General features: G+C 56.7%; 47 protein-coding genes (2 of these 47 running past the window's edge). 31 read left to right on the forward strand and 16 right to left on the reverse strand.

What is annotated here, in order from left to right; genetic code table 11:
• The 6 genes from leuA to RBH33_RS10140 all read left to right on the forward strand — a co-directional run.
• On the forward strand, nt 1–692 hold the final stretch of the coding sequence (gene leuA / locus RBH33_RS10115; protein ID WP_306732059.1) for a 2-isopropylmalate synthase. The gene continues 976 nt to the left of window position 1, outside the view; the window shows 692 of its 1,668 coding nt (coding positions 977–1,668); its start codon lies beyond the left edge, outside the window; it ends in the stop codon at nt 690–692.
• Between the two features lie 297 nt (nt 693–989).
• Complete coding sequence (locus tag RBH33_RS10120; protein ID WP_306732060.1) at nt 990–2,615, forward strand: sensor domain-containing diguanylate cyclase; 1,626 nt, start codon at nt 990–992, stop codon at nt 2,613–2,615.
• 191 nt (nt 2,616–2,806) lie between these two features.
• Nucleotides 2,807–4,525: a GMC oxidoreductase gene (locus tag RBH33_RS10125; protein ID WP_306732061.1), complete on the forward strand. Its 1,719-nt coding sequence runs from the start codon at nt 2,807–2,809 to the stop codon at nt 4,523–4,525.
• An 8-nt stretch (nt 4,526–4,533) separates the two neighbouring features.
• On the forward strand, nt 4,534–5,091 hold the full coding sequence (locus RBH33_RS10130) for a gluconate 2-dehydrogenase subunit 3 family protein (protein WP_306732062.1): 558 nt from the start codon (nt 4,534–4,536) through the stop codon (nt 5,089–5,091).
• 130 nt (nt 5,092–5,221) lie between these two features.
• Entirely contained in the window at nt 5,222–6,514 is a 1,293-nt protein-coding gene (locus RBH33_RS10135; protein ID WP_306732063.1) for a GGDEF domain-containing protein, read from the forward strand.
• 138 nt (nt 6,515–6,652) lie between these two features.
• Nucleotides 6,653–9,484 (forward strand): insulinase family protein, encoded by a 2,832-nt coding sequence (locus tag RBH33_RS10140; RefSeq protein WP_306732064.1) that lies wholly within the window; start codon nt 6,653–6,655, stop codon nt 9,482–9,484.
• A gap of 52 nt (nt 9,485–9,536) precedes the next feature.
• On the opposite strand, the gene RBH33_RS10145 is transcribed toward RBH33_RS10140, so the two are convergent.
• From RBH33_RS10145 to def, 5 genes are all read right to left on the reverse strand, one after another.
• A complete protein-coding gene (locus tag RBH33_RS10145) occupies nt 9,537–10,982 on the reverse strand; it encodes a TrkH family potassium uptake protein (protein ID WP_306732065.1) in 1,446 nt (481 codons plus the stop codon).
• Between the two features lie 12 nt (nt 10,983–10,994).
• Nucleotides 10,995–12,380 (reverse strand): Trk system potassium transporter TrkA, encoded by a 1,386-nt coding sequence (gene trkA, locus RBH33_RS10150; RefSeq protein ID WP_306732066.1) that lies wholly within the window; start codon nt 12,378–12,380, stop codon nt 10,995–10,997.
• A gap of 114 nt (nt 12,381–12,494) precedes the next feature.
• A complete protein-coding gene (gene rsmB, locus RBH33_RS10155; protein ID WP_306732067.1) occupies nt 12,495–13,790 on the reverse strand; it encodes a 16S rRNA (cytosine(967)-C(5))-methyltransferase RsmB in 1,296 nt (431 codons plus the stop codon).
• The gene (fmt, locus tag RBH33_RS10160) at nt 13,787–14,761 is read right to left on the reverse strand and encodes a methionyl-tRNA formyltransferase (protein ID WP_306732068.1); all 975 of its coding nucleotides are present in this window, start codon (nt 14,759–14,761) and stop codon (nt 13,787–13,789) included. The genes rsmB and fmt overlap by 4 nt, the downstream gene beginning before the upstream one ends.
• Before the next feature lie 35 nt (nt 14,762–14,796).
• The gene (gene def, locus RBH33_RS10165) at nt 14,797–15,306 is read right to left on the reverse strand and encodes a peptide deformylase (protein WP_306732069.1); all 510 of its coding nucleotides are present in this window, start codon (nt 15,304–15,306) and stop codon (nt 14,797–14,799) included.
• A gap of 396 nt (nt 15,307–15,702) precedes the next feature.
• Here def and RBH33_RS10170 point away from each other — a divergent pair, with 396 nt between their 5' ends.
• The 3 genes from RBH33_RS10170 (at nt 15,703) to tsaC (ending at nt 18,560) form a co-directional block, all read left to right on the forward strand.
• Nucleotides 15,703–16,737 carry a LysM peptidoglycan-binding domain-containing protein gene (locus tag RBH33_RS10170; RefSeq protein ID WP_306732070.1) on the forward strand — a complete coding sequence of 345 codons (1,035 nt, stop codon included), beginning with the start codon at nt 15,703–15,705 and terminating at the stop codon, nt 16,735–16,737.
• 61 nt (nt 16,738–16,798) lie between these two features.
• Complete coding sequence (gene dprA / locus RBH33_RS10175) at nt 16,799–17,950, forward strand: DNA-processing protein DprA (protein ID WP_306732071.1); 1,152 nt, start codon at nt 16,799–16,801, stop codon at nt 17,948–17,950.
• A 40-nt stretch (nt 17,951–17,990) separates the two neighbouring features.
• Entirely contained in the window at nt 17,991–18,560 is a 570-nt protein-coding gene (gene tsaC / locus RBH33_RS10180) for an L-threonylcarbamoyladenylate synthase type 1 TsaC (RefSeq protein ID WP_306732072.1), read from the forward strand.
• A gap of 19 nt (nt 18,561–18,579) precedes the next feature.
• Here the strand turns inward: tsaC and RBH33_RS10185 are convergent, their stop codons facing one another.
• Complete coding sequence (locus RBH33_RS10185) at nt 18,580–19,404, reverse strand: HDOD domain-containing protein (RefSeq protein ID WP_306732073.1); 825 nt, start codon at nt 19,402–19,404, stop codon at nt 18,580–18,582.
• 170 nt (nt 19,405–19,574) lie between these two features.
• Between RBH33_RS10185 and RBH33_RS10190 the strand changes: the two genes are divergently transcribed.
• The 8 genes from RBH33_RS10190 (at nt 19,575) to nadS (ending at nt 26,472) form a co-directional block, all read left to right on the forward strand.
• A complete protein-coding gene (locus tag RBH33_RS10190) occupies nt 19,575–21,779 on the forward strand; it encodes a putative bifunctional diguanylate cyclase/phosphodiesterase (protein WP_306732074.1) in 2,205 nt (734 codons plus the stop codon).
• A 68-nt stretch (nt 21,780–21,847) separates the two neighbouring features.
• On the forward strand, nt 21,848–23,104 hold the full coding sequence (locus RBH33_RS10195; protein WP_306732075.1) for a voltage-gated chloride channel family protein: 1,257 nt from the start codon (nt 21,848–21,850) through the stop codon (nt 23,102–23,104).
• Nucleotides 23,105–23,128: 24 nt separating this feature from the next.
• Complete coding sequence (locus tag RBH33_RS10200) at nt 23,129–23,542, forward strand: pilin (RefSeq protein WP_306732076.1); 414 nt, start codon at nt 23,129–23,131, stop codon at nt 23,540–23,542.
• Nucleotides 23,543–23,693: 151 nt separating this feature from the next.
• Complete coding sequence (locus tag RBH33_RS10205) at nt 23,694–24,551, forward strand: TraB/GumN family protein (RefSeq protein ID WP_306732077.1); 858 nt, start codon at nt 23,694–23,696, stop codon at nt 24,549–24,551.
• Between the two features lie 69 nt (nt 24,552–24,620).
• Entirely contained in the window at nt 24,621–25,007 is a 387-nt protein-coding gene (locus tag RBH33_RS10210; RefSeq protein WP_306732078.1) for an MbcA/ParS/Xre antitoxin family protein, read from the forward strand.
• Nucleotides 25,007–25,717 (forward strand): RES family NAD+ phosphorylase, encoded by a 711-nt coding sequence (locus RBH33_RS10215; RefSeq protein ID WP_306732079.1) that lies wholly within the window; start codon nt 25,007–25,009, stop codon nt 25,715–25,717. Before RBH33_RS10210 ends, RBH33_RS10215 begins: the two co-directional genes overlap by 1 nt.
• 151 nt (nt 25,718–25,868) lie before the next feature.
• Nucleotides 25,869–26,192 (forward strand): type II toxin-antitoxin system RelE/ParE family toxin, encoded by a 324-nt coding sequence (locus RBH33_RS10220; protein WP_306732080.1) that lies wholly within the window; start codon nt 25,869–25,871, stop codon nt 26,190–26,192.
• Nucleotides 26,182–26,472: a NadS family protein gene (gene nadS / locus RBH33_RS10225; protein ID WP_306732081.1), complete on the forward strand. Its 291-nt coding sequence runs from the start codon at nt 26,182–26,184 to the stop codon at nt 26,470–26,472. Before RBH33_RS10220 ends, nadS begins: the two co-directional genes overlap by 11 nt.
• A 33-nt stretch (nt 26,473–26,505) precedes the next feature.
• On the opposite strand, the gene RBH33_RS10230 is transcribed toward nadS, so the two are convergent.
• Entirely contained in the window at nt 26,506–26,973 is a 468-nt protein-coding gene (locus tag RBH33_RS10230) for a DUF2231 domain-containing protein (RefSeq protein ID WP_306732082.1), read from the reverse strand.
• A 179-nt stretch (nt 26,974–27,152) separates the two neighbouring features.
• Between RBH33_RS10230 and RBH33_RS10235 the strand changes: the two genes are divergently transcribed.
• The 3 genes from RBH33_RS10235 (at nt 27,153) to RBH33_RS10245 (ending at nt 28,465) form a co-directional block, all read left to right on the forward strand.
• On the forward strand, nt 27,153–27,410 hold the full coding sequence (locus RBH33_RS10235; RefSeq protein ID WP_306732083.1) for a type II toxin-antitoxin system Phd/YefM family antitoxin: 258 nt from the start codon (nt 27,153–27,155) through the stop codon (nt 27,408–27,410).
• The gene (locus RBH33_RS10240; protein WP_306732084.1) at nt 27,400–27,675 is read left to right on the forward strand and encodes a type II toxin-antitoxin system RelE/ParE family toxin; all 276 of its coding nucleotides are present in this window, start codon (nt 27,400–27,402) and stop codon (nt 27,673–27,675) included. The genes RBH33_RS10235 and RBH33_RS10240 overlap by 11 nt, the downstream gene beginning before the upstream one ends.
• Nucleotides 27,676–27,859: 184 nt before the next feature.
• Entirely contained in the window at nt 27,860–28,465 is a 606-nt protein-coding gene (locus tag RBH33_RS10245; protein WP_306732085.1) for an energy transducer TonB, read from the forward strand.
• Between the two features lie 211 nt (nt 28,466–28,676).
• Here RBH33_RS10245 and RBH33_RS10250 read toward each other — a convergent pair whose 3' ends face one another.
• Genes RBH33_RS10250 through RBH33_RS10265 form a run of 4 tightly spaced genes read right to left on the reverse strand, consistent with a single transcriptional unit; the run spans nt 28,677 to nt 36,057 of the window.
• A complete protein-coding gene (locus RBH33_RS10250) occupies nt 28,677–32,657 on the reverse strand; it encodes an efflux RND transporter permease subunit (protein ID WP_306732086.1) in 3,981 nt (1,326 codons plus the stop codon).
• Nucleotides 32,650–34,299, reverse strand: coding sequence for an efflux RND transporter periplasmic adaptor subunit (locus RBH33_RS10255; RefSeq protein ID WP_306732087.1), 1,650 nt, complete (start codon nt 34,297–34,299; stop codon nt 32,650–32,652). The genes RBH33_RS10250 and RBH33_RS10255 overlap by 8 nt, the downstream gene beginning before the upstream one ends.
• Nucleotides 34,296–35,594 (reverse strand): TolC family protein, encoded by a 1,299-nt coding sequence (locus RBH33_RS10260; protein WP_306732088.1) that lies wholly within the window; start codon nt 35,592–35,594, stop codon nt 34,296–34,298. Before RBH33_RS10260 ends, RBH33_RS10255 begins: the two co-directional genes overlap by 4 nt.
• A 55-nt stretch (nt 35,595–35,649) precedes the next feature.
• Nucleotides 35,650–36,057, reverse strand: a complete 408-nt coding sequence (locus RBH33_RS10265) for a hypothetical protein (RefSeq protein WP_306732089.1) — start codon at nt 36,055–36,057, stop codon at nt 35,650–35,652.
• A 143-nt stretch (nt 36,058–36,200) separates the two neighbouring features.
• On the opposite strand from RBH33_RS10265, the gene RBH33_RS10270 reads away from it, so the two are divergent.
• Complete coding sequence (locus tag RBH33_RS10270; protein ID WP_306732090.1) at nt 36,201–39,314, forward strand: 3-keto-alpha-glucoside-1,2-lyase-like domain-containing protein; 3,114 nt, start codon at nt 36,201–36,203, stop codon at nt 39,312–39,314.
• Nucleotides 39,315–39,375: 61 nt separating this feature from the next.
• On the opposite strand, the gene RBH33_RS10275 is transcribed toward RBH33_RS10270, so the two are convergent.
• Nucleotides 39,376–40,911, reverse strand: a complete 1,536-nt coding sequence (locus tag RBH33_RS10275; protein ID WP_306732091.1) for a glycoside hydrolase family 43 protein — start codon at nt 40,909–40,911, stop codon at nt 39,376–39,378.
• Nucleotides 40,912–41,118: 207 nt separating this feature from the next.
• Between RBH33_RS10275 and RBH33_RS10280 the strand changes: the two genes are divergently transcribed.
• Both RBH33_RS10280 and RBH33_RS10285 read left to right on the forward strand, forming a co-directional pair.
• Entirely contained in the window at nt 41,119–44,208 is a 3,090-nt protein-coding gene (locus RBH33_RS10280; RefSeq protein WP_306732092.1) for a 3-keto-alpha-glucoside-1,2-lyase-like domain-containing protein, read from the forward strand.
• Between the two features lie 157 nt (nt 44,209–44,365).
• The gene (locus tag RBH33_RS10285) at nt 44,366–46,138 is read left to right on the forward strand and encodes a M61 metallopeptidase family protein (protein WP_306732093.1); all 1,773 of its coding nucleotides are present in this window, start codon (nt 44,366–44,368) and stop codon (nt 46,136–46,138) included.
• Nucleotides 46,139–46,146: 8 nt separating this feature from the next.
• Here RBH33_RS10285 and RBH33_RS10290 read toward each other — a convergent pair whose 3' ends face one another.
• The 4 genes from RBH33_RS10290 to RBH33_RS10305 all read right to left on the reverse strand — a co-directional run bounded on the left by RBH33_RS10290 (nt 46,147) and on the right by RBH33_RS10305 (nt 49,166).
• Nucleotides 46,147–46,431, reverse strand: a complete 285-nt coding sequence (locus RBH33_RS10290) for a hypothetical protein (protein ID WP_306732094.1) — start codon at nt 46,429–46,431, stop codon at nt 46,147–46,149.
• A 61-nt stretch (nt 46,432–46,492) separates the two neighbouring features.
• Nucleotides 46,493–46,879 carry a VOC family protein gene (locus RBH33_RS10295; RefSeq protein WP_306732095.1) on the reverse strand — a complete coding sequence of 129 codons (387 nt, stop codon included), beginning with the start codon at nt 46,877–46,879 and terminating at the stop codon, nt 46,493–46,495.
• A 34-nt stretch (nt 46,880–46,913) separates the two neighbouring features.
• A complete protein-coding gene (locus RBH33_RS10300) occupies nt 46,914–48,014 on the reverse strand; it encodes a Gfo/Idh/MocA family protein (RefSeq protein WP_306732096.1) in 1,101 nt (366 codons plus the stop codon).
• A 48-nt stretch (nt 48,015–48,062) separates the two neighbouring features.
• Entirely contained in the window at nt 48,063–49,166 is a 1,104-nt protein-coding gene (locus RBH33_RS10305; RefSeq protein WP_306732097.1) for a Gfo/Idh/MocA family protein, read from the reverse strand.
• 242 nt (nt 49,167–49,408) lie between these two features.
• On the opposite strand from RBH33_RS10305, the gene hemF reads away from it, so the two are divergent.
• The 8 genes from hemF to RBH33_RS10345 form a co-directional block, all read left to right on the forward strand.
• Nucleotides 49,409–50,329, forward strand: a complete 921-nt coding sequence (gene hemF / locus RBH33_RS10310) for an oxygen-dependent coproporphyrinogen oxidase (protein WP_306732098.1) — start codon at nt 49,409–49,411, stop codon at nt 50,327–50,329.
• 22 nt (nt 50,330–50,351) lie between these two features.
• Nucleotides 50,352–51,185 carry a shikimate dehydrogenase gene (gene aroE, locus RBH33_RS10315; protein WP_306732099.1) on the forward strand — a complete coding sequence of 278 codons (834 nt, stop codon included), beginning with the start codon at nt 50,352–50,354 and terminating at the stop codon, nt 51,183–51,185.
• An 84-nt stretch (nt 51,186–51,269) separates the two neighbouring features.
• Nucleotides 51,270–52,013 carry a FadR/GntR family transcriptional regulator gene (locus RBH33_RS10320; protein WP_306732100.1) on the forward strand — a complete coding sequence of 248 codons (744 nt, stop codon included), beginning with the start codon at nt 51,270–51,272 and terminating at the stop codon, nt 52,011–52,013.
• 42 nt (nt 52,014–52,055) lie between these two features.
• Complete coding sequence (locus RBH33_RS10325; RefSeq protein WP_306732101.1) at nt 52,056–53,786, forward strand: IlvD/Edd family dehydratase; 1,731 nt, start codon at nt 52,056–52,058, stop codon at nt 53,784–53,786.
• Nucleotides 53,786–54,553: an SDR family NAD(P)-dependent oxidoreductase gene (locus RBH33_RS10330; protein ID WP_306732102.1), complete on the forward strand. Its 768-nt coding sequence runs from the start codon at nt 53,786–53,788 to the stop codon at nt 54,551–54,553. Before RBH33_RS10325 ends, RBH33_RS10330 begins: the two co-directional genes overlap by 1 nt.
• 211 nt (nt 54,554–54,764) lie before the next feature.
• Nucleotides 54,765–56,342: a sodium/sugar symporter gene (locus RBH33_RS10335; RefSeq protein WP_306732103.1), complete on the forward strand. Its 1,578-nt coding sequence runs from the start codon at nt 54,765–54,767 to the stop codon at nt 56,340–56,342.
• A gap of 3 nt (nt 56,343–56,345) precedes the next feature.
• Nucleotides 56,346–57,236, forward strand: coding sequence for an SMP-30/gluconolactonase/LRE family protein (locus RBH33_RS10340; RefSeq protein WP_306732104.1), 891 nt, complete (start codon nt 56,346–56,348; stop codon nt 57,234–57,236).
• Between the two features lie 134 nt (nt 57,237–57,370).
• A protein-coding gene (locus tag RBH33_RS10345) for a type I restriction-modification system subunit M (RefSeq protein WP_306732105.1) crosses the window boundary here: on the forward strand, nt 57,371–57,671 show its 5' end (the start). 1,262 nt of this gene lie beyond the right edge of the window; 301 of the gene's 1,563 nt are visible here — the first part of the coding sequence; the start codon lies at nt 57,371–57,373; its stop codon lies off the right edge, out of view.

Consider the following 57,671-nt stretch of genomic DNA (forward strand, 5'->3'; position numbering starts at 1 on the left):
CCGGCGAGTTGGTGTTTACGGCGTTCTCGGGTTCTCATCAGGACGCCATCAAAAAAGGTTTCGCGGTGCAAGATCCGGACGGTATTTGGGAAGTCCCTTATCTGCCCATCGACCCGGCGGATTTGAAGCGCAGTTACGATGCGGTGGTACGGGTTAACAGCCAGTCCGGCAAGGGCGGTGTCAGTTTTCTGTTGCAGCAGCAGGCGGGTTTCGAATTGCCTCGGCGTCTGCAAATTGAATTCAGTGGCGTGGTGCAGAAGGTCAGCGAAACCAGTGGTAAGGAAGTTCCCAGCGCGGATATCTATCGGCTTTTTGAAAACGAGTATTTGCAACTGGAAACGCCGTACCGCTACAGCAGCAGCAAAGTGAGTGATCAGGCCGAAGCCGACGAGGCCGCGGTGCACACCTTGATTCGTGCGCAATTCCAGGGTCAAGAGGTAGAGCTGCAAGGGCAGGGCAATGGCCCCATTGACGCCGCCGCCAAAGCGTTGAGCGAACACAGTGGCCAGCAGATAACCGTGGTGGACTACCACGAACACGCCATGGGCCAAGGCTCGGATGTGGCCGCCGTGTGCTACGTGGAAATCAAAGTGGGCGACAGCAAACCCCTGTTTGGCATCGGTCAGGACCGCAACATAGTGGCAGCTGCTATCAAAGCCTTGATCAATGGTGTTAACCGTTACCTGAAATAAGCTTAGCAAGCGTCAGCGTATCGGGCCCCATCTTTTGCGAGATGGGGCCCGTGTGTGTATTGACAATCTAAAAAGTCTGGCACATTTCTCTTTATCGCCGAAAAGCTGCTATATTGTCTTTCAAACTTAAAAAGCCTGGCTTTTGTAAGGTTAATGGGAATGGCATTATCGAGCTTTGGAAAGCTGCCTGGGGCACATATACACCAAAGGTGCCTTTACTGGTTTCTTTTGCTCTGTAGTTTGTTTTTCTACCCCGCCCAGGCCACCGATACACGTCCCACCCTCGACATAAGCACCTTGTCTGAAACCCTCTTGAGAGCCCCGGCAGAGTTTCGCAAAGACACCGTCGAAACATCCTTTTCTGCCGTTCAAACCCGAGACTTTAAGCCGCTTACCGACCGGGACATTAACCAGGGCATTACCGAACAAGCCTATTGGCTTCGGGTTACGCTCAGCAACACCGGCGATGCCCCCGTGACCTGGGTACTCAATCATGAAACCAGCTACATCGATCACATGCAGGTGTACTTTCGGGATGCGCACAGTGAGCGTTTCCAGAGCCTCGCGCTTTCTGATCGAGTGCCCTTTCACGATCGGCCACTGAACTACCGAAAGCTGGCTTTTCAACACACCACCGACGCTAACAGCCACACCGAACTGTATGTAAAGCTGTACTTTGATAATGCGGATTCGGTGAGCCTTAATTTCCACCTACGGGAAGCGTCGGTTTTTATTCAGCAGGCGCAGGCGGAGCATCTTTTCTATGGTGGCTATTACGGGGTGATGCTTAGCCTGATGACCATCGCCATGGTTATCGCCTTACTGCTCCGCAACACGACGGCGTTGATGTATGCCGCCCTCCTGCTGGCGACCACCACCAAATGGTTGCTGCTCAATGGCTACGGTTTTCAATATGTGTGGCCCAACAGTGTCTTCTTTCAGAACGAAGGCTTCCACATTGTCTTCTTGTTGTTCGCTGTTTGTGGGCTGCAGTTTTCAAAGTCGTTTTTGAAGCTGGATTTTTATTTTCCTCGGGTCCACACGCTGTTTTCGGCCCTGCAAGCCGTTTGTCTACTGGGCATAGTGATGCGCTTCGCCGGCTGGTATGTGCCGATTCTGCATTTGTCTTACACCATGTTGGCGGTACTGGCCCTGGTGATTCCCGCCGCGAGCTGGGCCGTATGGCGGCGAGGCGCGCATCATGCCCGCTGGTATACCTACGCTTGGCTGATTTACTCCTGTACGCTCTGGCTCGCGCTCGGCAGCGCTTCTTTCACTTGGTTCAATTGGGGCATGCAACCTTTGATGATTCTGCAATTGGGCAGTTTATTGGAGGTGGGTTTACTGATGGTGGCCATGAGTGAAGGCCTGATGGGATTGGAAAATGATCGCCGTCAGGCGCTCGCGATGGCCAACCAGGATCCTTTGACCGGCCTGGGCAATCGGCGCCTATTGCAGGTGGAGTTTGAGAACTTTAAAGAGCGCTACCAGCGCGGTAAAAAACCGGTCTTTTTGATCATGATTGACTTGGATCATTTTAAAGCCGTAAACGACCAATACGGACACGACGCTGGGGACGTGGTGCTAAAAAAAGTGGCTAAGCTGCTGCGCTCACACAGTCGCGACAAAGATGTTTGCATTCGTTACGGTGGCGAGGAGTTTGCTCTTCTATTGGAGGCGGACAATCAAGAGGAGGCGCTGGCCGTCAGTGAACGGATACGGCGCGAGTTCGCGAGTACGCCCACGCCTTATGAGGGTCAGTTGATAGAGCACACCCTCAGTAGTGGCATTACCCCGGTGTTGAGCCAAGGCCAGAGCTTCAACGTTAAAGAAATGATGCGTCGGGCCGATGCCGCGCTCTATCAGGGCAAAGCAACGGGCCGAAACCGTACGGTTATCTACGAGGAAGAGCACGTAGACTAAGGGCGGAGAACTCCCCAAGCTGGCCAGTGTCTCATCCCTAGCGAAGGGCCCCGCTGTTAACGGGGCCTTTTTTCGCACACCCAATGAAACCGGTTTCATTGGGGCCCAAGCTGGGACATAATGTGCCCACCTATAACATAAACGCCCAAAGTGAGAGTTACTCAGGCGGTATTCTTCTGGATGGATTTTCTATGAGCAAAACCCCTCAGTCAGCGGCTATCGTCGGCGCTGGCGCCGACAGCCATCGCTACGATGCCATCGTCATAGGTTCTGGAATCTCTGGCGGCTGGGCCGCCAAAGAGCTGTGCGAAAAAGGCCTGAGTACCTTAGTTCTCGAGCGCGGCCGGGACGTTAAGCACGTCCAGGATTACCCCACCGCCCATAAAGAGAATTGGGAGATGCCCCTGCGGGGCGAGATGTCCGCCGAGTTCCGGCGCGAAAACCCGATTTTGTCTCGCTGTTACGCCATCAGTCAGGCGACCGAGCATTTCTTCGTCAAAGACAATGAACACCCCTACCAGCAGGACAAGCCCTTCGATTGGATTCGCGGCTATCAGGTGGGCGGCAAGTCGTTGATGTGGGCGCGCTGGGTGCAGCGCTGGAACGAATTCGACTTTGAAAGTAACGTCAAAAATGGCGTGGGCATCGATTGGCCTATCCGTTATGAGGATTTAGCGCCCTGGTACAGCTACGTGGAGAAGTTTGCCGGTATCAGCGGTAATCGCGATGGCCTGGCGGCCATTCCCGATGGGGAGTTTCTACCGCCCATGGAGATGAACGCAGTGGAGAGGCATTTTAAGAGTGCCATCGAGTCGAATTTTCCCGGCCGCCACCTAGTGATCTCCCGCACCGCCAATCTGTCTCAGGCTCATCTGGGGCGGGGCCCCTGTTTATATCGTGCCCGCTGTGCTCGGGGCTGTCCTTACGGCGGTTACTTCAGCAGTAACTCCGCGACGCTGCCCGCCGCCGCTGCCACCGGCAACCTCACCATGCGCCCTCATTCCGTGGTGCACTCGATTATTTATGATCCCAAGACAGAGCGCGCTACAGGCGTACGCGTGGTGGACGCCGAGACGCTGGAGATGACCGAGTATTTCGCGCGCATCATTTTTGTGAATGCCAGTACACTAAACACCACCTTGATTCTAAAAAACTCCACCAGCGACCGATTCCCCAACGGCCTGGGCAACGACAGCGGGGCTCTGGGCCACTACCTGATGGATCACAACTACCGGGCAAGCCTGACCGCCGATGTGCCCGGTATGGAGGAGGATTACTATTTCGGACGCCGGCCAACGGGTACTTATCTGCCCAGATTCCGAAATATCTTCGACGACAAGCAGGACTATGTCGGGGGCTTCTCTTATTCCGTGGGTGCACAGCGGCAAGTGGGTAATGTTCAGCCCGGCGATACGCCCCTGGGGGCGGAATTCAAGGACAAAATGACTCACGTAGGCCCCTGGAGTATCTACATGGGCGGTATGGGCGAGCACCTGCCGTACTACGATAACAAGGTAAGCCTCAGCAAAACCCGCACCGACGCCTGGGGCATGCCCCTGCTGGAGATCGATTGCGAGTACAAAGACAACGAAGACCGCATGGTGAAGGACATTCATCAAAGCGGTGCGGAAATGCTGGAGCGGGCGGGTTACACCAACATCCAGCCCCGCAACACCCAACAAGCTCCGGGCCTGGCCATTCACGAGATGGGCACGGCACGAATGGGTCGCGACCCAAAAACCTCGGTGCTTAATGGCTATAACCAAATGCACGCCGTTAAGAATGTGTTTGTGACCGACGGTTCCGCTATGACGTCATCCGCGTGTCAGAACCCCTCGCTCACCTACATGGCGCTCACCGCCCGAGCCGTGGATTACGCGGTTCGTGAACTCAACAAACGCAATCTATAGGAGGCCCCATGATGAATCGCAGACAGGCCCTGCAGGCCATGATGGGCGCCCTGGGGCTTGCCAGTACCGCTCAGGTATTTGGCGCCCGCGTCCTCTTCGGAGATGTACCTGCCCACACCATCCGACCCGTTCTGACCGACAGCGAGGTCAAGCTGCTGGATGAGGTCGCGGAGACCATTTTGCCCGAAACGCCGGACTCACCCGGTGCCAAAGCCGCCAAGGTGGGCGAGTTTATGCAGGAAATGGTGAGCGCTTACTACGATTTGCTGGACCAGCAGATTTTCTTGAACGGTTTGGCGACCTTCCAGCAACGAGTGACCGAGCGTTACAGCGCGTCCTTCCTGAGCGTAAGCGCTTCCCAGCGCAAAGAGTTCCTGTTGACGCTGGAGCAGGATAGTGACGCCACCTACTATCAAATGATCAAGCAACTGGCGGTCTGGGGCTACTTCTCCTCCGAAGTGGGTGTTAAACAGGCGCTACGTTTTGCGCCCATTCCCGGTCGCTACGATGGGCAAGTGAAAATCGAGCCCGGCACCACAGCCTGGGCTAACATTGGAGGGGTCTAGCTGGCGAGCCTCGGCGTGAATCTTTGGGATTGTGGGGCCAAAATAATATAAATGAATCATGCGCCATGCGGGTGTCGCTGCTACACTTTGGGGGAAGGGATCTGATTTCACGCCGCCCAATGAGCATTTGATGAAAGCGAACTCCGCCAACCTAGCCCTAATGGGGGCTGTATTATTGACTATGGTCGCCTTGCTGGTGCCAGAGTATTTGCCTAAAAGAACCTGGCAACTGGTTCCGGATGAGTATGCGTGGTTGTCTATCTACGGAGACGAGCTGGAAGGTGGGCCCAGCCATTCCGAGTGGATTGATGACCAACCTTTGCATTGGCGCTGCCGGATTGAGGAGCAAGGCACGTACGTCTATTGTGGCTTTAACGTTCTCACTTCCGAGAACAACCGGGATGGGGTTGATCTCAGTGCATACGACGAAATTCGCCTTAAAGTCCGCCAGCTGACCGAACCCCGGAATCTGCGGTTGTATATGCGTAACTTCGACGAGCGCTATTCAACGCTAGAGGATGCCAACAGCCCTCAATATCTAAACTTCAATATCCGAGCTCAAGATCTGGGGCAGGAACTGGTGATTCACTTAAATGAACTCACCGTAGCTGATTGGTGGCTCGCAGAGCGAAACATACCTCGGGATTTGGCGCGCCCTACCTTTTCAAACATCGTCGCCATTGGTCTTGATTACGGGGATTATCTTCCCCCTGGGACCTACGACTTGGTTATTGAAAAGATCGAAGTGGCGGGCGACTGGGTGTCTACCGAGCATTGGTACTTAGGTATTATTATCGTTTGGTTGATGGGCATTTTTGGCGTGGTCACCTTGCGCTTGGTGCAATTGAGCCAGGCGACTCGGAGGGATCGGCGACGTCTCCACGCACTCGCCTCCCAGCACAGGGAGCTAAAGCAGGAGGCCAACCGTTACAAACAAATGTCCGCCCACGATGCGTTAACGGGTGCCTATAACCGCTATGGGTTTGAAAAAGCCGTGAGCGAGCTGCTGGCGGACGAAACGCGGTCTGAAGCGTCGCTCATCCTCTTGGACATAGACCACTTCAAACGGATCAACGACACTCGTGGACACAACGCAGGCGATGAAATCATTACCCGCTTCGCTAAGCTGATCACCGAGCACACCCGCGATCAAGACCTTTTATGCCGCTGGGGCGGAGAAGAATTCCTATTGCTCTGCCCTAACACCACCGTCGACAAGGCCTTTGATTTGGCGGAAAAAATACGCAAGATGATTTTCAACACGCAATTTTCCCCCGAGGCGCCCTTGCTCGTGACCGCCAGCTTTGGCGTCAGCGAGATTGGACGCGGCGAGGAATTTCTGGCCGCTCTTGGGAGGGCGGACAGAGCCCTTTATCGCGCCAAGGACCTGGGCCGCAATTGCACCTTGATGGCGGAACTCTAGCCCCGCCATCTGGGTCCGACGGTTTGACATCTTATCCCGCCAAACTTACAGTCGGAGCTTCATTTGCCTAATAATGATTCGCGGCGTCGGACTCTCGCCGATGTATTTAGCCCCTACCGATTGAAAAGGACTCTCATCATGCGTTCCTCCCCTTTAGTGCCGGCTTTTGCCTGGTTTTTCGCCCTGGGCTGCGCCTTGGTTCTGGCTGGTTGTGCGACACTCACTTCCGATCCAGCTTCCCCGGCCATTGAAACCAGTGATAATGATCCTCGGGAATACCGGCACATAGTGCTCGATAACGGCATGGAAGCGATGTTGGTATCCGATGCCAATACGGAGGTTTCCGCCGTGTCTTTGAGCGTTGGGGTAGGCAGCTACCACAACCCCCCAGAGTTTCAGGGGCTAGCTCACTATTTGGAACACATGCTTTTCCTGGGTACGGAAAAGTACCCCGAAGCCAATGACCTGCAGAGCTTTTTGGCGGAAAACGCCGGCCATACCAACGCCTATACGGCTCGGGATCACACCAACTACTTTTTCCAGGCGCCCAACGACAAGCTGGATCCGGCGCTGGATCGTTTCAGCGATTACTTTAAGACACCCCTGTTCGATATTGACTACAGCGCCAAGGAATTAAACGCTGTACACAGCGAGTGGTCCGCGAGCCGCGATCACGACGGGCGCATTCTGCACTTTTTGCGCGGGCACACCGCCAACCCGGATCACCCGGCCACTCAGTTAGCCGTGGGCAACCGCAACACGCTGCAAGATTTGCCAGAGCAAAGTTTGCACCAAGCCATGCTGGATTTTTACGAGCAGCATTACTCTGCCGATAATATGAAGTTAGCCATTGTGGGCAGGCAGAGTCTGGATGAGCTGGAAGCGTTGATTCGCCAGCATTTTGCGGACGTTAAAAACCGCGACATCGAGCCCCAGATCATCAGCACCCCGGGGCTGACGGAACAGCAGATCGGCCAGCACATCTATTACCGACCGCAAAAGGACCTCAAGCAACTGGTGCTGGAGTTTCCCATGCCGGACAATCGTCACCTCTGGCGCTTAAAACCCAACGAGTACGTGGGCAGTCTGATCAGTTCAGAAGAACCCGGTACCCTGGCGCAGCAACTGCGTGAATGGAACCTGATCGAACAGCTGACGGCCCACGCTGAGCCGGACTTCTACGGTAGTGATGGCGTCTTTCGCATCAACATTAATTTGACCGCTCGCGGTTTGCGCGAGCGGGATCGGGTCATCGCCGCGGTATTCAGCTATTTGGATCTGATTCGCAACGAAGGCATCGCCGAGCGCCACTATCAGGAACTGAAAGTACTTCAAGAGCGTAATTTTCACGTGCGGGAAGTCCAGCAACCCATGCGCCTGGCAGCGAATTTAAGCTACACCCTGTTTCGTGTGCCGCCGCAATATGTGATGTCAGCGGGCTATAAGTACGAACGCTTTGACGCAGAAGAAATTCAGCGCGTTATGTCCGTTTTGGTGCCGGAAAACCTGCGCCTTTGGCACGTGAGCCAAGAGGAAGACGCCGAGCAAAAAATCCCTCACCACGCCGGCACCTACGCGGTGGCTCCGATCACAGAGGCAGACCTACAGCGCTGGCAAGAGCAGGTACCCGAACAGGCGTTCCTACTCCCCGAAGACAACGAGTTTGCCGCTGACCACGAGATGGCTAACGTTGTGCCAACTTTAATGGATATGACTCTGGTAGTGGATGAGCCGGGTGCGGAAGCGTGGCTGATGCACGCCGAACACCATCCCGGGGACAAAGGTTTCATGCGCCTAGTCCTTAACCACGACCTCGGCCATAGAAGCGTGGAGGACTTCGTGTTGGGTGGTTTGCTCAACGGCCTGCTGGAAGAAACTAATACCTCCTTAATCGATCGTGCGGGCCGCGCTGGCATTAACATTGGTATTTCCCGCTCAGGCGAAAACATGCAGGACCTGACGCTCAGTGGGCCGAGTGCCAATCACCAACTGTTGCTCGCTCGCTTATCCGAGAGCTTCGTTAACTTGGAATTTACCGAGGACGATTTCGATAAAGCCAGGGACCGCTATCGCCGCTGGGTGGACGGACAACGACGAGATGCCCCTTACCTGCAGCTGTTCCGCCACATGGAACGCCTCAATACGGAGTTCCCTTGGCGTGAGGACGACATACTCGCCGCGGCCGCTCGGGTTACTCCTGAGCAGCTACGGGAATACCATCGCGAGGTGAAGCAACGCGCGCTCCTGCGGGTGTACGCCTTCGGGAACTACGCCCCGGAAGTATTGAGCACCATGGTGCTTGATTTCGAAGCCAAGTTGGGTGAAAACCGTAACCCCGCTCCAGTGAATGTACAGCATCACCGCACGCCGAAACCCGAGCAGTGGGTCGGATTTAAAGAGGACGTGGAGCACACCGACGTGGCTTTATTGGACGCGTATATTTTGCCTCGCCAGTCCATCGAAACACTGGCCCAGCTACATTTATTGAACGGCTTGTTTCGCAACGCCTTTTTCACCGAGCTGCGCACTAACCAGCAGTTGGGTTACGTGGTCAGCAGCAGCCCAGCCAGCATCGATCACCACCCGCAGTTTTTGTTATTCGTGCAAAGTGCGGATCGACCATTGGCCGACATCAAAAACAGCATGGATGAATTTCGCGTAGCCTACTTGGAAGAGTTGAGCGCGGTCGAACCTGCGGCCATTGAACAATTACGGCATTCCGTGGTGGCGCAATTCACACAGCGCCCGAATGACTTCTACGCGGAGGCGACGCGTCAGTTGGGGGATTTCTATCTCAACAATCGCGAGTTCGACACCCGCGATCGTCTCTTGGACGGTCTCAACAGCGCCACCAAAGACGACTTGGTGGCACTGTACCAAGAGTTGTTGTTAGGAGAGAGCGCTTCGCGTCTGCAAATTCAATTGCGAGGCACCAGCTTTCTGGAAACGGAGTTTATCACCGCAGAGTAAAGCTTGAAAAAAAGGGGGCTTAGCCCCCTTTTTTATTAAATGAATCTTTTGTTTAACGCCGCCAAAACATGGGCGTAAACAGCACTAACAACGTAAACACTTCCAGCCGGCCCAGCAGCATACCGAAACACAAAATCCATTTGGCCGGGTTGCTGATGCCACCGTAGTTGGCCGCCACATCGCCCATACCCGGGCCCAGGTTGGTGATGCTAGCGCCCACCGCCGAGAAAGACGTGGGCAAGTCCAAGCCCGTCATCAGCAACAGCAAAAACATGGCGATGTACATCACCACATACATGGCAAAGAATCCCCACACCGCTTCCACAACCCGATTTTGTACCGTGCGCTTGCCCACCTTAATGGGAATCACGGCGTTGGGATGAATCAAGCGGTGAATTTCCCGTACGCCCTGTTTGTACAACAGCAGCACCCGGATCATTTTCATGCCGCCGCCTGTGGAACTGGCACAACCGCCCAAAAAGGCGAGCAGAAAGAGCATGTACGGGAGGAAAGAAGGCCACTGGTTAAAGTCCGACGCAAATCCCGCGGTGGTTAACGTGGAAGCGAGATTGAAGAATCCCAATACCAGACTGTCACTCATGCCGTAGGTGCGACTTGCGTACAAATAGCCCACAGTCACCACAGTACCCGCGAGAATCCAACCGGAATAAAACCGGAACTCGGCGTCGCGCAGGTAGTGCATGGGGTTCCTTTCCTGCCAGGCAAGAAAGTGCAAAGCAAAGTTAGCGCCGGCCACCAGCATAAAGATAGAGCAAGCCACTAGAATGGAGTTGCTTTGAAAATAATGCATGCTGTCGTCATGGCTGCTAAAACCGCCGTTGGCGACAGTGGAAAACCCGTGCCCCAACGCATCGAACCAGCTCATGCCCAAAATCTTGTACGTCAAAATACAAACGACAGTGAACACCAAATAAATTAAGAACAGGGCTTTGGCGGTTTCCGTGATGCGTGGTGTGAGTTTGTTGTCCTTTACCGGCCCGGGCGCCTCGGCTCGATACAGCTGCATACCACCGACGCCCAACATAGGGAGAATGGCCACAGCGATAACGATAATCCCGATGCCGCCAAACCACTGCAATTGGTGGCGATAGTAGAGTATGGAAGGGGGCAGGGCATCCAGGCCGCTCAGCACCGTGGCCCCAGTGGTGGTGAGCCCGGACATGGACTCAAAAATAGCGTCGGTAACTGAAAGATCCAGGCCCATGGAAAAGTAAAGTGGCAGGGCGCCGAACATCCCGAGTACAAACCAGAACAATGCCGTAATTAAAAAGCCATCGCGGGTACGCAGCTCGTCTTTGCGTCCGCGCACCGGAAGCCAAATCGCCAAACCGGCGACGAAGCTGATGACGAAGCTGAACAGAAACGTCATGTAATTCTGGTCTGAAAACCAGATGGAGACGCTGATGGGTACCAGCAACGTCAAACTGAACAGCATCAGCAGGACGCCAAGCACTCGGGCTATGGTGGCAAACTGCATAGTTTCCGGCTCTTAGAAAAAGGTAAACCCTACCTGGAACAGTTTTTCCAGATCGCGGATGTGCTTTTTGTGCAATAGAAAGACGATCACATGATCCCCACTTTCTACTACCACATGGTCGTGGGCGATAATCACTTCACTGCCGTATTCGCTTTCCCGAACGATGGCCCCGATGTTTGCGCCCTCGGGAAGGTCAATATCTTCCAACGCTTTGCCGACCACCTTCGATGAACTGGAGTCGCCGTGAGCAATCAACTCAATGGCCTCCGCCGCGCCCCGGCGCAAGGAGTGCACATTCACCATGTCGCCGCGGCGCACGTAAGTAAGCAAACTGCCGATGGTGGTGGTTTGCGGGGATATGGCAATGTCGATATCCCCACCCTGAACCAAATCCACATAGGCGGGGTTGTTGATCAGCGTCATCACCTTGCGCGCGCCCAAACGTTTGGCGAGCATGGAGGACATGATGTTGGCTTCGTCGTCGTTGGTCAGCGCCAAAAACACGTCCGTGTCTTCAATATTTTCTTCCAGCAGCAAGTCTTTGTCCGAGGCATTGCCTTGCAGAACAATGGTTCGCTCCAACTCGCCGGACAGGTGGGCGCAACGTTTTTCGTTGTGTTCAATCACGCGCACGTTGTAGCGCCCCTCCAGCTTTTTGGCCAGACGCAAACCGATGTTGCCACCGCCGGCGATCACGATGCGTTTGTAAGCTGTTTCCAGGCGCCGCAACTCACTCATAACCGCGCGAATGTCCGCCCGGGCGGCGATAAAAAACACCTCGTCGTCCGCTTCAATAACCGTTGAGCCGCGCGGCATGATGGCGCGGTTACGTCGGTAAATTGCGGCTACGCGCGTGTCTACGGCGGGCATGTGCTGACGCAAAAAGCGCAGCTCCTGCCCCACCAGTGGCCCACCGTGATAGGCCTTTACCGCTACCAGTTGCGCCTTGCCGTTGGCAAAGTCCAGCACCTGCAGCGCCCCCGGCTGAAAAATCAGCCGGGATATATAGTCGGATACCAACTGCTCGGGGCTAATGAGCACGTCGATGGGAATGGCCCCGTCCTGAAACAGTTGGTTGTAGGTGAGATACGCCGTCGCTCGGACCCGAGCGATTTTTGTCGGTGTGCGGAACAGGCTGTGGGCCACCTGACAGGCGACCATATTGATCTCGTCATTATTGGTAACGGCCACCAACATGTCGGCATCTTCAATGCCGGCTTGGACCAGGATATCCGGGTGCGAACCTTCGCCCACCACCACGCCAATATCGAGCCGGTCGCGCAGCTCCCGAAGGCGCACTTCATCGGTATCAATGACGGTAATGTCGTTGGCCTCGCTGGCCAGGTTTTCTGCCAGGCTGCCACCCACTTGGCCGGCGCCCAGAATCAGTATTTTCATGTTCCTTGCCCATCGGCCGTGGTTGCGAAACAAGTAGTTCTTAACCGGGCAATTAAAATTGTCGGGTTAATAGACTAGCGTATTTGGCGAAAACTTGCCGCAATTAGCGGCAATTTAAGACTTACGCACTCGCGCGTAATAGAAGCCGTCGTGCCCGTCTGCATCTGGTAGCAACTGTCGGCCAACACTCTGGGCCATGCCCCAGGAAGCCGTCAGCGTATCGCAAGAAGCGTCTTTTTGTCTGGTTAGAAACGCCTCTATCTGCTCGCGGTTTTCCGCCGGCATCACTGAACAGGTGGCGTAAACCATTACGCCACCGGGTTTTAACAGAGCCCAAAGGCTGTCCAATAGACGCGCCTGAAGTTGCGCGAGTTTGGCAATCTCGCCGGGGCTGCGCAAGTATTTGATATCCGGATGTCGGCGGATAATGCCCGTGGCAGAGCAGGGTGCGTCCAGCAGAATGCGGTCGAACAATTCGCCGTCCCACCAAGTGCCCGGCTCAGCGGCATCGCCGCTCACGATTTGCGCCTGTACCTGCAAACGCGCCAGATTTTCTTCCACCCGCGTCAACCGGCGTGGATCCGCATCCAGCGCCACCACTTCTGCTAAATCCGGTTCAGCTTCGAGAATGTGTCCGGTTTTGCCACCCGGTGCGCAGCAGGCATCCAGAACTCGCTGCCCGGCCGCTAGCTCCAGCAAGGGGGCTGCTAGCTGGGCGGCTTCGTCCTGAACACTGATGCCACCTTCCTTAAACAGCGGCAGTGTCGTGGGGTCGCAAGGTCGGGCCAACTGAATGCCCACTGGGCTGTGGGGGGTGGCCCGGGCATCAATGTCCAACTCTGCCAGTGTGGCCAGGTAGTCATCCCGGCTTTGCAAGCGCGGGTTTAAGCGCAGAGTCAAAGGTGGGTGGGTATTGTTGGCTTGAATAATGCCCGGTGTGTGTTCCGGCCAGGCGGCGCCCAGCGCGTCCAGCAACCAACGGGGGTGGGCGCTGCTGAATACCGGGTCGTTTTGTAGCTGCTCGTCCAGCGTCTCGCGTTCACGCTGAAAGCGGCGCAAGACGCCGTTTGCGAGGCGGGTCGCCCAGGGTTTCTTCAGAGCTCGGGCGCTTTCCACCGTGTCGCTGATGGCGGCGTGGTCGGGAATACGGGTGTAAATCAGCTGATACAGGCCCAGCAATAACAGAGCCTGAATGTCGCTGTCTTTGGCGCGTAGGGGTTTGTCCAATAGACGTTGAAGATAAAGGTCGAGCTGGGGCTGCCAGCGCAGGCATCCGTAACACAGCTCTTGCAGCAGGGGGCGATCCCGCTCGGGGACTTTCGATTGCACGTCCGGCAGCAAACTGGACAGTGACCCTTGGTGGCGAAGTACTCGGCCCACGACCTGGGCGGCGGCGGTGCGCACCTTCATTGGGGTAAGGCCAGGGTTTGGCCGGGTGAAAAGCTGCCTGGATGGCCGCGCAGCAGATCCGCCACGGACATGGCTTTCTTGCCGGGCAATTGCAGAGTTTCCAGTCTTAGTACGCCCTCGCCGCAGGCGATGTCCAGCCCGGTGGGCGCGGCGGCGATCACGGTGCCAGATTCCGCGGTGGATTGGCTGTCCAGAGCGTGCGCCGCCCAAACACGAATCGGTTGCTCCTGTTCGCCTGTGCGCATAAAGGCGATCGGGAAGGGGTTAAAGGCGCGCACCTGGCGGGCCAGTTCCGGCGCGGGTCGGCGCCAATCGAGCGCCGCTTCCGCTTTACTGATTTTGGGCGCGTAGCAGCTTTCGCTGTCGTCCTGAACCTCTGGCGTGGCGGTGCCTGCTTGAAGTTGGCGCAGCGTTTCCAATGTGGCGGGCCCGCCCAGCTCGGCCAGTCGGTCGTGTAGGTCGCCAGCGCTATCCTCGGGCTCTATGGGGCACTGGGCTTTGACCAGCATATCGCCGGTATCCAGACCGGCGTCCATCTGCATAATAGTAACGCCGCTGACCGTGTCTCCGGCCTGAATGGCTCTTTGTATAGGCGCCGCACCGCGCCAGCGGGGCAGCAGAGAGGCGTGAATATTGATGCAGCCCAGCCGGGGTATATCCAACACCGCCTGGGGCAGTATCAAGCCATAGGCAACTACCACCATAACGTCCGCCTCCAGAGCGGCCAGTTGCGCTTGGGCTTCCTGGGTTTTTAAGGTGGCGGGCTGATAAACCAGAATCTGCTGCGCCTGGGCGAGTTGCTTAACCGGGCTGGCGGTGAGTTTTTTGCCCCGTCCGGCGGGCCGGTCGGGCTGGGTATAGGCGGCGATTACCTGGTGTTCGCTGGCCAGCAGAGCCTGTAGCTGGCGGGCGGCAAAATCGGGGGTTCCCGCGAATACAATGCGCAGTCCCTGGGCTGTGGCTTGGGTCATTAAGCGGTTCGTCTGTTGGTGAAAGCTCGCGCCCGTCAGGCTGAGGCGCGCTGTTGTTTTTCCAGTTTCTTGCGGATGCGTTGGCGTTTGATCGGCGATACATAATCCACAAAGAGCTTGCCGTTCAGGTGGTCCAGTTCGTGCTGAATACAAACGGCGAGCAAACCGTCCGGCTCCAGGCTGAAGGGCTTGCCGTCTCGGTCCAAAGCGTCAACGCGCACCCGCTCGGGCCGGGATACGGACTCATAGAAGCCGGGGACCGACAGGCAGCCCTCATCGTATTCGCGCAAGGCTTCCGGGTCGAGCACGGTTACCTCTGGATTGATAAAGACCATGGGCTGGCTTTGATCTTCGCTCACGTCGATCACCACCACACGCTGGTGAACGTTCACCTGAGTGGCGGCTAATCCCACGCCCGGCGCGGCGTACATGGTCTCGAACATGTCGTCCACCAGCTGACGAATGCGAGCGTCGACTTCAGCGACCGGTTTAGCCACGGTGCGCAGACGGGGGTCCGGGAATTCGAGTATCTCTAATTTCGCCATAATCTTTGTGACAAACTTCTAGTAAAAGGCTAATAACCGCTGCTAACATTATGATCAGACAGCATTTACTTGCCATGTGGGTCAATAACGTAGAGCATGGGAGCTGGAGCAAGTTCCTCCTCTCCGGGGCGCCAGTCTACTGCATGCCGCGCACCAGTTAAACGGACCCCTTGCCCGAAGAACTATGACTGACAGAGCGCCCCTTCTGGCGCCAGCAAACCCGAACGTCTCCCACCGGGAGGAGGCTTGGCGTAATCACACCGTGGCCTGCGTCACAGGTTGGGAATTCCGCCAGCGAAAAAGCGGTCCGATGTTGCTTAACGGGCCACTTTCAGGCGCTTTGGACTATTATAATGCTTATAGGTCCAAGGGCCGAATAAAACAGGATCGGTTTCTATGAAAAAAATAATGATCGCTCTGGCAGCATTGTCGCTGCTGAGTATGGTGAGCTGGGCCAACGAAGACGCTTTTCGCTCGGATCACCCGGATGAGTACACAGTGGTAAAAGGCGACACCCTGTGGGACATCTCCAACCGCTTTCTCAATACTCCCTGGCTGTGGCCAGAGATCTGGCACGTCAACCCCAAGATTGAAAACCCGCACCTGATCTATCCCGGTGATGTGATTCAACTGGTGTACATTGATGGGCAACCCCGCCTGACCGTTGAACGTACCCTCAGAATGGCCCCTGGCGAGACCCGGCTGAGCCCCAGCGTGCGCGTGGTCCCCCGGGAAGATGCTATCACCGCCATTCCCCTGGACCGCATTAACAGTTTTCTGTCCCGCAGCCGCATTGTGACCGAAGCCGAACTGGAAGCCGCACCTTATATGCTAGCTGGACCGGAGCAACGCCTAATTGTGGGCGCCGGTGACCGGGCCTACGCCCGTGGTGAGTTTGATGATCACATTAACACTTATGGGGCCTACCGTCGGGAGCGGGCGTATGTCGACCCGGTAACCCGCGAGTACCTGGGCACTCACGCCAAGAATCTGGGCACCGTGAATCTGGTTTCCACCGAGGGTGATGTCGGCACTGTACGTGTGATTCGCTCCAATGAAGAGCTGCGCCCCACGGACCGTTTGCTGCCCAACGAGCAACTGGCCATGGATTCCACCTTCTACCCCAGCGCTCCTGACGTGGAAATTGAAGGCGTTATTATGGAAGTGGAAGGTGGTATCTCCAATGTGGGTAAACTTAATGTGGTCATCATAAACCGCGGTGACCGAGAAGGTTTGCTGGCGGGCAACGTACTGGCCGTTTACAAAGTCGGTGAAACCGTGCGCGATCGTGTACAAAATCGCCCCGTTAAACTCCCCGACGAGCGTGCCGGACTGGTCATGGTATTCCGCACCTTCGAGAAAATGAGCCTTGCCATTGTGCTCGAGGCGGAGCGACCCCTGGCGGTGAACGACCGGCTGCGCAACCCCTAAGAGCTAACAACCAAAACCCCACCGGGCCGTCGCCGACGGCCCCCGTGTTCAAGGATGAACTATGGACAACACACTCCAAGCAATACTGTTACTGCAACGGCTACCGGGCATGGGCGGCCCGGTGGGCTATTGGCGTCTGGTCGAACTCTTTGGCAGCCCATTGGCCGTTATGGACGAGTCTTTAACGGTACTGGGGAAAGTGCTCAAAGCCCCGGCGCTGGAAGCGCTTGGCGACTACCGACGCGACCCGCTCGACAGCGACATGGGCCGCTTACTGGCCTCGGACATGGCGTGGTTGGCTCAGCACCCGGACGTGCATCTGCTGCCGCTAGGGAGCCCCGATTACCCACCCCTGTTGCGGGAAATTCCCCGCCCGCCACCACTGCTTTATGTGCGCGGCGATCCGTCCATCTTAAGTTTGCCCCAGCTGGCTGTAGTGGGTAGCCGTAACCCCACACCGGGTGGGCGCGACAATGCCCGCCAGTTCGCACGCTTTCTGGCGGGCAACGGCTTTGCCATTACCAGCGGTTTGGCGCTCGGGGTAGACGGCGCCGCCCACGTTGGCGCTTTGGAAGCCGAAGGGCGCACCATTGCGATTATGGGCACGGGCATTGACCGGCTCTATCCTTCGCGCCACAAAACTCTGGCAGAACAGATAGTGGCCGGTGGTGGGGCTCTGGTGACGGAATTTCCGCTGGGTGCAAAATCTCAAAGGAGTCACTTCCCCCAGCGCAACCGGGTGATTAGCGGTCTGAGTGCGGGCACTTTAGTGGTGGAAGCGGCGATTAAAAGCGGTTCTCTGATTACCGCCCGTTACGCCTTGCAGCATGGTAGAGAGGTCTTTGCCATTCCGGGCTCCATTCACAACCCCTTGGCTCGCGGTTGCCACAGCCTGATTCGCCAGGGTGCCACCCTTGTGGAAACCGCCCAGGATATTGTTGAGGAGCTGGGCGGCATGCTGGGCTACCAGCACACGTTGCTGCCGCCAGAGAATGAACCCGCTTTTGATTTAAGCGTCTTTAGTGCCGACGAGCGGGCCGTGTTGGAGGCTCTGGGGCACGACCCTCAAACCTTGGATAGCTTGCTTGACCGGGGCAACATGGAGGTGGGCAGCCTCGCGGCCAGCCTGATAAGCTTGGAGCTGAAGGGCGCTGTCACTGAAACGCCGAACGGCTATGTGCGCACCCTTGAGTTGACCCCAAGCGTGAGTTAAATTTGCGCGCAAACCAAGCAGGCGAACCCGAGACACACTCATGGTTAATTGGGCTTACAATCCCCGCGTCACTCGCGCCGCTCGCCTAATGCAGGGCGGGGGCGTAGTGGCTTACCCCACGGAAGCCGTTTGGGGTTTGGGGTGTGATCCGAGCAATCCGGAGGCGGTATTCCGGCTGTTGGCACTCAAAGACCGCTCGCCTCAAAAAGGGCTGATACTCTTGGCGGCGAACATTGATCAGCTGGAACCTTTGCTGTCCGGTTTGGATGATTTGCAGCGCCAGCGCCTGCGTCGCACTTGGCCGGGGCCGACCACCTGGTTGGTGCCACACCACGGTAAGGTGCCCAGCTGGATTTCCGGGCGTTTTGATTCAGTGGCTGTGCGGGTCACCGATCATCCCATCGCGGCCGGTCTGAGCCAGGCGTTTGGCGGCCCCATTGTTTCCACCTCCGCCAATCCCCAGGGTCGGGAGCCGGCGGGCAATCCGTTGCGACTTCGGCAATACTTTCCCGGCGAGCTGGATGACATAGTGCCTGGACCCTTGGGTGGGCGCTGTCAGCCATCGGAAATTCGCGACTTGCTGACCGGCGAAGTACTGAGGGCGGGCTAAAACGTTCTGCCGTGATGGGTCAGGTCAGCGAGAGAGCGAGCTCCATTCTCTGTTCGGCACTCTTCTGTAACCCGTCTTTATCCAGTTGACGGGTGCACTTTTCCAGGGCGGGAATACGCATTTTGGCGTAACGGGCATAACGTCCGGTGTCCGTGCCGTAGTGCAGAAGGTTAGCCGCGATCACAATATCCACATAGTCCGCCTTGGGCGAACCGCTCTCCCGTAAAATCTTTTCGTGTTCCCGAGCCATCTGCACCAGTGGCTCCGCCATTTGCCAGCGCCGCAGCATCATGGCACCGACTGCTGGGTGCAGGAGTTGCTCCAGCGTATTGCGCTCCGCGAGCGTAAGCTCTGGTCGCTTTCCCAAAAACTCCCGCAGCGGCAATTTCCCAATGTTGTGCAGCAATCCGCCCAGAGAAGCTAACTCTGGATCCAAGTGGGTTTGATGGCTGGCCAAGGTGTGGCAGAGCGCACTGATGCGCAACCCAACATCAACAAAATCACGCATGTGAGGAGAGTCGCCGCGTCGCTGCATGGTTTGCAAAATGGCGAGTTGGGTTACCAGAGAGCGCACCAGATTCAAACCGAGATTGGCGATCGCTTGGCGCAAAGACGTAACCGGGTTGCCCCTTAATAGTGAAGCACTGTTCGCCACCTTGACCAAACGCGCAGCGATCACGGCGTCCTTGGCCACTTCCTGTTCCAGTTGCGCAATATTGCAGTCGGGGTCGGAAGTCAGTAGGCGCACGCGCAAAGCCACCTCGGGCAGTGAGGGAAGGAGTGTATTGTGCGCGGCTAGATCTCGTTGCAAGATCCGCAGCAATTCCTGTGCTTGCTCTTTCATGAGCGTCTCCGGGGAGGACCGGGGCCTATTGTAAGGCCGCGATCAGGAAGCGCAAAGGTTATTGGTCGCCGTTCTCAACCTGCTACACTGTTGGAACTCACCACCAAACAGCAGTTGAGGGTCGCCTAAGGCACAGTATTGGCTTCTCACCTTCGACAAGGAATCGCACGTTGATACGCTTCAGGATCCCCCGAAGCCACCTCGGTGGCTTGGCCATAGTCTCTTTGCTGCTAAGCAGCGCCCTCGCTGCACAAACGGCGGGCTTTCCCGATCGCCTGGTGTTTGGGGGCGACCGAAATTACCCTCCCTTCGAACGCCTGAAAGATGAAGAGCCCAGCGGCTTCAATGTTGACCTTGCACAAGCATTGGGGGCTCAAAGTGGAACGGTTATCGAACACCGGCTGGCGGATTGGCCAACGATCGTACGCGCATTGGAAGCGGGTGAAGTGGATGTGGTGCCCATGCTGGTTTCGCCACAACGCGAAGAGCAGTTCCTCTTCACTACACCTTTTCACTACATCGAACATGCAATTTACGCACGAGCGGATGTTCCGCCCGTGTACGCGGTGGAGGACCTGGTTGGGGCGAAGGTGGCCGTGGAGAGCCGTTCCTTTGCGCAACGGCAGTTGGAGGTGGAAGACATTCGAACCATTCCTGTACTTGCCGTCACGACTCCGGATGCCTTGAATTCCCTGGTACGGGGCGATGCGGATTACGCAATCCTGGCCGCGCCAATTGCCGATCGACTAATACAGACCGGGCGCTTACCCGTGTCCAGATTAGGCCCACCGTTTTGGCCGCGTGGCTATGCATTTGCCGTACGAGAAGATCGCCCAGAGCTGCATGCGTGGCTTCAGCAAGAGTTGGAGCTGACCATCGCCACGGGCGCCTACCAGGGTGTATACAATCGTTGGCGCACTCAGATTCACCCTATGGCGACCAACGAAAAAATCGCACGGATCATGCTCGCCTTATTATTGTTCTTCCTAGGTGTGGCGATCATTTTTGTTGTCTGGTCCTGGAGTCTGCGGCGACAAGTGGCCGCACGCACTCGGGATTTGAAGCGCGCTCTAGAGCAAACCCAGGACGCCGAATCCCAGGCTCGTTACCTGGCTGACTACGACCTCAATACCGAACTTGCGAAACCCCTATGCTTTGCCCGGTTAGTTGATGAAGTTCTTTGCTCCCCTGATCAGGCGAGCAACGGGCGTGAATTGGCCATTATGCAACTGGCGGAATTGGATGAAGTGGTGGGCGCTTTCGGGCGTGTGTATTCGCAGGAGCTGATCCGCAACTTTGCCCAGGCCTTGCGCCAAGTTGTCACGGGTCCTTGTGGCTACTTTGGCCGGGGTGTTTTCGCCACCCTGGCGGACAGCGGCGTGGTGGAAGAACTACCAGAGCGCTTGGCAACAGAGGGCCATGACGAAGCGCAATATTTTCATTTCGTCACCGGTTCGGCACGGTATCCCGAGGATGGTCGCTCCAGTGATCGGTTGATCAAGTGTGCGGAAACCGCGTTGGCCTATAGCCTTTCTCACCGAAGTCACTGGACCTGCTATAGCGCTTCATTGGAGCCCGACCCGCAAGATCTGGAGATCGTCTCCAGATTTAGGGACGAACGCCTGCAAGGGATTTACAGTGTGTTTCAGCCTCAACTTGACCTTAAAACCGGTGCCGTCGTTGGCGTGGAAGCGTTGGTCCGCTGGAACCATCCGAAGTTTGGTATGCTCCCGCCCGCTCGGTTTATTCCACTGATTGAAAAGGTCGGAATGATCTCCCACATCACCGTGCGCATGATCGATGATGCCGTGCGCCTGTCGGCGCAGCAAAGAAAACTGAACCAGCCCCTAATCATCAGTGTGAATATCGCGGTTCATGATCTACTGGAGACGGATCTTCGGAAAGTCATTAAAGACTCTCTTGACCGTTATGACGGCCGCCCCGAAGACCTTAAATTAGAATTGACCGAAACCAGCTTCGCGGGCGACTCCCCCTGGGTGCGGTTCTCCTTGCAAGGCTTGACTGAAATGGGCGTGTCTCTGGCCATTGATGACTTTGGTACCGGCTACTCTTCTCTGGCTTACCTGAGCCAATTTTCCGTACAGGAGCTCAAAATCGATAGCACGTTTGTAACGGATATGACCACCAACAACAAAAATTCCAGCATTGTGCAATCGACCATTGCGCTGGCCCAGCACCTGGGATTGATCTGTGTGGCCGAAGGTGCAGAGGATGAAGCCACGCTTGATCTTCTAAGAACCTATGGCTGTGATCGCCTCCAAGGCTTTGTTTTCTCCAGGCCGCTGCCTGAGCTAGAGCTGCTGGATTTTCTTAAGCAGCATGACGCCGCGCAGACCCCTGAGGCCTCTAGTTAGATATTGAGCGGCGTCCACTGCTACAATCACGCTCTTCGCTCGGCTGCTATTAAAGGACGCATCGACTGTTGCCCAAGCTCCCGCCCGCTGTCATGAAGGACAGCATTGAAACTACCGTTCGGTACTTGCTGCTCTGGATTCCCCTGGCTGTGCTGGTCGCGTTGCTGGCTGGCGGTGCGGCCGCGCTGTTCTTATGGCTGCTGGAATGGGCTACCGATACCCGCAATACCAACCGCTGGTTGATTGCGCTATTGCCCCTGGGTGGTTTTGCCGTGGGCTGGCTGTATCACAAGTACGGTGAGTCGGTGGCCGCGGGCAACGATTTGCTGATTACCGAACTGGCCCGGCCGGGCAAAACCATTCCTTTTCGTATGGCCCCCATGGTGCTGTTCGGCACTATCGTCAGTCACTTGTTTGGGGGTTCGGCCGGGCGTGAGGGCACGGCCGTGCAAATGGGTGGGACCCTGGCCGATCAACTGTCCCGCGTGGGAACTTGGAGCCACGACAACCGCCGCATTCTGTTAAAAATGGGGGTGGCGGCTGGTTTTGGTGGCTTGTTCGGTACTCCTCTGGCGGCGGCCGTGTTCGCGCTGGAGTTTCTCGCCAACGAGCGGTTCCGCAACCGCGCGCTTCTGCCCAGTCTGGTGGCCGCCATTTTGGCCGATCAGTTTGTGCATTGGCTGGGGCTGAGCCACGTTCAATACGATGTGCCTTTTGTTCCAGACTTCACGCTTTTGGGATTCGGCTCGGCACTTGTTGCCGGGGTCATTTTTGGCTTGGTGGGCATGGCGTTTGCGGCCAGCATGCACGGAGTGAAGCATCTGTTTACCCGCTGGATAGCCTATCCGCCTCTGCGACCATTTGTGGGCGGCGTTCTGGTGGCCAGCGCGGTTCTGTTGACCGGTGCGGATCGGTACATCGGCTTGGGTCTACCGGTGATCGTTGAAGCCTTTCACCAGCCCCTGCCCATTTGGGATTCCATCCTGAAATTTGTCTTTACCGTGGTGACTTTGGGCTCCGGCTTTAAAGGCGGCGAAGTCACGCCTTTGTTTTACATTGGCGCAACGCTCGGCAATGCACTGAGCCCGATTTTGGCGTTGCCCATGCCCGTGCTGGCCGGGTTGGGATTGGTGGCCGTGTTCGCCGGCGCGGCCAAAACGCCCATTGCTTGTACGTTGATGGCCATAGAATTGTTTGGGGGCGAAATGGCCATGTACGCCTTCGTCGCCTGCATGGTGGCTTGGTGGTCTTCCGGCAGCATCGGGATTTATCCCAGCCAAAACCGCATTAAGGAACAGCAGAGTCGGAGTGAAACCCAGCTCTAAAGGAGCGCGACTGGAGGTCGAGCCATGAAAAAAAGCGTTGCCGTAACGATCCTTGCAGCCACTCTTTTCGGCTGCGCCTCCCAACCCCAACCCCAACACGAGTTTGATGCTGGCCATGTCTTGCAGGGTATCCAAGCCAGTGCGACGGTCAGAACCGAAATTTCTGTGTACTACATGGAGCGGGGCCAGTTTCCCGCTTCCAATCGCGAGTTAGGGCTTCCCGAGCCCGGCAAGTTTTCCGGTCACCCCTTAACCGCGCTGGAAGTGTCGGAGGGCGGCGTAATGACCCTCACCTATGGTGAAAGGTCCGGTGTGAAAAACGGGGTAGTGCAGCTCATTCCCGCGTGGAGTCCCCACCAAGGCATCCTCTGGCAATGCGTCACACCCAGCTATCCTGGTCTTTTAGAGGCCGCCCCGGATTGCGAGTACGCTCCCTAAAGGGTGTTTTTCGTGTGATGGCTTTGGCACTTTGATGATCCTGTGGTGTGGGTTCGGAACCGACTTGGCGCCGGAGACTCTACCAAAAAGCCGGGCAGGCAGAATAATACGCGCGACTGCCTCGGTTTTTTTCCCTCACCAGGCGATCCCTATGATCAGGTTCTTGCTTCTGTTGGTGCTGCTGGCTGCGCCTTTGGCTTACGCACAAACGTCCCTCTGGGAAGTCTCCAATGGCCGACATCACGTGATAATCGGCGGCAGTGTGCAGTTTCTCAGTTGGGACGACTATCCATTGCCCACGGCTTTCGATCAAGCCTACGCCATTGCCGATAAAGTGCACTTTCAAACCGACCTGGGGGCTATCAGCAAACCCGGTTTCGGACTGCGGGCCATGCAAAGTATGACCTACCGCGATGGCCGCACCCTGCGCTCGGTACTCTCACCCGAAGTATGGGAAGCCCTGCGTGAGTTCAGTGGCGAACGCAGCCTGCCATCCAACAGTCTGATCATGTTCCGGCCAGCCTTTGCGGTAATGACCCTGAGCGTACTGGAAGGGCGGCGCCTGGGGTTGGGCCGTGGCCCGGACGGCTACTTTTACAGCCGCGCGCACCGCACCGGCAAACCCGTTGGCTACCTGGAAAGCGTGGATCAGCAGTTGTTATTTCTGGGTCGGCTCAACGAACTGGACCCAGATACCTTGGTGACCGCGACCCTAAACGAGCTCAGCACCATGGAAGATCAATCCGAACAGGTGGTGAACGCCTGGCGCCGAGGCGATATGGCCGCGCTGGATCAACTGACCGGTGCCAAGCTGCGCGCCGAATCCCCAGAGCTGTACCGCTCGTTGGTGACCGACCGAAATGAGCAATGGGTGGACCAAATCGCCGCCATGCTAAAAACCCCGGACTTGGACTATGTAGTCCTCGACGCCATGCACTTGTCCGGCCCTGGCAACCTACTCGAGCTCCTAAAGGCGCAAGGTTTCAGCGTTCGCCCGCTGGTTTTGTAACGCTCATTGTTTCAATTGCAACAGATTCTGCTACAATAAATTAAAACCGCTGCAAAACCGGGGTGCCCCATGAAAGCAGAATACGCCTTGCCCGCTCCCGAGCGGGGGGAAATCGCCAAGATGCTGATGGCTCTGTTCGATCACTGGAAACTGAGCACAGAAGATCGCCTTGAGCTGCTAGGCCTCGCCCCCAGCAACCGTGCGGCCTTGACCCGGTATCGCCGGGGCGAGCCTTTCGCCCAGAGTCGGGATTTATTAGAACGGGCCGGTATACTGCTTGGCATTCACAAAAGCCTGCGCTTGCTGTTCCCCCACAACCGGGAACTGGCCTACAGCTGGATGACCACCCGCAACAAAGCCATGGGCGGCATGACGCCCACCGAAGCGATTAAGGAATACGGATTTCCCGGCCTATTGATGGTACGGGCCTACCTGGACCGCGCACGAGGGAACTGATGACCGAGCTCTTTGACGATGTCAAAAATTACAATTGCGACAGGGACCTGTTCAGAAACATCGTTTCCCTGCGCGACAGCCAAGACCTTTTCGACGACCTGAGCGACGCCCCGCAAGCTTGGGAAGCCGCCCAGGCCCTGGAAATGGCCAGCAAACCCTATCCCTACGTAAGCCCCCAAGCGGTCATCGATCGGCCGTTTGAAGAATCCGCTTACTACCAAGCCATCCAGTACCCTTTCAACAATTGGGCCCAAAGTCGCTACAGCGACGGCACCTACGGCGTTTGGTACGGCGCCGATGCACTCACCACCACCATTCATGAAACCGCCTACCACTGGGTTAACGGCCTACTGGCCGATGTGGGCTGGCAGAACCTACTGGGCGTGCGCATCGAGCGCAAAGTCTACAAAGTGCACTGCCAGTCCTTGTTGTTGGACTTTCGCCACCTAGTCGGCGAATATCCCGGCCTTATCGACCCCAACAGTTACCAATACACCCAACACATCGGCAACCGCATCCACCGCGAAGGCCACCCCGGCCTGGTCAGTCACTCCGCTCGTTGTACCGGCGAAGTCTACGGCGTCTTCTCCGCCCAAGCTCTGTCGACACCGCGCGCCTATTGCTACTTAAGCTATCGACTGGAAGAGTCCGGCGTGCGGGTTGAAAGAGCGCCGGGCGAAACCCTGCTGATGTTTTCAGCAACACAGTAGGTCCAACCTGATGCAGCTGCGGATAGTCGATAGTTCTGTAGCGTTTTGGTCATCTTCCGATTGCGGTTTGTTTTTCAGCTGCTGAGAAGCGATCACTACAACTAAAAACAAACACTAGACGATATACGCCATTGGCGTATAATCAAAGCCTATGGTTATCGTAGAAACAAGTATGTTCACTCGTCGTATCAAAGAACTGATGAGCGACGATGATTATAAGGACTTACAGGAAGCACTGGTTAATCGGCCGGATATGGGTGCGATCATCCAGGGTACGGGCGGTCTAAGGAAAGTACGATGGAAACTGGAAGGTCGCGGCAAAAGTGGTGGTATCCGAGCCATCTATTATTGGGTCACAGCGGATGAGCATATTTACATGCTCTTGGCGTACCCCAAAAATGAACAGGATAACCTAACGTTAGAGCAAAAAAAGGCGCTGAAATCGATTGTTGAGAGGTGGTCAGATGCAAAATGAGATGTTCGATGATTTGCTGGCCAGTGTGCAGCAAATGGACGAAATCGTCCAAGGTAAAAAGGCGGCGGCCCATGTCACTGAATACCCCGAACCGGAAGTTAAGGTAATCCGGGAAAAGACAGGGCTTTCTCAGGTACGCTTTGCCTCCATGATTGGTGTGAGCAAACGGACCCTGGAGAACTGGGAGCAAGGTCGACGCCATCCGACAGGACCCGCCAAAGCGCTGCTGCGCATCCTGGAAGCCGACCCAAAGAACGCCTTGCGGGCGCTTCACGGCTAGTCCAAGGCAGCCAAAATATACGGTCCTAAAGTATCAGTGGTCGTGACTGTTGCCGTTCACCTCGGGCAGTGACTGCACGCCCAGTCCATGCTCAAACACCAACTTGCCACCGTGATTGGCGGTCACTGCCACCAACCCCAACGCCACCACAAACATCACCCCCGCCGCGTGCCGCGTCCAACGCTGAGGCGCAAAAAACAATGCCGCGCCCAGCAGGTAAACGATGGTTGCGGCAATTGCCCAATTGCGATGCACATGCATGGCCGCGTGAGCGGCTTCGTCGTGGGGCACGGTGTCGTAGGCGACGAAACCGGTGAAGGCCGTGGCCAACACCGCCGCCGTTCCCAGCCCCACCAGCCACTTCTGGCCATCCACCAATTCCCGCTGCCGACGCGCCCAGGGCAAACTCCATAACAGCAGCTGCAATAAGCCCGTTAGCATTAAAAGCGACACCCCAAAATTTACAAACATCGGGTGCCAAAGATAGGGTTCGTCCACCATAGTTTGCTCCTTAAGTTGGTCAATCCCCTGAGAGGTTAGTCCACCCGAACCAAGACTGGGTTTCAACTGCTACCAAAGTCACATAGGTGTGTGGCCAAACGATATAACAATCAACCAAGCGCTTTCTTTACAGTACTTCCCAGAGTACTATTAACAGTATTGTTAAAGAGGTGCTACCAATGAACACGTTAACCGCCAATGATCTGAAAACCCGCGGTGTTAGTGCCGTCGAAGAGGGTTTGCAGTATAGCGACGAGTTGTCGATTTCAGTACGAGGTCAGCAGCGCTATGTAGTGATGTCCGTTGAAACCTACAATCGCCTGCGCGAGCTGGAATTGGCAGCCGCTGTGGCTGAAGCCAAAGCTGATTACCACGCTGGGCGCTACACCACTGAAAGCGTGGAGGAACACATGAAGCGGGTCAGGGATGAGCTATAGGCTGATTTACACGGACAGTTATATACGCCGGGCAAAGAAGTTCTTGAAGCGCCACCCGCAGGTGCTAGGACAATACGAAAAAACTCTGCAGTTGCTAGAACTGAATCCCCACCACCCCTCTTTGCGATTGCATGGCCTGCAGGGTGCGCTCAGTGGGTTGTCCTCTGTGTCGATCACTATGAGCTACCGCATTGTGTTGGAGTTCGTCATTCAAGATCGCGACATTATCTTAATTGATGTTGGCAATCATGATCACGTCTACTAATCCCACTCGCCAGCAATTTCGTTAATACCTCAGGCAAGTAAAGGTATGGCGCGTTTATTTCCTTTTAGTCTTTGTGCGCCAGTCCGCTTGGGCTAAGCTTTTAGTGATAGTGAGAATGATTCTCGAAGTTCATAAGCTGAAAACGCTTATTGAATCTAAAGGCTGCCTTAAGGAGGTAAGTGCTATGCGTGTTTCCCAGATAAACGCCGTGCCAATGGCCATGGTCACCACCCTCGGTTTACTCCTACTCATGAGTTCCTTAATTAACGTGGAGTTCGAATTGCCCACCTGGTCACCACCCACGGTATCGGTCGATGTGGTGATGCCCAAAACAGAGGTAGAGCCACCCCGACCGCTGCCCCCTGAGAGGCCCGCCGATCCAGTCCAGCCGCCGCCCCCCATCCCGATCACGGTAGACATACCCAATCCCGGGACGGGAACCGCGATCAATATAGCGCCTCCGACCACGATCACCCCGTCGCACAACCCGGGCGTACACCATGGTGACTTAATGCCGATTGTTCAGGTGGCGCCCCAGTACCCCCGCGCGGCGCTAACTCGAGGCCTGGAGGGCTACGTAACCCTGAGTTTCACCGTTACCACCACCGGCCGGACTCGGGATCCAGTGGTCGTCAATGCCATTACCAAAGACGGCACACCAACTTCCGTGTTTGACCGCGCCGCCATCGCCGCCGTGCAAAACTTCCGATACAGTCCGCAAATTGAAAATGGCGTCCCGGTAGAAGTGCATAACGTCAGAACCCGGCTTGTGTTTGAACTGGCGAACTAATAAGGCAAACCGCCCCTGAAATACCGTACCTACCGGTAATTCAGGGGCGCGCTTTTATCGCGCATTCTCCTTCTGACTTCTCCATTCGGACCAAGGCTGGATCTCAAACGCCTTAAGTCCCGATTCAGTGTCGTGAATGGGTGAATCGACTGCTAAGAATTTCTTAGTAGTTCACGGGGCTGGTTCCCATCACGAAAGCTGGTTCGTTTCATCACGCCTGCGCTTTCCGCCATCGCACTTCCTCCACCCAACAATAAAGCACCGGCACCACAAACATACTCAGCAAAACGAACGTGAGGCCGCCCACGGTGGGAATGGCCATGGGGATCATCAGGTCCGCGCCGCGGCCCGTGGCAGTGAGTACTGGCAGTAGCGCCAGGATGGTGGTGGCCGAAGTCATCAGGCAGGGGCGAACCCGGCGCTGGGCGGCTTCTATGGTGTGAGCGCGAATTTCTTTGAGGGTGCGCGTGGAGCCTTCGGCGAATTGCTGTTTTAAATAAGTGGCCATTACCACACCGTCGTCCACGGCGATGCCGAACAAGGCCAAGAAGCCAACCCAAACCGCAATGCTGAGGTTGACCGGTTGCAGTTGAAACAACTCGCGTATATTTACGCCCAATAGGGAGAAGTTTCCGAACCACTCCTGGCCGTACAGGTAGATCATGACAAAGCCACCCGCCCAGGCGACGACGACGCCGCTAAACACAATCAGTGCGGTGGACACGGCCCTAAACTGGAAGTACAGAATTAAAAAGATCAGCACCAGCGAGAGCGGCACTACCAGCTGCAATGTTTGACTGGCGCGCACTTGGTGCTCGTAACTGCCGGCGAAGCTGTAGCTGACACCCGATGGCAACACCAGATTGCCGCTACGGATGCGGTTCTCCAGATGTTCCGCCGCCGCTTCCACCACATCCACTTCGGCGAGGCCGGGGAGCCCCCCGAAAGTGACATAAGCGGTGAGAAAGGTGTTCTCGGTGCGGATCATTTGTGGGCCGCGCACGTAGTGAATGTCCGCTAGATCCGCCAGCGGCACCTGATTACCATCAGCGGCGGTGACCAATACCCGCTCCATCTGCTCCAGTGATTGGCGGTGTTCGCGTTGATAACGCACGCGCAGGGGGTAGCGTTCCCGGCCTTCAATGCTGCGGCTGACTTCCATGCCGCCAATGGCGGCGGCGATGGTGTTTTGCACCTGGACCACGTTTAGTCCGTGCCGGGCGCTGCGCTCGCGGTCCACGTGAATTTCCAGCCAGGGCTTGCCTACCACCCGTTCCGCGCTGACGGTGTCGGCGCGCACGCCGGTGACTTCGCGCAGCTCGCGTTCCAGCGCCAGAGCCGAGCTTTCCAAAGTTTCCAAATCAGGTGCTGCGACTTTGACGCCCATGGCGGCGCGCATGCCGGTTTGTAGCATCAGTTGCCGGGTTTCGATGGGCTGCAGTTTTGGCGCCGAGGTGGTGCCCGGCAACTGCGCCGCTTGAACGATTTCCTGCCAGATGTCGTCTGGGCTGCGGATGTGATCGCGCCACTGCCGATAGGGTCGGCCGCGGCGGTCGGGGATCAGCTCGCCCTGTTCGTCGCGCTCAAATTCTCCGGCTCGGCGGTTGTAGCGGAAGTTAACGCGCCGGCCTTGAGCGTCAGTCACGAATTCGCTTTTGTACTGGATGATGGTTTCCAGCATGGACAAGGGCGCGGGGTCCAGCGGGGTTTCCGCGCGGCCAATTTTGCCCACCACGGTATCCACTTCCGGAATCTCCGCAATGGCGCGGTCCTGTTGGCTCACCACCTCCAGCACTTCTCCGATGGAGGCATGGGGCATGGTGGTGGGCATCCACAAGAAGGTGCCTTCATCCAGCGCGGGCATAAACTCCCGGCCCAGACCGGGAAACGCGTGGGACATGGCCGACCAGGGTCGGCTCTCGCGCAGGGACTGGCCGCCACCGACGACTCTATCCAGGGTGTTGGGCAGTACGCCAAAGACCCGGTCAAAGCCCAACCAGATGTTTCCGCCCAGCATCACCAATAACAATGGCAACGCCAGGAAGGCTCGTTTGTGGTCCAGGCACCATCCCAAAATAGAGCGATAAAAGCGGATAAAAACCGCGAACAACCCCAAAATAGCGCCGAAAATCAGCGCAATAAACAAAACGTTACGCACGCCACCGGCGCCGGGGCCCAAGGGTTCCCACACACCGGATAGCAGGAAAACCACAAACACCACGCCCAGTATCAGCGGCAAGTGGTGTAAGCGTTGCTGGGCAAAAGGAGGCAGTCGGCGTAGCCCGGTTTCTTGCCATGCCTGAACCTGGGGCTGATGCTTGGCCCACAGGGACCACACCGCTAAAGCGGCCGGGAGGAAGGCGATTAAACCGACCCAAAGCCAACCGTTGGTGGCGGCGATAACCCATAAACCCAGCGCCAATCCCGCCCAGGCCAGGCCGGCACGACGCGGTCCCAGTGGTTTGCGATCTTTGAGCAGCGCATGCAACAGCGCCGGAACCAAGGTAAGGGCCAAAAACACCGACGCCAACAGCACCAGTGTTTTGGTATACGCCAGCGGGGTAAACAATCGGCCTTCAGCACCGGTCATCACAAACACCGGCAAAAAGCTGATAATTGTGGTGCTTATTGCGGTGATGATCGCCGAACTGACTTCCCGTGTGCCTAAGTAAACGACCTGGTGAATCGGCGCCTGAGGGCTGGCTTGTCGATGCCGCAGCACGTTGTCGGTGATGATTATGCCCATATCGACAATGGTGCCGATGGCTATGGCAATACCCGCCAGGGCGACAATATTGGCTTCCACACCCAGCAGCTTCATACCGATAAAGGTCATGAGTACCGCCATGGGCAGCATCAAGCCCACCGCGAAAACCGCGCGCACATGGGCGAGAAGGACCAGAATCACCACGATGGTGACTAGGAGCTGTTGGAGTAGGGCGTCACTCAGTGTGCCCAGGGTTTCATTGATCAGTTCGGTGCGGTCATAAAACGGCACAAGGGTGACTTGGCTCAGTGTTAGCCAGTCTGGGCTGTGGGCACTGTGCTCGCGCAGCCAGGCGCGCCAAGGTTCCTGTGCATGGGGGTCGCTGTTGTGAAATTCGGGTAACCCCTGACGTTGGGCGAAAGTCGCCACTTGGTCATGATCGGTGCGAGTCCAGTCCACCACGGCCCGTGCGGGCAGGGCTACGCTGATTTCCTCGATCTGGGCTTTGACGTTTTGAATCGCCGCCTGGGGGTTAAAGCCTTCGCGAACCGTCACCACGCCACCGACCGCCTCGGAGCCGTCCACATCCAGTGCGCCCCGGCGCTCGGCGGGTCCGAGGGCAACGTCAGCCACGTCCTTCACGCGTAAGGGGACTTGGTCCGGGCCGGAGCGCACCACCGCCTGACGAATATCCTCCACGTTGCGAATCAAGCCCACGCCGCGCACCAGGTACTCCACCCGGTTGATTTCCGTAGTGCCGGCGCCCACATCCAGGTTGCTGTCGGCCACAGCCGCCATCACCTGTTCTAAAGTGGCGCCGTGCACGCGCAGTGCTTCCGGGTCTACGTCCACCTGATATTCGCGCACGTGTCCGCCGATGCCCGCCACTTCGCTGATGCCCTCGGCGGACAGCAAACCAAAGCGCACGGTCCAATCTTGCAAGCTGCGCAGTTCGTACAAATCCCAGCCACCGGCCGGGTTGCCTTGGGGGTCGCGACCCTCCAGGGTGTACCAAAACACCTGCCCAAGGGCGGTGGCGTCCGGCCCCAAAGCCGGCTGAACTCCGGCGGGTAAGGTGTCGGGTGCGAGGCTGCTAAGTTTTTCCAACAGCCGCGAACGGGACCAGTAAAACTCCACATCTTCGTCGAAAATCACCGCAATGCTTGAGAAACCGAACATGGACAGGCTGCGCACGTCCTGGACGCCGGCTACCCCCATCAGGGCGCTGCTGAGCGGGTAGGTGATCTGGTCTTCCACATCTTGGGGCGAGCGCCCAGGCCATTCGGTAAAGACAATTTGTTGGTTCTCGCCCAGGTTGGGAATGGCATCCACCGCCACGGGCGCGCGCACCATGCCGGTGTCCCAGTCAAACGGGGCTACGGCTAGCCCCCACAGCACCAGGAGTGCGGTGGCCAACCCGACCACCAGTTTCTCGCGTACACAAAAATCGATTAAGCGGCCCAGCCCGCGTGGAGACTCACCCATGAGCGCCTCCTTGGGTAGTACCTAGGCTCGGCGCTGAATGACTGTGGGAATGGTGATCATGTCCATGCTCGTCATGGTCATCGCAGTGCTCAGGATGATCGTCGTGACCCTGTTGATGGTTTTGGCCGTGACCTTGATCATAGTGGTCGTGGTCGTGGTCGTGGTTATGTTGGTGGTGGTCATGCCCGTGATTGTGATGTCCATGATTGCTGTGATCGGTATCTTCCTGCTGAGCGCCACCGTGACCTTCATGGCCGTTGCCATTGCCATGATCGTGCGCGGGTGCGCCATTGCCCTCCGGTGCCATCATGCTGGGCATGCCGCGTATTTGCAGCTCGCTGTCGATACGGAAGGCTCCGTGGCTAACCACCCGCTCGCCTTCCGCCAAACCGCTGCGCACTTGATAGTGGTCCCCTAGGCGTGCACCCAGTGTGACTTCCCGGGCGCGAAAGCGCTGATCGTCGGTTGGGTCCTGCACATACACCAGGGCGCGGGTGCCTGTGAGCAAGGGCGCCGACGCGGGAATGACCAGGGCGGTGGGCTGCTCGGCCTGCACCAGGCCCTGCGCCAACATGCCCGGCTTGAGTCGTCCCTCGGGGTTGGCCACTTCGACCCGCACTTGGGCGGTGCGGCGCGCTTCATCTACCCTGGGTTGAATAAAGGTGATTTGGCCCTCGTAGGTTTCGCCGGGGTGCGCGGACAACTGCACATGCACCGGTTGGCCTACGGCCAGTTGATTCAGATCGCGCTCGTAGGCCTCCAGTTGTACCCACAATCGCGACAGATCCGCGAGGGTGAACAGGGGATCTCCCGTGTTTACGTATTCCCCTTCGGTGCTGTGGCGCGTTACTACTAGGCCGTTCATGGGTGCGTGAATGCGCAATTGATCGCGCACCTCGCCCCGCTCTTCAATGGCCGCAATCTCTTGCGTTGAAACTCCCAGCAGGCGCAGCCGTTCCCGCGCGGCCTGATACGTCATGCGCGCTCCGTCTCCCAGGGCGCCGGACTCGGAGCCGGGCAGTCGACGCGCGGCTTGCAGCAGTTCTTCCTGAGCGGAAATCAGCTCCGGGCTGTAAATTTCCACCAGCGGGTCACCGGCTTCCACTTGGGCGCCGGTGAAGTTCACATGCAGAGTGTCCAGTCGGCCGGCCATACGAGCGGCAATGACCCGCTGGCGGGTTTCGTCGTAATCCACCCGTCCGGGTAGAGATAGGGTGGCAGTAATAGCCCGATACTCCACTGGCGCGGTGCGGATATTGGAAAGTGCGATAGCCCGCGGGCTCAGACGCAGCCCGGGGGTTTCTTCGGCCGCAACTGAATCGTCGTGATCGTGCTCGTCAGTGGCAACAGGAATCAGTGCCATACCGCAGATTGGACAGCGCGCGTCCGGATCCGTAGATCGCACTTGGGGGTGCATGCTGCAGGTATAAAGCGTTTGCCCAACGTTAACGCCGGGAGACTGTTGAGGGCTCAATTCGGCGTCGGTGGTTTGATCCTGCGGCGGTGCATCATCGGTTCTGTGCACGTGGTCGCGATGGGCATCGCCCGGTGCCAAGAGTCTCCACAAGAGGATCAGCACAAGCACCACAACGGCGGCCAACAATCCCAGGCGTACCCGAGGGGAAGAGAAATCAATAGTCATGGTGTGTCTCCAGTGTCGACCAGGAGGATGCCGGCGAGCATGGCTATCTCCGCCTGCCAAATCAGTGTGTCTGCCCGCGCCCGCTCGTGGCTGAGCTGAAAGCCCAGCCAATCGCGCTGGCTGGCGATCAGGTCCGCGAAGGCGGCGTTGCCGGCGCTGTAAGCGGCGCGTGTGGCCTGCAAGGCTTGTTCGGTGCGGGGGATTAATTGTTCGCCATACAAACGGCGGTTTCGCTCGGCGTCGCGGAAGTTGAAAAGGGCCATCTGTAGTGCGGCTTCCAGTTGTTGCTGTTCGTCCCGCAAGCGTTCCGTCGTGGCGCGGTAGCGCTCCTGGGCCTGCTCCCGTTCAGCCTGGTAGGTGCCGCGCCACACCGGCAGAGTCATACCCGCCATAACGCTGGTGTCACCGCCCATGGCCGGGTCGCGCATATATTCCAACCCCACCATTAACTGCGGCCGACCCGACCGGTCAGCGGTTTGCCAATCGGCTCGGCGGGCTTCCCGTTGGTGTTCCAGCGCCTGCAAACGAGGGTTGGCACTCAGCGGTTCCAGCGCCAGAGCCGTGGATTCGGGGACTATGGGCAGGGGTGACCAGACAGGCTCTGGCAAGAGGGCACTGCTCGGGCGTCCCAGGGCGGCATTTAACTGCGCCCCGGCAGCTACCCGGAGTTGCCGACGTTGCTGAAGTTCGCTGGTGAGTTGATCGGCCTCGCTTTGCATACGCAGCAGTTCGGCCTGATTGGCGCCGCCCACCTGATAGCGAACCCGAACGACTTCCAGCAGTTGTTCCAGTAGCGCCTGTTGCTGGCGCACAATGTTTTCGGAGGCCAGCACGTACCCGTACTCGGCGTAGGCGCGCACCAGTTCCTGCTGCACGTCCAACTGGGCTTCGTGCCACTGGGCTTGGCTCGCTAAGGCTTCGTGGTGGGCGGCATCGCGGGCCAGCCCGCGGCGTCCAAATAGGGGAATTGCTTGCTCAACGGCTAGGCGTTGCCGGTCGCCGCTAAGGCTTTGGCTCACACTCAGGCGCGGGTCTTCCAGAGCGCCAGCCCGAGTAATTTGAGCTTCGACGGCACGCCATTCGGCCTCCGCGGCGGCAATTCTGGGATGTTGAGCGAGGGCGAAAGACAACAGCTCTTCCAGCCCGGCGTCATCCGCCAGAGGCTGAGTAAGGGCATAAGTCCCAGGCGCGTCGTCCGCCGCAGACGGCGGCTCCCAAGGGCCGGGGGAGGTACAGCCGACTGCGAGCAACGCGCTCGCGCCGATAATGGCTAGGGTTTTACCAGATAGAGGCATAAGGGTTTTCCTGAAGTCACAATCACTGGGTACGCAGGCACAGCGAGGCCAGTGATCAAATCAGAAAAACGCCTTTTACGAGATGTAATCGATCCGAGGGAGGAGGCGGTGGATTGGGGTGAATGGCCACCGTATAGGTTGGAGTTTGGGGCGCCAACAGGGACCCAAACCAATCCACCAAATGCAGAATAACCTGTGGCGCACTGCCACTACCGGCCTGTTCCGGCTGGGCGTCGCAGTTGGGGCAATCCTGGGCATGAGTTTCTTCGGCGGACGCATGATTGTCATTCGCACCGTGGCAGGGCGCCTCGTGAACGGGTGCTTCGGCAGCCACGTGTATGTCGCCATGGGGCTCGGCCTGGGCGATAGACGCACACAGCAGCAGGCACCAGGAAACCACCAGGGTTGCCATCAACGGGAAGACGCAGGAGCGTCGACGTTGTACGAAGCTGCTCAGAACCATGAATTCGAAATCCGCCAGAACGGTTTTAAGTGTGTTCCCCGTTTTGTTGCTTGTCAATTACCCATGGTGGGTGGTTCTTCCAGGCCAAATGGCCCGAGAGCAGGTAAACTGGTCCGCTATGTGTAAATAAAAGGAGAGGCTAGATGCCCAGATCGTCCAGTGTGCGTCGCACGTTAATTCCGCTGTTTTTGTTCGGCTTCGGCCTGCTGATTCAGGGTTGTCAGAGGACTCAGGATAGCCCCGAATCCGTAACCTCGGCAGAGTTACAGGGCCCCACTCGCGCTTTTCGTTCAGTTCTGGACGGTCGGCCGCGCACTTTAACGGTACGCTTGGACGACGATATTTTCCTCGCTTATGACACCCAGGCGGGTTACCTGTTCAAAGCCTGGCAGGGCGATTTGGTACTTGAAGGCGCCGTTTTTGACCAACGCCACGGGCCACAACCTCGCGCTGAGGGCGCTAGCTTTTTTATCAACGAACCGGGTGCTTGGCGCATTCGCGGCGGTGGCGCCGCCCAAGTTCGTTATCGGGGGCACCGGCTCGAAGATGAGCAAGTGGTGTTGCTGTACCGAGCTGAAGGAACCGGTTGGCAGGCAAATATAGAAGAACGCCCTAGCGCTGAACGGCGCGCCCCCGGCGTGGAATTACGGCGCGCTTTTTCGGTTGAAGGTTTGCCGGACGGCGCCACGGTATCACTCACCCAAATGGCGGCACCCGCCGAGCACCGGATCAGTGGAGCAGGCGAGTTCAATCATCGAAGCGAACTGCGATTGCACAATGGCGACACGCAACTGGCCTTGTACTACCCGGACCCCCAGCCCATCGCGCCGCCAACACCGGAACAGCATCCGGGCCAGAGGCTGATCAATAACAGCGATTGCGCCGTTTGCCACAACCCTGAGTTGGACACCGTGGGCCCCTCATATAACTCCGTGGCTGAACGTTACAGTGATGACTCCGCGACTGTCGCCCAACTGGCGCAATCGATCATTGACGGCGGCTCCGGTCGCTGGGGGCAGGTGGCCATGACTCCGCACCCGGAGCTTTACCAGGATGATGCCGAAACCATGGTGCGGTACATCTTGTCTTTCGCTCCACAGTCAGCCAGCGACACCGAGCGTCGGGAGGCTGAAGAACTCGCGCGCAAGAAGGCGGAAGAAGAAAAAGCCCGGCAGGAATTGCTAAAAGCCATACCGGGCGATCAACGAGAAGTGGCCGGCGTGCACCCGTCCTTCGATTTGTATCAGGCGCGCCCGGAAGACTTCGAGCCGCGCGTTGGCGGTATCGATTTTATGCCCGACGGTCGTTTGGTGGTGTCTACTTGGGATCGGGACGGCTCAGTCTATTTGGTGGAAAACTGGGAAGGCACAGCGGAGAACATCACCGCCAGACGCATTGCGCGCGGCCTCGCCGAGCCATTGGGGATTAAAGTGGTTGACGGTGAAATTTTCGTGCTGCAAAAGCAGGAGCTGACTCACTTGGTGGACACCAACGGAGACGGATTGATCGACGAGTATCGGGTGGTCGCCAACGATTGGAGCGTGACCGATAACTTCCACGAATTTGCCTTTGGCCTCGCTTATGAGGACGGTCACTTTTACGCCACCTTGGCCACGGCTGTTTTGCCCGGCGGCGCCAGCGCGGATCCGCAAGCCCCGGATCGCGGCACCGTAGCACGAATCCGCAAAGCGGATGGCCAAGTGGAATTTGTCGCGCGCGGATTGCGCACACCCAACGGCATCGGTGTTGGTGTCGATGGAGGCTTGTTCATTTCCGACAACGAAGGTGATTGGTTGCCCTCCAGTAAAATCGTTGAACTGACCGAGGGGGCGTTTTACGGTTCCCGCTCCGTGGACTTCAATGGCACCGCCGAGCTTCCCGAAACACCGCCGGTAGTTTGGTTGCCCCAAGATGAAATCGGCAACTCACCCAGCCAACCCGCGCCGTTAAACATCGGCCCCTATCGGAACCAAATGATCCACGGCGAAGTTACCCACGGCGGCATCAAGCGCGTATTTGCGGAGCGCATAAACGGCCGTTTGCAGGGCGCGGTGTTTCGTTTCAGTCAAGGCCTGGAAGCGGGCGTTAATCGACTCGCCTGGGCGCCAGATGGTTCGTTGATTGTCGGCGGCGTTGGTAACCCCGGAAACTGGGGTCACCAGGGCGGCGAATGGTTCGGCTTGCAGAGGCTGGAGTACACCGGCGAAAGCGCGTTTGAAATGTTAAGCGTGAGCGCACGTTCCAGTGGATTTGAAGTTGAATTCACGCAGCCCATTAAAGAAGGCCAAAACATTAACGCCGACGATTTTAAAATCCAGCAGTGGTACTACCAACCTACGCAAGCCTACGGTGGGCCAAAGAAAGATCTTCGAGAACTCAAAGTGCGCGCCTTTTCATTGTCAGAAGATCGCACGCGCGCCGCCTTCGAGCTGGAGGGTTTAAAACCCGGCCATGTGGTTTACTTCAGAATTAAACGGCCGTTTGTCAGTGAATCGGACACCAGCCTTTGGACCACAGAAGCCTGGTACACCTTGAATGCGATTCCGGAAAACTATCCGGTAGCAATCAACACCGACTACCAATTGAACCATAACCGGCTGACGCAAACCGAAGTGGCGGAAGGTTGGCAGTTACTCTTTGACGGCGAAACCCTGGACGGCTTACGCAATTACAATTCCGACTCCCTGGGGGAGCGTTGGGTTGTCGACAACGGCACCCTGCACATGACCGGTTTGCGTGAGGGCGAATCAGGATGGCACACGCCCTATGGGGGTGGTGACGTGGTGATTACGCCCGAGCCCGTGGAAAACTATGAACTCTATGTGGAGTGGAAACTTTCAGAGTACGGTAACAGCGGAATCATTTATAACGTTAAAGAACATCCAGACTTGGACTACGCTTTTTTAACCGGTCCCGAGTACCAAATTTTGCACAATGCCGGTCACCCAGACGGACAAATAGAAACCCACCGGGCCGGTGACAACTACGACCTGATCGCCAGTAAATTTGTCGCCGTTAATCCGCCAGGCGAATGGAACCGCACTCGCTTGATCGTTAACAATGGCCATGTGCAACATTGGCTTAATGGCTACAAGGTAGTCGAAGTTGAAATGTGGTCAGATGAATGGGACGAACTGATCGCCAACAGCAAGTTTGCTGACTGGGAACACTTCGCTAAATCTCCGGGTGGCATCATCGTGCTACAAGATCATGCCGATAAGGTGTGGTTTAGGAATATTAAACTGAAAGAACTGTAGGCTTGTTTGGATCAGGGCGCAGCTTGGCTGCGCCCTTACTTCTTACGAATGGTCCAATTTGTTAGGGCAGCATGCTCCCCCAAATACTGGGGCCGTCCGGGCTCAGCGCGGTGAAGGTCACGGTAAAGTCACGCAGAGTCTCGTTGTACTGGTGCGACAGCACGCCATAGTAAGGCTCGGCATCCCCATCGAGAGTGATGGTGATTCGGTTATTGCCGGCGTATTCCCACTCCCCGGACAACTCCCCGGTTATGGAACCGTCCGCTTCCAGCGTGATTCGGTCTGATTCACGATAACCGCGCAGCAACGGCAGGCTGTGTTCCATAAACATATAGGTTCCCACCGCCTCGTCCTCTGCGATACTCCAGCTCAAGTCCGCTTCCGCTTCGCTCAAAGGGACGTAGCGATGCGGCGCAACCACTAGCCAGTCATCCTCATTGATAAACATCTCATGCACGCGTACCTCATGCTGTTCGCCACGAGACGGGAAGCGGGTGTGAAAGAACAAGAAGTATTGATCAGAGTCCGCTTTGTAATACGCGCTGTTGTGCCCGGGCGAGACGTAGCCGTGTCCGCTACCAAAGCCCGGTTCGCCATCGCGCCGATCAAACAGAAAACTACCCATCAACTTCTGCCCATGCGGCGTGATGAGGGAGTCGGCACAATCAAGGCCACAATTAGGCTCCCCACGCACGTCACTCATATCGGTACCGCGACCATCCACAAAGGGTCCGTCGGGGTTGCGAGCGCGCGCTACCCGCTGCTCGTAACCGCCGGTCGAATCCAAACCACCGTAAGTCATTAACAAGTAGTAGTAATCGGTCTCCTCACTGTAAATCATGTAGGGGCCTTCAATGCGGGCGTGGTATCCACCCCACACATGAGTGCCATAGCCTTGATCCGGTTTTGGCAGGCCCGTTTCTTCATTCATCTCCAGGACGAATATCCCACCGGAATAGGAGCCGTACACCATCCACAACTCGCCGTCTTTATCATAAAACGTGTGCGGGTCTATGGCGTGGGGCTCATAGTTAGCATTGAAGGTGCCGCCCGTGGGGTGATAGAGCTCATTTTCCTCAGTATTTTCCATGCCCGACCAGATGAAGATCCCCTGATCCTCGTAAGGCCCTTCAACGTTATCAGCAATCGCCAACCCCAATGCGCCACGCGGACGATCGCCCTGGCTACCGTTGTAGTAGAAATAGAACCGGCCATCGCCCAACTGCGTCACGTCCGCTGCCCACATGCTCGGGCCTCGGGTCCACTCAAACAGTTCGTCCAGCTCAACCATCACGTCCTCAAACAAAGGGTTGGCGGAGTTGACATCATTAGCGACCCGGGTCCAGTTCATGAGGTCGGTCGTGCGTGCGGCAGACATATGAGAGCCAAACACATAGTAGGCATCGTCCACCTTGATCACCGATGGGTCGTGTACGCTGATGTTGTTGAAGGAAATACCGGGTGGCGCGTTGGGGGGTGGGTCGCCGTTGGGCTCTTTGTCATTGCCATTGTCGCCGCTTGAGCTGGAACCGCAGCCCACCAGAGCTAAGGAGAAAGAAAGGGCGCTTGCTAGGAATAGGGTGTGTTGCCGCTTCATGGGGATACCTCAATCAGGTCCGGGGGTTCACTACCATTATTAACATCCTATTATATTACAAATAAATCGGCGACGGTTCAATAGGTGGTTGTCCGGTCCAGCGTCGGCGGTGACGGGCATCCCCTGCATACGTATTCACCGGCGCCTAAATGAACCCTGTGCTAGATTCCGATACTGATACAAATACCCATAAAACTGGAGAAGTACATGCCCAGATCTTTGCTCCCCATTCGCCGCCTGCTCATTCTGGCCACCGCTGGTTGCGCGGGCCTCATGCTGCAGGCCTGTCAGGGCACTCAGGAAACCCCCGATCTTGAGGCGAGCCTGGAGGGCGATATGCCGGCGTTCCGTTCGGTATTGGATGGTCGTTCTCGCATGCTCACCGTCCGTCTGGGTGACGATATTAGAGTGGCTTACGACACAGAATCCGGGCACCTGTACAAAGCTTGGGAGGGCGATCTGGAACTGAAAGGCGCAGTGTTTGACCGTCGCCATGGCCCACAACCCAGGAGCGATGGTGGTTCCTACTTGATCAATGAGTCCGCCGCCTGGAGGGTACAAGGGGATCCGAGTGCGCAGGTGCGTTACCGCGGCTACCGAATTGAGGGTGAGCAAGTAGTGGTACTTTACAGCGCCAGTGGACAGGGCTGGCAGGCTGAGGTCACCGAGACGCCCAGCTACCAACGTCGAAGCCAAGGGATAGAGCTGATACGCGAATTCACTGTGTCCGGTTTGCCCGATGGCGTTACTTTGTCTCTGGGAAATATGGAACTACCCGCCGAGCATAAAATTTCTGGTCCGGGAGAATTCTCTGACGCAGCTTATCTGCAGTTATCCAATGGCACCACGCGCTTGGCATTGCACTACCCCGATCTCATTCCGCCGGAACCGGAACCCGAGGAGCGTGAACATCCGGGGCTGACCCTAATCAAAAACGACGACTGCGCGGCCTGCCACAACCCAGAGGTAAGCACTGTTGGGCCGTCTTATGTGGCCATGGCCCAGACCTACAACGATGACCCCGACACGGTGGAGATGCTCGCGCGCCGAATCATCGATGGCGGCAGCGGCAACTGGGGCCAAGTGCCCATGACGGCGCACCCAGATCTTTCTCTCGACCAAGCCGAACAAATGGTCCACTACATTCTTTCTCTGGCTGATTATGAAGGCTCTGAAGAAGAGAAAGAAGCCGAAGCCAAAGTAGAGGTCGATAAAAGTTTGCTCAAGGCCATTCCCGGTGACCAACGGGAAGTCGCCGGGTTGCATCCGTCGTTTGATCTATTCCAAGCCCGCCCGGATGACTTCGAACCCATGGTTGGCGGCATCGACTTTATGCCAGACGGCCGCATGGTGGTGTCCACCTGGGATGCGGAAGGTTCGGTTTACCTGGTGGAAAACTACACCGCAGAACCGCAAGACATTCAGATCAAGCGAATTGCGCGCGGACTCGCCGAGCCCTTGGGTGTGAAAGTCGTCGACGGCGACATTTACGTTATGCAAAAGCAAGAACTGACCAAACTGATCGACAGCACGGGCGATGGCCTAATTGACACCTACCAAATGGTGGCCAATGACTGGAGCGTAACCGACAACTTCCACGAATTTGCATTTGGCCTGGAATATCAAGACGGCTACTTTTACGCGACCCTGGCCGTTGCCGTTTTACCCGGCGGTGCCAGCGCTGACCCCCAGGCTCCGGATCGCGGTAAGGTGGCGAAAATCAGCAAAGCCGACGGCAGCGTGAAATTTATCGCCCAAGGTTTGCGCACACCCAATGGCATTGGTTACGGAATCGATGGTGGCCTGTTCATTTCCGACAACGAAGGCGATTGGCTGCCGTCCAGCAAAATTGTAGAGCTGACCGAAGGTGCATTCTACGGATCTCGCGCCGTTGATTTTGAAGGCACTGCCCATCTACAAGAAACTTTGCCGGTGGTCTGGTTGCCCCAGGATGAAATCGGTAACTCGCCCGGTCAGCCAGCACCGTTAAACATCGGCCCGTACAAAAACCAAATGATTCATGGTGAAGTGACCCACGGCGGCATTAAGCGAGTGTTTGCTGAGCGCGTCAATGGTCGCTTGCAGGGAGCGGTGTTCCGCTTTACGCAGGGCTTGGAAGCGGGCATTAATCGTTTGGATTGGGCGCCGGACGGCTCACTGATTGCGGGTGGTGTTGGTAACCCAGGCAACTGGGGTCACGAAGGAAAAAATTGGTTTGGCTTACAACGGCTAGAGTACAACGGGGAACTCGCCTTCGAGATGTTGAGAGTGAGTGCTCGTTCGGACGGTTTCGAAATCGAGTTCACAAAGCCCATTAAAGAAGGCCAAAACATCAGTGCCAATGACTTCACTATTCAACAGTGGTACTACGAGCCTACAGAACAATACGGCGGCCCGAAAAACGATTTGACCGAGCTCACGGTACAAGAATTTTCTCTGTCTGAAGATCGCACCCGTGCCAGCTTCAAACTTGATGGCCTAAAAGAAGAGCACGTAGTGTACTTCCGCATCACCCGGCCGTTTGTCAGCGAGTCGGATACCAGCCTCTGGACGACAGAAGCCTGGTACACCCTTAACGCCTTGCCTGACGATAAACCGGTAGCGATAAATCAGGATTATCAAATCAACCATAATCAACTGACCGAGGCAGAAGTCGCGGAAGGTTGGCAACTATTGTTTGATGGCAAAACTCTGGATGGCCTGCGTAACTACAACGCCGATACTCTAGGAAGTCGCTGGGTAATAGATAACGGCACATTGCACATGATCGGACTTCTTGAAGGTGAAGAAGGTTGGCGTACGCCGGAAGGCGGTGGCGACGTGGTGATTACGCCAGAACCGGTGGAAAACTACGAGCTGTACCTGGAATGGAAAATTTCAGAGGCCGGCAACAGCGGCATTATCTACAACGTGAAGGAGCATCCAGACTTGGAGTTCGCGTTCTTAACGGGACCCGAATATCAAATCCTGGACAACGCCGGCCACCAAGACGGACAAATCGAAACCCACCGCGCCGGTGACAACTACGACTTGATTGCAAGTGAATTTGTGGCCGCCAACCCACCGGGTGAATGGAACCGCACCCGTTTGATTGTGAACAACGGACATGTACAACATTGGTTGAACGGCTACAAGGTAGTGGAAATTGAAATGTGGTCAGACGAGTGGGACGAGCTAATTGCCAACAGTAAATTCGCCGACTGGGAACACTTCGCCCAAAGCCCGGGTGGCATCATCGTCCTTCAAGATCATGCCGATAAGGTTTGGTTTAGGAACATCAAGCTTAAAGAGCTGTAGCTCTTTCGGACTGGGCGTAGCATTGCTGCGCCCAGTCGTTACTCCTCTGCACCCGCCGCGACAACGACCCCATCGTTTTGACATCCAATTCCGCACAGGCTAGCCTTCAAGCACGGTGCCCGTTCCGGCGTGCGGGCCATAATAAGCGGATGGCAATATGGAAGTTCTTAGCTCCTACCTACGGAGGGTTTTAGCCCCGTGTCTGGTTCTGCTTTGGTTTACCTGGTCTCTAGAGGCTGTTGGTGCCACAGCCAACTATGATCTGGAGGTCACTACCAACGGGAATTCCACCGAGCTATCGGTCACCCTTGAGCTTCAGTTGGACGCTGACTCAGAGCACGTCGAGCTGCGCATACCTTATCGGTGGGGCACTACAACCGGAGCCAGTCTAGGTATTAAGAATCTCACCATACGTGATTCAGATTGCGAGACCGTTCTCGAAGAAACCTCGGTACTGGGAGAGATAGACACACTCCACTTTCACTTAGCTGACTGTGGGGTGGCCGGATCAAGGACGGTAGTTGTCGATTACAGATTGACGCAAATTCATGCCGATATCTCCACGGCAGCCAGTATCAACCAGTACTTACCAATTCTGCAAAATGCTTACGTCACGTTTATTGCCGGCATGGCCTTGGTTATTCCATTGCAGGACGCGGAGCTCGATATTAACGTCTCTTGGAAGAACCTCCCGGAAAATTGGGCTGTATTCGCCAGTGTCGATGGAAACAACTCGGAATTCAATTACAAGGGAGACCTGCATGGAATCTTGACTAGCCTTTTTTACGCAAGCGAGTTGAACAGGGTTACGGCGCATACCCTGCAGGGGGACAATCAACTCGTGCTCGATAAGGCATTACCTGGAGCGGGTGAACACCTAGCGCAACACATCGATGCAACTTTGAAGCTAATGAATCGGAGCATGCCGTCGCTTGGGGAGCGTCAGTTGATCATCGCATCCCGGCTTGCTTCAGCATCGGGTCAGTCGTCCATTAATGGGGTTGCTTTGAATAATACGGTTTGGCTCCAGTTGGCCGATGATATCTCGCTGGAAAAAGTAGCCCTTACTTTCACTCACGAGCTTCTGCATCAGTTAAACCCCGGGGATATGGGGCTTTCATCCGTCAAGTTTCCAGGCTTGCAGTGGTTTACCGAGGGGTTCACCGAATACCTTACCTACAAAGTCGCCTATCACGTGGGCCTGATAGATCGCGAAAGGTTTATTGCTGAAATCAACAACGTCCTTTCTTCTCTCGCCCAATCATCCGTCGCAGATCTGGGGGCCAAAGAGTACGCAAAGGTATATTTCAATCCACCCCCTTGGATCGGACGCGATGCATTTGAGAAGGTGCCCTACTGGAAGGGATTTTTGCTCGCGCTGAAGTGGGACGAAGAGCTCGTGCAAAGCGGCGATTTGGAGTTAGAGCACGCGATCCTACAACTGGCGAAAGACAACGTGAAATCCAAATACCCGCTGATCGGCCCGGAAAGGATTGAATACGTGATGCGTAATCTTGGTATCGAAGATCCAAAGGAAGATATTGAAAACTTTATCCACTTAAATCGAGGTGTAGAGCTCACTCAACAGAGGTACGAAAAACGTGATCTCGTTTCGCTTGAAAGCCAGCCCCGCTTCTCTCTAGGTTTCACCTACCCAATGAATGGCCCAAGCTTCGTCGTCCGAGATCTTGAAGTTCAGAACAATGCGTATCAAGCGGGTCTTAGAAATGGAATGACGGTAACCGCAGCCACATTTCACTACGGTAACCACAATGTAGCCACGACTCTGAAGGTCCGCGAATTAAAAAGCCCGATTACCTACTTACCCTCAGCCGTGTTAGAGATGCCAGCACTGTCCCACGAAGCGAGACTACCTGTGATGGATAAACGCTCGGAAGGTGGACGTAAGACGAGTGTCAGTTTGAACTAGTTAAATTGTTACCGAGAAAAGAGCCGCTCAAGTAGGCCTGGGCGTTTCTCTTGTGGCGTTACAAACGTGTTTAAATCACTATTCGCGTAAACAAAAACAGGATGCATCTCATCGTAATCCTTTTGAGTTAGTTGCCCCGAACGTATTGCCTTTAACAAGCGTTCTTTTTGTTTGGTCGCCTGCTCAAAACCGCACTCGGTATAGTTGTCTTCTTCGTACCTAAGCGACAATTCTTGGAATTTTTCCGTGAACTCCTCAATGGATAGAGTTTCTGTATTTACCTGATAGATCATTTGATTCCTGCTTCCTTGGTTTTACATTTCCAGAAACGTGGCCTAGCCGAAACAAAAAACGCTAGGCACGATTACCCCAGGTGTTCGCATTGTCATCAAAGCCACTTCGATAGGGGCTGCCCACGCAAAACCGGTGGCCGCTTGGCGCTTGCATAACCGTCCAGCCGTCGTTGCGTGACTCGATGGTCGCACCCAATTGCTCCATGCGTGCAACTTCCGATTCGATTGAGTCGGTTTCAATATCGAAATGCGCCCGCGGGTCGTGACTGACCCGCTGCACGATAACTTGTACATCGCCCGGCGGGGTTACGAGCTGGATATAGCCGCTGTCTACATCCAGCTCATCGGGCATAGGGTAACCCAGTGCATCGCTCCAGAATTGCGCCTGTGACAGAAGATCATCCGTTTGGCAGTCAATAACGATATTTCCAAGTCGGCTTTTATGCATCGCGGCCTCCTTTTCTGATGCGTTTTACATTGGGTTAAAGCGTAATCCTCTTATTTTGACGCACGGATTCAAATGCGCCGCGCACAACACGGATATCTCGCAAGCCTTCTTCGCCGGGGACTATAACCGCCGTGTCGTTGATGATGGCCAAAGCGTCGTTGTCCATTTGCAGTGCTTGTTGGCTGGGGATTTCTTTGTTCAGTTTGTGGCCAGCGCTGGTTTTACCGCGCACCTCATTCAACTCCGACATGGGTTCCAAACGGTACCAGCCGTCGGCGCAATTGACTTCCAGCTTGTTGCCGGGCTTGACCATACTGGTCATACACGTCGCTTCAACGCCGTTGGGGAATTCCAAGGTAAAGTGGGTGGTGGAGTCGCCAGCGGTAAAAATTTCCGGGTGAGTCACCTCGTGCCGGGCTTCGATGGCAATGGGCTCTTGCCCTGTAGCGTAGCGGGCGCCATTGATTGGGTAGACGCCCATATCGTACATGGCGCCGCCGCCCATATCCCAGCGTGTTTTCCAGTGATTGTCGGGCCAACTGCTGCCCTGATAGGCGGCTACGACGTTCAGATCTTTAATGGCACCAAACGGTTTAGTATCAGCAAAAGTCATGATGGCCTGCGTATTGGGCTCGTGTTGCAGCCGGTAGCCGATGGTCAACTTAACCTTGTTTTTTCGGCAGGCGTCGATGATGTCCTGGCATTCTTTTTCATCCATGGCCATGGGCTTTTCGCACCACACATGCTTGCCGGCGTTAGCGGCGATCAGAGAAAACTCCCTGTGGGTACTGGTGGGCGTGACGACGTAAATAATATCGATGTCCGGGTTGTCCGCCACGGTATGCATGTTTTCATAGTTGTAAACGTTCTTGTCCTTAATGCCGTATTTTTCCTGCCACTCCGGAATCTTTTCCGGGCTGCCGGTGACAATGCCGCGCAGTTCACAGTGTTTGGTCAGCTGCAGCGCTGGCGCGAGCCAGTCGGTGCTGTAAAAACCCAGGCCCACCAGCGCCACGCCCAGTTTTCGGTTGGGCTTTGACGCCAGCACATGAGCGCTCAAGCCCGTGGAAGCAACAGTGGCTGATAGGCCCAACTGTTTGAGCAGACGGCGCCGGGATAAAAGGTAGGGGTCCATAAAGCATCTCCGAATTTCAATGGCCCAAACTGGGCAAGCATTTAAGAGTTAAAGTGTTATACGTTTTTCTTTGCGCGCGGATTCAAACGCGGCTTGAACGAGGCGTACGTCCCGTAGCCCTTCTTCGCCAGGGACGATGACTTCGGTATCGCGCAAAATGGCCAGTGAGTCGTTGTCCATCTGCGCGGCCTGCTGATTGGCAATGGGTTTGTTCAACTGACGTCCATCGCTGGTTTCGCCCTGCACGCCGGTGTAACTGGACATGGGCTGCAGTCGATACCAACCGTCTTCGCAGTGCACTTCCAGCTTATTGCCGGGCTTCACGAAACTGGTCATGCCCTCAGCGATGGCGCCGCTGGGAAACTCCAAAGTGAAATGGGTGGTGGAATCCACTTCGGTAAAGGCTTCCGGGTGGGTAATTTCGTGGTGCGCCGTAATGGCGATGGGCTCCTCGCCCGTGGCGTAGCGCGCCGCATTGAGCGGGTAGACGCCCATATCGTACATGGCGCCGCCGCCCATATGGGCCTGCATGCGCCAGTTATCGGCCGGGCGATTTTCGCCTCCGGCATACGCCGCTTCGGTGCGGATGCGCTCAATGGCGCCGTAAGGGCGAGTGCGCGCAAATTCCATGACGGTCTGGGTGTTGGGCTCGTGTTGCATGCGGTAGCCGATGGTTAGCTTAACCTTGTTTTTTCGGCAGGCGTCGATGATGTCCTGGCATTCCTTTTCGTCCATGGCCATGGGCTTTTCGCACCACACATGCTTGCCGGCGTTGGCACCGATCACGGAATACTTTTTGTGGACACCCGTGGGGGTGACCACGTAAATAATGTCGATATCGGGGTTGTCCGCCACCGTGTGCATGTTTTCATAGTTGTACACATTGGCGTCTTTGATGCCGTACCTTTCCTGCCACACGGGTATTTTTTCGGGGCTGCCAGTAACAATGCCGCGCAGCTCACAATGTTGAGTGAGCTGCAGGGCCGGGGCCAATTGATTGGTGCTGTAACGACCCAGCCCCACCAGGGCAACGCCTAGCTTCCGCTGGTTATTGTCCGCCAGAATATGCGGCGCAAAACCCGATGAAAGGGCGGCGGCAGAAATGCCCAACTGCTGTAGCAGTCGGCGGCGGGACAGGGCGAAGCGTTTCATAGAGCACCTCTAGAGTAGGCAGTGACTGACAAGACGCATCAAAGCAAATTCCCCCATTTGACCAACTGAGGCCCGAGAAGGCAACGCTTCGCGGCCGTCTTTAACATTGCTATACACGAGGAGAAGTGCGCCAAGCCCCCAGCCCAAGGCCCATGTGTCCGCATTCCATGCCTCGCGTCGCCTTTGTCTTATTGGGACGGTACAATTGCGGCCCAGATTGGTATACAGAAGAGGCATCAGGCATGGCCGCAAGCTCGGACAGCCCCGACAAAAACGCCGTAAAAACCTACTTACTTGGCTTGCAGGACCACATCTGCGCGGCTTTAGAAGCTGAAGATGGCACTGGTCGCTTTATTGAGGACGAGTGGCAGCGAGCCGAGGGCGGTGGCGGGCGCTCCCGGGTGCTCACCGAGGGTGCGGTGATCGAGAAGGGCGGGGTCAACTTCTCCCACGTGTTCGGTAAGGAAATGCCGGCCTCCGCCACAGCGCACCGCCCAGAGCTGGCGGGCCGCTCCTTTGAGGCCATGGGCGTGTCCCTGGTGATCCATCCGCACAATCCCTATGTGCCCACCAGTCACGCCAATGTGCGCTTCTTTATCGCCGAAAAACCCGGCGCGGAGCCGGTGTGGTGGTTTGGGGGCGGTTACGATCTGACCCCCTACTACGGCAATGAAGAGGACTGCCGCCACTGGCACCAAACCGCTCGGGAGGCCTGCGCGCCTTTTGGTGACAACATCTACCCGTTCTTTAAGCAGTGGTGCGACGACTATTTCTACCTCAAGCACCGCCAGGAGCCGCGCGGAGTAGGGGGCCTGTTCTTCGATGACTTCAACGAGCTGGGTTTCGAGCGCAGTTTCGCCCTGATGCAAGCCGTAGGGGACAGCTACGTACCTGCCTACCAGCCCATTGTGGCGCGTCGTAAAGAGCTGCCCTTTGGCGAGCGTGAACGCAACTTCCAGCTGTACCGCCGGGGTCGTTATGTGGAATTCAATTTAGTGTATGATCGCGGCACTTTGTTTGGGCTGCAGACCGGTGGGCGTACGGAGTCGATTCTGATGTCGCTGCCGCCCCTGGTGCGCTGGGACTACGATTGGCGCCCCGAAGCGGGCACGCCGGAAGCGAGCCTGACGGATTATTACTTGCAGCCCCGCGATTGGATCTGATTACACACAAAATGGACTGAGTATGACTGACGCCTACGCCGTATTTGGCAACCCCATTGCTCACAGTAAATCCCCCTATATTCACCGCCAGTTCGCGGAACAGGCGGGCCAGGATATGAGTTACACCAAACAGCTGGTTCCCGAAGGCGAATTCGGTGCGGCTGCGGATGCCTTCTTCCTCAGTGGTGGCCAAGGCCTCAATGTCACCGTACCGTTTAAAATGGACGCCTACAGCTACGCCGCTCGCCTGACCCAGCGCGCCCGCCGCGCCGGAGCGGTCAACACCCTGGCTCTGCAGGAAGATGGCACTCTGCTGGGGGACAACACCGACGGCATCGGCATGATCAACGACATGCACAACCTGGGCTGGCCCCTGGCCGGCCAGCGGGTGCTGGTGCTGGGTGCCGGCGGTGCCGTGCGGGGAATACTGCAGCCGCTCATGGAGCAAAATCCCGCCGAGGTGGTTATTGCCAACCGCACCTTTCACAAGGCTGAGCAATTGGCCAAAGGCTTTCACGATCTGGGCGACATCCAAGCGCTCACGTTCGAGCAGTTGGAGGGGCGCCAGTTCGACCTGGTGATTAACGGTACTTCCGCCAGCCTCAGTGGCGAACTGCCACCGCTGCCGGAGTCGCTGTTGGCGCCGGGAGCCAGCTGTTACGATATGATGTACGGACCCGAGAAAACGGTTTTCCTACAATGGGCGGAAGCCCACGGTGCCGGACGCCTGGCCGATGGCTTGGGTATGCTGGTGGGGCAAGCGGCTGAGGCCTTTTACTTATGGCGCGACATACGACCCGAGGTGGTTCCGGTGATCAGCGCCCTGCGTCGCAAAATGGGTAAGAAAAGCAGCTAAACAGAATAAAAAAACCGCAATTGGCCAAGGACGTGCGCTGATTGCACTAAAATAGCAGCAGACAGACGTAACAAGGCAAATCCCATGAGCAAACTCAATGGCGGCCGTAACCTAACCCATCAAGTCACCTACACCCTGGGGGCCGCCATAGTGCGCGGCGATTACGGCGTCAACGAGCCCTTTCCCACCGAGGCCGAGCTCTGCGAACAGTTTGATATCAGTCGCAGCGTAATCCGCGAAGCAGTCAAAATGCTCACCGCCAAAGGCCTGATTTCCTCCCGCCCGCGTCAGGGCATACGAGTCCAGCCCAACAGCAGCTGGAACATGTTCGATGAAGACGTGCTTCAGTGGACCCTCACCAGCCGGCCCTCCCTGGAGTTGCTGCGCGAGTTCACCGAGCTGCGCATCGGGCTCGAACCGGAAGCCGCCATCCTGGCCGCACGCAAACAGAATTCAGCCAACATCAGTCGTATCCACGATGCTTTGCGCCGTATGGAAGCCGCCGAACGTGGGCTGGACGACCCGCTGGAGGCCGACATTGCTTTTCACAGCTCCATTCTTCTGGCCAGTGAAAATCGCTTCTTTATGCAGCTGCGCAATTTTATCCAAACAGCGCTGCGCGCCAGCATCGCCTGCACCAATCAGTTAAAAGGTGTGGAAGTGGCGAGCGAAAGTGACCATCGCGCGGTCTATGAAGCCATAGTCGCCGGCGATCAGACCCGTGCCCACAACGCCATGCTGGCCTTGCTCACCGAGGCCTTAGCCCTGATCGACGCTTCTCTGAGCGCCCGCGAGAACACGCCCGACGGAGTGTCGGCCACTTTATAACTCCGTGTCCACGCTGGACTGGACCACCGAAGATTGACTGTTATGTCCGCCAAACGCCCCCCAAGACGCAGCACCAAAAGTTACGGCAAGCTGGATAAAGACGGATTTATCCACCGCTCCTGGATGAAGAGCCAGGGCTTTCCCGAGCATGTGTTCGATGGCCGGCCGGTGATCGGTATTTGTAACACTTGGTCTGAACTAACCCCCTGCAATTCCGGCCTGCGTGAATTGGCCGAATACGTTAAGCGCGGGGTTTGGGAAGCCGGCGGCCTGCCGGTGGAATTCCCGGCCATGAGCCTGGGTGAAACCCAGATGCGCCCCACCGCCATGCTGTTTCGCAACCTGCTGGCCATGGAGGTGGAAGAATCCATTCGCGGGAACCCCATCGACGGCGTCGTGTTGCTGGGCGGTTGCGACAAAACCACCCCCGGCCAGTTGATGGGCGCTGCGAGCGTTAATCTACCCACCATCGTGGTGTCCTCCGGCCCCATGCTCAACGGTAAGTTTCAGGGCCGGGACATTGGCTCCGGCACTGATGTGTGGAAGTTCTCCGACGCCGTGCGCACCGGGCAAATGAGCCCGGAAGACTTTATTGCCGCCGAAGGCGGTATGTCCCGCAGCCGGGGTAGCTGCATGACCATGGGTACCGCCTCAACCGTTGCCAGCCTGACCGAAGCCATGGGCTTGAGCTTCCCGTACAACGCCACCATCCCCGCCGTGGATGCCCGTCGCCAGGTACTGGCGCACATGACCGGGCGCCGCATCGTGGAGTTAGTGGAAGCGGATGTACGCCTGGCCGATATCCTCACCCTTGAGGCGCTGGAAAACGCCATAGTGGTCAACGCCGCCGTGGGCGGTTCCACCAATGCGGTGGTGCACCTGCTGGCCATTGCTGGCCGACTGGGATTGAACCTGACCCTGGACGACTTTGATCGCCTGAGTCGAGACGTGCCCCTGCTGGTGGACCTCATGCCCTCGGGTCGCTTTCTAATGGAAGACTTTCACTACGCGGGTGGTTTGCCCGCGCTTATGGCCCGCATGGCGCCCAAGTTGCACGGCAAGCAAATGACCGTGAGCGGCAAAACACAGGAGGCACAATTTACCGGAGCGCCGTGTTACAACGACGAGGTGATTCGCCCCATGAGTAACCCGGTAGTGGAGCGCTCCGGGACCTGGGTAGTGCGCGGCAACCTGTGCCCGCGCGGCGCCATTTTTAAACCCAGTGCTGCTTCACCGCATTTGCTGGAGCATGTGGGCCGGGCGGTGGTGTTTGAAAATATTGAGGATTACAAAGCCCGTATCGACGACCCGGACCTGGACGTGGATGAAACCTCCGTGCTGGTGCTCAAAGGCTGTGGCCCCAAGGGCTACCCCGGCATGCCCGAAGTGGGCAACATGGCGCTGCCTAAAAAGCTGCTGAACAAAGGCGTGACGGACATGTTGCGCCTGTCCGATGCGCGCATGAGCGGTACCGCATTCGGATCGGTGATTTTGCACGTGGCTCCGGAATCCAGTGCCGGTGGCCCCCTGGCCGCGATCCGCGACGGCGATGTCATTGAATTCAGCGCCAGCGCGCGCACGCTGAATGTGCAGTTGTCGGAGCGAGAACTGGCCGAGCGTCTAAACGAATGGCAAGAACAGCAGCCCCCACCGACTTACACGCGGGGTTACGCCAAGCTCTATGTGGATACCGTACTGCAGGCGGACCAGGGTGTGGATTTGGATTTTCTTGTCGGCGCCAGTGGCGACCGCGTTGATCGGGAATCACACTGATGGCGGAATACACGCATTACTCCAGCCTGCGCGATCGGTCGGTGTTTATCACCGGCGGCGCCACCGGCATTGGCGCCAGTTTGGTGGAAGCCTTTGCCGCCCAGGGCTGCCGCGTAGCTTTTGTGGACATTGCCGAGCGTGAAGGCCTGGCCCTGGCGGCCGATCTGGAAAAACGCTTTGGCACCACCGTGGCTTTTAGCCCGTGCGACGTCACTAAGATTGATCAACTGCGGGGTGCTATACGCACTCTGTCTCAGGTGGTGGGTGACATCACCGTGTTGATCAACAACGTGGCCAATGACACGCGGTACGATTCCACCAAACTGTCGGAAGCAACCTGGTACGAGAGCTTGGCGGTCAACCTGCACCCGGCTTTCTTCTCCGCTCAAGAGGTGCAGCCGCACATGGCTCGCCAGGGCGGTGGAGCCATTATCAACTTCAGCTCCATTAATGCCATGGTGGGCCCGGCAAAACTGGCCAGTTACAACACCGCCAAGGCAGCCATTCTGGGTTTGTCCAAATCCCTGGCTCGGGATTTTGGGCCGGATAATATTCGCGTAAATACCATCGTGCCCGGATGGGTCGCCACCGAGCGACAACTAAAACGCTGGCTGACGCCGGAGGTGGAAAAAAAGTGGCTACAGAACTCCTGCCTTAATCGGCGGATCCTGCCCGAGGATGTGGCCAAGCTGGCTCTTTTTTTAGCGTCTGACGATGCCCGCATGATTACCTCTCAGAAGTTCATCATCGACGGCGGTCGTATCTGAGCGTTAAGCCCCCTCGAGAAACTCGCAGTTGACGCCAATAGTGCGCATAATAGGCGCGCCCGAAAGGGGCGCCGGTCATTTCCTGGCATGCGGTCTGTTCCCGGTTAGATCCCGATCCCCAAAATCGGGTTTGAGCAACCCGCAGCCAAGTTTGCCAGGATCACAACAGCTGAAGGCCCGGCCAATAATATAAAACTACAAGGAGTCACCCATGCGCTTGTCGTCACTCGATATTGCCACGTTTATTGTGTATTGCCTGGCATTGATAGGTATTGCCTGGTGGGTTTCCCGGGAAAAAGCCGGGCACGTCAAAAACACCCAAGATTACTTTCTGGCCAGCAAATCGCTGCCCTGGTGGGCCATCGGCGCTTCGCTGATCGCGGCCAATATCTCTGCAGAACAAATTATCGGCATGTCCGGCGACGGCTTCCGGATGGGTATGGCCATCGCCTCCTACGAGTGGATGGCAGCACTGACCTTGTTGATCGTAGGTAAATTCTTCCTGCCGATCTTCCTGAAAAAGGGCATCTACACCATGCCCCAGTTTTTGGAAGAGCGGTTCGATTACCGGGTGCGGATCGTCATGGCCATCTTCTGGCTGGGGGTGTACACCTTCGTCAACCTGGCCGCGGTGCTTTGGTTGGGCGCGCTGGCCATTAACACCATCACCGGTGTGGATGTGGCCTACGGCATGGTGTTCCTGGCGCTGTTCTCCATCGGCTATTCCATCTACGGCGGCCTCAAGGCCATTGCCCTGACCGACATCATTCAGGTGGTGTTGTTGATCTGTGGCGGCCTCATGGTGAGCTACCTGGCCCTGAACAATATCTCCGACAGCTTCGGCGATGGCGGTGGCGCCTGGCAGGGCTTCTCCATCATGCTTGCCGAGGTGCCCGAGAAGTTCAACATGATCTTCGACCCCGACCACGAGCACTACATCAGCCTGCCGGGCCTGTCGGTGTTGATTGGCGGCATGTGGATTATGAACCTGTCCTACTGGGGTTTTAACCAATACATCACCCAGCGTGCCCTGGCCGCAAAGAGCTTAAAAGAAGCGCAAAAAGGTATCGCCTTTGCCGCCTACTTGAAGCTGTTGATGCCGGTCATCGTGGTACTGCCCGGAATCGCCGCCTACATGCTGCGCCCGGATCTGGAAATGGCCGACCAAGCCTATCCCACCATGATGCAGTTGGTACCCCAGGGTTTGTTGGGCATCACCTTTGCCGCTTTGGTGGCTGCCATCGCATCATCTTTGGGCTCCATGACCAACAGTATTTCCACCATCTTCACCGTGGACATCTACAAAAAACTGATTAACCCAGAGGCCAGCGAAAAACGCAGCGTTCTGGTCGGCCGCAGCGCCGCCATCGTGGCCATGTTGTGCGCGGTGATCGTTGCCCGGCCGCTGTTGGGTAACCTGCCCGGTGCCTTCCAATACATTCAGGAATTCACCGGCTTCTTTACCCCGGGCATCGTGGCCATCTTCCTGCTGGGCTTCTTCTGGAAAAAAGCCACGGCCCTATCGGCACTGGTCGCGGCCATCGGCTCGGCGGTACTGTCCCTGGCCTTTTACCTCTGGTGGCCAGCTCTGCCGTTTATCGATCGGGTAGGACTGGTGTTTATCACCTGTATGGTGCTGGCCGTTGTGATCACCCTGGCCAGCGGCGCCAAGGAACATGACAAAGCCATTGAACTTGATGATATCCAGTTCTCCACCACCACCAGTTTCAACCTGGCGAGTTTGGGTGTGGTGCTGATCCTGATCGCTCTGTACGCCGCTTGGTGGTAAGCCATGCGGGCCCCGGAGCTGATTAAAAGCCTGCCGGTTGCAAACACGCTGGGTGAAGGGGTGCTTTGGCACCCCGCCCAGCAAGCGGTTTGGTGGACCGACATCCAGGCCTGCAAACTGCATCGTTACCATCCCGAAAGTGAATCACTGGATACTTGGAACACCCCGGACCGGCTGGCCGCGTTCGGGTTTATCGAGTCCAGCGATCAACTCATCGCCGCCTTCGATGGCGGCTTTGCTTTATACAATCCGCACACCGGCGAACGCCATTGGCTCAGCCAGCCGGAATCCCACTTGCCCAACAACCGCTTCAACGATGGCAAGGTTGACCGGCAAGGGCGCTTTTGGGCCGGCACCATGGTAGAACGGGGCGAACCGCAATCCATCGACGAACAAGCCAGCGTTTACAGCTGGGGCGACTCGCCCAACGCGGTCAAACATCTCAGCGGATTTCAAATCACCAACGGCCTGTGCTGGAGCCCAGACAGCCGCACCGTATACCTGGCGGATTCACCCCTCGGTATTTATTACGCCTACGACTTCGACCCCGCTAGCGGCAGTTTCAGCAACCGGCGCGTCTTTGCCAAAACCCCAAAAAACATAGGCCCGGACGGCTCCTGCGTGGATGCGAACGGCAATGTGTGGAATGCACAATGGGGCGGCAGCCGCGTGGTGTGTTATTCGCCAGAGGGGGAGGTGCTGCAACAACTGGATATGCCCGTAAGCCAACCTACTTGCGTAGCTTTTGGTGGGCCGGATTATTCGTGGTTGTTCGTCACCACCGCACGAGAAAACCTCACCCCATCCCTACTGCAAGCTGAACCGGAAGCGGGCAACTTGTTTATATATCGCACGGATGCAGCTGGCCTTCCTGCGGATTACTTCAGGGCCTAGTTTCAGCCAATTCTCTGAGGCGGCGGGCAATACGAAGAACTGCCAATATCCACAAGCGGCTGAATTAGAGCGCCTTAGTCGTTACAATGCTCAACCACTTATCGTCATTAAACGTATTCAAGCAGGAACAATAGATGACAAGTACCCAACAACGTGCCGCCCTGCAACGCCAAATCTGGGCCATTGCCAACGATGTGCGCGGCTCAGTGGATGGCTGGGATTTTAAGCAGTATGTGCTCGGCACACTGTTTTACCGCTTTATTAGCGAAAACTTTTCCAGCTACATCGAAGGTGGCGACGAAAGCATCACCTATGCCGAGCTTGGCGATGAGGTCATCACCGACGACATCAAAGACGATGCCATTAAAACCAAGGGCTACTTCATTTACCCCAGCCAGCTGTTTGCCAATATCGCCAAAGGCGCCAACACCAACG

It is taken from the genome of Marinimicrobium hydrolyticum, from assembly GCF_030848505.1.
Lineage (GTDB): Bacteria > Pseudomonadota > Gammaproteobacteria > Pseudomonadales > Cellvibrionaceae > JAVDDU01.

Bases quoted from the DNA above. Each gene is read 5' to 3' on its own strand.
- RBH33_RS10240 (WP_306732084.1), top strand. From the start codon at position 27,400: ATGAGCTATAGGCTGATTTACACGGACAGTTATATACGCCGGGCAAAG.
- RBH33_RS10295 (WP_306732095.1), bottom strand. From the start codon at position 46,879: ATGCATAAAAGCCGACTTGGAAATATCGTTATTGACTGCCAAACGGAT.
- RBH33_RS10145 (WP_306732065.1), bottom strand. From the start codon at position 10,982: ATGCAGTTTGCCACCATAGCCCGAGTGCTTGGCGTCCTGCTGATGCTG.
- RBH33_RS10250 (WP_306732086.1), bottom strand. From the start codon at position 32,657: ATGGGTGAGTCTCCACGCGGGCTGGGCCGCTTAATCGATTTTTGTGTA.
- RBH33_RS10260 (WP_306732088.1), bottom strand. From the start codon at position 35,594: ATGCCTCTATCTGGTAAAACCCTAGCCATTATCGGCGCGAGCGCGTTG.
- RBH33_RS10300 (WP_306732096.1), bottom strand. From the start codon at position 48,014: ATGGACCCCTACCTTTTATCCCGGCGCCGTCTGCTCAAACAGTTGGGC.
- RBH33_RS10230 (WP_306732082.1), bottom strand. From the start codon at position 26,973: ATGGTGGACGAACCCTATCTTTGGCACCCGATGTTTGTAAATTTTGGG.
- RBH33_RS10270 (WP_306732090.1), top strand. From the start codon at position 36,201: ATGCCCAGATCGTCCAGTGTGCGTCGCACGTTAATTCCGCTGTTTTTG.
- RBH33_RS10135 (WP_306732063.1), top strand. From the start codon at position 5,222: ATGAAAGCGAACTCCGCCAACCTAGCCCTAATGGGGGCTGTATTATTG.
- RBH33_RS10325 (WP_306732101.1), top strand. From the start codon at position 52,056: ATGTCCGCCAAACGCCCCCCAAGACGCAGCACCAAAAGTTACGGCAAG.
- RBH33_RS10130 (WP_306732062.1), top strand. From the start codon at position 4,534: ATGATGAATCGCAGACAGGCCCTGCAGGCCATGATGGGCGCCCTGGGG.
- RBH33_RS10265 (WP_306732089.1), bottom strand. From the start codon at position 36,057: ATGGTTCTGAGCAGCTTCGTACAACGTCGACGCTCCTGCGTCTTCCCG.
- RBH33_RS10255 (WP_306732087.1), bottom strand. From the start codon at position 34,299: ATGACTATTGATTTCTCTTCCCCTCGGGTACGCCTGGGATTGTTGGCC.
- RBH33_RS10185 (WP_306732073.1), bottom strand. From the start codon at position 19,404: ATGAAAGAGCAAGCACAGGAATTGCTGCGGATCTTGCAACGAGATCTA.
- aroE (WP_306732099.1), top strand. From the start codon at position 50,352: ATGACTGACGCCTACGCCGTATTTGGCAACCCCATTGCTCACAGTAAA.
- RBH33_RS10140 (WP_306732064.1), top strand. From the start codon at position 6,653: ATGCGTTCCTCCCCTTTAGTGCCGGCTTTTGCCTGGTTTTTCGCCCTG.
- RBH33_RS10245 (WP_306732085.1), top strand. From the start codon at position 27,860: ATGCGTGTTTCCCAGATAAACGCCGTGCCAATGGCCATGGTCACCACC.
- RBH33_RS10290 (WP_306732094.1), bottom strand. From the start codon at position 46,431: ATGATCTATCAGGTAAATACAGAAACTCTATCCATTGAGGAGTTCACG.
- RBH33_RS10335 (WP_306732103.1), top strand. From the start codon at position 54,765: ATGCGCTTGTCGTCACTCGATATTGCCACGTTTATTGTGTATTGCCTG.
- RBH33_RS10305 (WP_306732097.1), bottom strand. From the start codon at position 49,166: ATGAAACGCTTCGCCCTGTCCCGCCGCCGACTGCTACAGCAGTTGGGC.
- RBH33_RS10125 (WP_306732061.1), top strand. From the start codon at position 2,807: ATGAGCAAAACCCCTCAGTCAGCGGCTATCGTCGGCGCTGGCGCCGAC.
- RBH33_RS10340 (WP_306732104.1), top strand. From the start codon at position 56,346: ATGCGGGCCCCGGAGCTGATTAAAAGCCTGCCGGTTGCAAACACGCTG.
- def (WP_306732069.1), bottom strand. From the start codon at position 15,306: ATGGCGAAATTAGAGATACTCGAATTCCCGGACCCCCGTCTGCGCACC.
- nadS (WP_306732081.1), top strand. From the start codon at position 26,182: ATGCAAAATGAGATGTTCGATGATTTGCTGGCCAGTGTGCAGCAAATG.
- rsmB (WP_306732067.1), bottom strand. From the start codon at position 13,790: ATGAAGGTGCGCACCGCCGCCGCCCAGGTCGTGGGCCGAGTACTTCGC.
- RBH33_RS10330 (WP_306732102.1), top strand. From the start codon at position 53,786: ATGGCGGAATACACGCATTACTCCAGCCTGCGCGATCGGTCGGTGTTT.
- RBH33_RS10285 (WP_306732093.1), top strand. From the start codon at position 44,366: ATGGAAGTTCTTAGCTCCTACCTACGGAGGGTTTTAGCCCCGTGTCTG.
- RBH33_RS10215 (WP_306732079.1), top strand. From the start codon at position 25,007: ATGACCGAGCTCTTTGACGATGTCAAAAATTACAATTGCGACAGGGAC.
- RBH33_RS10320 (WP_306732100.1), top strand. From the start codon at position 51,270: ATGAGCAAACTCAATGGCGGCCGTAACCTAACCCATCAAGTCACCTAC.
- trkA (WP_306732066.1), bottom strand. From the start codon at position 12,380: ATGAAAATACTGATTCTGGGCGCCGGCCAAGTGGGTGGCAGCCTGGCA.
- dprA (WP_306732071.1), top strand. From the start codon at position 16,799: ATGGACAACACACTCCAAGCAATACTGTTACTGCAACGGCTACCGGGC.
- hemF (WP_306732098.1), top strand. From the start codon at position 49,409: ATGGCCGCAAGCTCGGACAGCCCCGACAAAAACGCCGTAAAAACCTAC.
- RBH33_RS10200 (WP_306732076.1), top strand. From the start codon at position 23,129: ATGAAAAAAAGCGTTGCCGTAACGATCCTTGCAGCCACTCTTTTCGGC.
- RBH33_RS10275 (WP_306732091.1), bottom strand. From the start codon at position 40,911: ATGAAGCGGCAACACACCCTATTCCTAGCAAGCGCCCTTTCTTTCTCC.
- RBH33_RS10210 (WP_306732078.1), top strand. From the start codon at position 24,621: ATGAAAGCAGAATACGCCTTGCCCGCTCCCGAGCGGGGGGAAATCGCC.
- fmt (WP_306732068.1), bottom strand. From the start codon at position 14,761: ATGACCCAAGCCACAGCCCAGGGACTGCGCATTGTATTCGCGGGAACC.
- RBH33_RS10170 (WP_306732070.1), top strand. From the start codon at position 15,703: ATGAAAAAAATAATGATCGCTCTGGCAGCATTGTCGCTGCTGAGTATG.
- RBH33_RS10235 (WP_306732083.1), top strand. From the start codon at position 27,153: ATGAACACGTTAACCGCCAATGATCTGAAAACCCGCGGTGTTAGTGCC.
- RBH33_RS10280 (WP_306732092.1), top strand. From the start codon at position 41,119: ATGCCCAGATCTTTGCTCCCCATTCGCCGCCTGCTCATTCTGGCCACC.
- RBH33_RS10220 (WP_306732080.1), top strand. From the start codon at position 25,869: ATGGTTATCGTAGAAACAAGTATGTTCACTCGTCGTATCAAAGAACTG.
- RBH33_RS10205 (WP_306732077.1), top strand. From the start codon at position 23,694: ATGATCAGGTTCTTGCTTCTGTTGGTGCTGCTGGCTGCGCCTTTGGCT.
- tsaC (WP_306732072.1), top strand. From the start codon at position 17,991: ATGGTTAATTGGGCTTACAATCCCCGCGTCACTCGCGCCGCTCGCCTA.